This window comes from Mesorhizobium australicum WSM2073 (assembly GCF_000230995.2).
GTDB classification, from domain to species: Bacteria; Pseudomonadota; Alphaproteobacteria; order Rhizobiales; family Rhizobiaceae; genus Mesorhizobium; species Mesorhizobium australicum.
Map to the genome: position 1 here is coordinate 5580784 of NC_019973.1, position 56648 is coordinate 5637431.

The following is a 56648-nucleotide window of genomic DNA, read 5'->3' on the forward strand; positions in this document are numbered from 1 at the left end:
CGGCTTCCTCATCAATCCAGACTTCCTCTCCGCGACCAACCTTGCCAACGTCATCACCCGCAGCGCCTTCATCGCCATCATCGCTGTCGGCGCGACGTTCGTTATCTCGTCGGGAGGGCTCGATCTTTCCGTCGGCTCGATGGCCGCCTTCGTCACCGGCATCACCATCATGTTCATGAACGCGGTGGCGCCGCACGCCGGCCTGTGGGCGATACCGGCTGGAATGCTCGTGGCGACCCTGGTCGGTCTTATGTGTGGCCTCGCCAACGGCCTAATCGTCACCATAGGCCGGATCGAACCGTTCATTGCGACGCTCGGCACAATGGGCATTTTCCGTGCGTTGATCACCTATCTGACCGACGGCGGCACGATACCGATCGACCGGTCGCTGCGCGAAGCCTATCGGCCGGTCTATTTCGGCACCGTCGGCGGTGTCCCGATCCCGATCCTGATATCCGTCGCCGTCGCCGCGGTCGCGTCGTTCGTCCTCTACAAGATGAAGTATGGGCGCAAATGTGCGGCGGTGGGCGCAAACGAGGACGTCGCGCGCTATTCCGGCATCTCCGTCATCAAGACGCGCACCATCGCTTACATCGTCCAAGGCGTCTGCGTGGCCATCGCCGCGATCTGCTACGTACCGCGACTGGGTGCGGCAACGCCGACCACCGGGCAGCTCTGGGAACTGCAGGTGATCACCGCCGTGGTGATCGGCGGCACGGCGCTGCGTGGCGGCAAGGGTCATGTCTGGGGAACCGTCGCCGGCGCCGTCATTCTGGAGCTGATCGCCAATCTCATGGTGCTGTCGGACTTCGTCTCCGAGTACCTGGTTGCCGCGGTTCAGGGCGTCATCATCATCATCGCGATGCTCATTCAGAGGCTCTCGAATTCGAAATAGCCCCGTGTCCGGACCACACGGGTGCGGTCTTTGCAGGTCCAATCTGGGAGAAGAAAATGTTCTGTAAAAAATGGATGGCTGCGGCCGCGCTCGGCACGCTGCTGCTGACTGGCCATGCCATGGCCGAGGACAAGAAAGTCATCGCCGTTTCGATACCGGCCGCCGACCACGGCTGGACCGCCGGCGTCGTCTATCACGCGCAGACGGCCGCCAAGGAAATCAACGCGGCTTTCCCCGGCGTCGAGGTCATCGTAAAGACGTCGCCGTCGGCGGCCGATCAGGTGTCGGCGATCGAGGATCTCTCCGCCTCACGCAAGATCGATGCGCTGGTGATCCTGCCTTACTCCTCGGAAGAATTGACTGAGCCGGTCAAGGCCATCAAGGAGAAGGGCACCTTCATCACGGTCGTCGACCGTGGCCTGACCGACCCGACCATCCAGGGCCTCTACGTCGCCGGCGACAACATCGCCGTCGGGCGCAACACCGCGAAATACATGATCGACAAGCTTGGCGGCAGGGGCGACCTGGTTGTCCTGCGCGGCATCCCAACGGTGATCGACGATGAGCGCATCAAGGGCTTTCAGGACGCCATCGCCGGGACCGGCCTCAAGGTTCTCGACATTCAGTACGCTCATTGGAACAGCGACGAAGCCTTCAAGCTGATGCAGGACTACCTCGCCAAATATCCGCATATCGACGCGGTGTGGGCGAACGACGACGACATGCTGCTGGGGGTGCTCGAGGCGGTCAAGCAGTCGGGCCGCACCGATATCAAGCTGGCGCTTGGCGGCAACGGCATGAAGGACATCGTCAAGAAGGTCATCGACGGCGACACCATGACCCCCGTCGAGACTCCCTACCCGCCGTCCATGATCAAGACGGCCATATACATGACCATGGCCAATTTGGTTGGCCAGGCCCCGGTTCGCGGCGCCGTCAAGCTGGACGCGCCGCTGATCACCAAGGACAACGCCAAGGAATACTTCTTCCCCGACTCTCCGTTCTGAAGAACGCAATCAATGCGGGGCGCAGCATGACTCGCCCCGCCCCTTTCACACGACAGAGGACATGATCATGTCAGGCAAGAAAATATTGATGCTCACCGGCGAGTTCACCGAGGAGTACGAGATCTTCGTCTACCAGCAAGCAATGGAAGCCGTCGGTCACACGGTCCACGTGGTCTGCCCGGACAAGAAGGCAGGAGACCTCATCAAGACCTCCCTGCACGACTTCGAGGGCGACCAGACCTACACCGAAAAGCTCGGCCATTTTCAGGTGATCAACAAGACGTTTGCCGAGGCGGAAAAGCAGCTCGATCAATACCACGCCGTATATTGCGCCGGCGGCCGCGGCCCGGAATACATCCGCACCGACAAACGGGTGCAAGCCATGGTGCGCCACTTCCACGATACCCAGAAGCCGATCTTCACGATCTGCCATGGGGTCCAGATTCTGATTGCCGTGGACGGTGTCGTGCGCGGCAAGAAGGTCGGCGCGCTCGCCGCTTGCGAACCGGAAGTGACGCTGGCCGGCGGCACCTACATCGACCTGTCGCCGACGGAGGCGTATGTCGACGGAACCATGGTGTCGGCCAAGGGATGGACAGCCCTCGCTGCCTTCATCCGCGAATGCCTGAAGGTGCTCGGGACCGAGATTCGCCATAATTAAACAAGGTCGGCGCGCGTCAACAATGCGCCGGCTTCTGTTGTGATGGGATGTGCATCCACGTGTCTTTGAAGCGGGCCCTCGGTCGGTGAGATCGAGGGCCACCGTCGCCGGTCAATCGAAGAATCCGGCATCCTCCGCCAGCAAATACTTCCTGGCGCTTTCGGCGTCGATATCGAGGCCTAGCCCCGGTGCTTCCAGCAGATCCACCATGCTGTCCCTCACGATCTGCTTGGGCAGGCCGATGACGATGTCGTTCCACCAGGGGTCCGAGGCACTGGGGTATTCGAACGCCACGTAATTGGCGGGCAAGGTGGCGCAGACGTTGATCAGCGCGCCGAGGCCCAGCAGGCCATTCGCCGTGCCATGCGGCGCCATCAGAATCGAGTGCATATAGGCGTGCTCGGCGACCCATTTGAGCTCGGCAATGCCGCCGATGTCGGCAGGATCGGGGCCGATGACGCGCACCGCCTGTGTCTCGATCAGCTCCTTGAAATTGTGCCTGAGGTAAATCTGCTCGCCGGTATGGATCGGCGTCGAGGTGGAGGTGGTCAGTTCCCGGTAGGCCTGCGGATTGACCCACGGCACATAGTCGCCGGTCAGCATGTCCTCCAGCCACATCAAATTGTACCTCTCGACCGCGCGGGCAAACTTGATCGCATCGGGCAGCATCCAGCCCGGGCCGCAGTCGAGTGCCAGGCTGACCTTGTCGCCCAGCACTTCCTTCATCGCGATCACGCAGTCGAGCATGTGGTTGAAACCGCGTTCGCTGATCACGCCCTGATCCATGGCGCCGTGATAGCCGGCCTTCTTCTGCGTCACGCCGTAATGGAAGTCCTCGATGGTGTCCTTCATGTTGGAATGGAACGAGATTCCTTGCTTAACCATGAAGAAGTTCTGCGGCTGCTCCATCATCCATTTGACGTCTGCGGCATAGTCCTCCGGCCGGTCGCCTGTGCGCTTCTGGCGGATCGAGCCGTTATAGACGCGTACCTTGTCGCGCACCTTGCCGCCGAGCAGCTTATAGGCCGGCACGCCCGCGGCCTTGCCGGCAATGTCCCAAAGCGCATGTTCGATAGCGCTGACCGCCGCGCCGTAGGGCTTGAAAGAACCGCGTTGGCGGATCTTCAACATGACCCGCTCGACATCGGTCGGATCCTCGCCGATCAGCGCCTCGCGGAAATGCAGCACAAAGGGCTTGAGGTAGGTCTTGGTGAACTCGACTTCTCCCAGTCCATAGAGGCCCTCGTCGGTCACGACGCGAACGATGGGGTGCTTGCCGATAACGGCACAGCGAAGGTCGGTGATCTTCATCGCGCAGTCCTATCTCACGGACGAGAAAGCTGTCGGCGTGAGCAGCTGGCTGCTGATATTGGCAACGATCTGCCCGTCGCGCTCGGACTCGTCCCGGGCCCTGTGCCATGCCGGATCGGTGACGAAAGCCGTCCATTTCGCCTCACGCTCGGCCAGTGATTCCCAGGCTAGGAAATAGGTGAGGCGATTGCTGTTTTCGCCGATCACCGTGGTGAAAAACCCGGCCTGGCGGATGCCATGCCTCTCCCAGATGGCCAGCGTCTGCTCGGAAAAGCGCTTGAGCAACGCCGGCAGCCTGCCCGGCAGGCAGTCATAGATGCGCAGTTCATAGATCATGGTTTCGTCCGTTTCTTTCTTCGCCTCTCCCTTGGGAGAGGTCGACACGAATGGTCAGTCGTCGGCCCTGTGAGCCAAGGAGAGTGAGGGCAGGAGTCTGGGCTAACTCCAGGTCCGGTCCCAGCTATATTCATTGTCCCAATGCTCGGTGGATTGCCATATCCCGGCGACACCGGGCTGCAGGTGCTGGCTGATCACCTCGTCGACCACATCGTCTATGCCCAGCCCCGGCTTGTCGGGCACGGTGATGAAGCCGTCCTTGACGAGCGGCTTGGGAAGGCCTGTGACGATATCGTCCCACCAGTCGACATCGGCGGAGTGGTATTCGAGCGCCATGAAATTTTCGGTAGCGGTCGCGACATGCGCGGCGGCCATCGCGGCGATCGGGCTTTCGGCCATATGGATGGCCATGGCGACACCGTGATCCTGCGCCATGTCGCCGATCTTCTTGGTCTCGAGAATACCCCCACTGGTGAGCAGGTCCGGGTGGATGACGGAGAGGCCGCCGCTCTTGAGCAGCGGCTCGAAGCCTTCCTTGAGGTAGATGTCTTCGCCGGTGCACATCGGCACCGTGGTGGCCCCCTGCAATTGCCGGTACTGCTCGGTGTGTTGCCAGGGGATCACATCCTCCAGCCAGGCCGGGGCGTATTTCTCGATGCGACGCGACAGGCGAATGCCGTCCTGCAGCGAGATGTGGCCGACATGGTCGATGGCGAGCGGGATCTCGTATCCGATCACCTCGCGAACCTCGTGGATGTACTGCTCGAGCAGGTCGATCCCCTTCTCGGTGAAATGCAGGCCGGTGAACGGGTGCTGCACGTTCTGCGCGTCGTAGGCGAGATTGCGGGCCTTGCGCTCCTCAAGCGTGCCGCCACGGCCGCGCGGATTGGCATGAAACCCTTCGAGCGCGCCGGCGGGCGCGGATACGGCGCCCGGGACATGGGCGATCTGCATCAAGCCCAGGTCCATCTTGAGGAAGGTGAAACCACGGTCCATGCGCTGCTTGAGGCGCTTTCCGGTTTCGGTGCCGCTCGGTTTCTCGGCATCGGTATCGCAATAGACGCGCACCTGATCGCGGAACTTGCCGCCGAGCATCTGGTAGATGGGAACGCCATAGGCCTTGCCGGCGAGATCCCAGAGCGCGATCTCGACCGCCGAGACGCCGCCGCCCTGCCGACCGTGCCCGCCAAATTGCTTGATGCGGCGAAACAGGCGATCGATGTCGCAAGGGTTCTCGCCAAGCAGCCGGCTCTTCAGCATCAGCGCGTAGGTGGCGCTGGCGCCGTCGCGCACCTCGCCAAGCCCGACGATGCCTTGATTGGTATAGATCTTGAGCAGCGCCGAGGTGAACGGCGCACCGACGATCTCGGCCACCCGCATGTCGGTGATGCGAAGCTCGGACGGCTTCGAGTTGGTGTTGACCCGGTTGAGGGCCTCGTCGGCTCCATCCGTCTTTGGCATGACTTATCCCCGTTCTGATTTGCGGGTCGTCGCCCGCATGCTGCCGATTGCGTTGCTAGCCCAGTTCGATCTCATGGGCTTGCAGGTAATCGCGGTTCATCTCGATGCCGAGACCCGGCCTCAACGAGAGCTTGAGGCTACCGTTCGAAACATCGAGCGGCTTGTCGATAAGATGATCGTACTTGCCCAAATTCCACTCCGACGTTTCGAGCTTGTAGAAGTTCGGAACGGTCATCATCACCTGCGCTCCCGCAACCACGTTGATCGGTCCCGCGGCGTCGTGGGGCGAGACTGGGATGTAGTAGGCTTCGCACAGAGCGGAAATCTTCTTGAGTTCGGTAATTCCGCCGGTCCAGGTGACGTCAGGCATGATGTAGTCGGCGAGCTTGTTCTCGAGAACCGGCACGAAATCCCACTTTGTGTGGCCACGCTCGCCCCAAGAGATAGCGGCACTGACCTTCTCGCGAACCTGCTTGAGGGCGTTAAGGCTCTCGGGCGGGCATGGCTCCTCGAACCAGTCGATCTGGCCGGCCTCCTCGAGGCTGCGACAGAGGCGAATGGCGGTCGGAACATCGAAGCGGCCGTGCGCATCGATGAGGATGTCGATGTCGGGGCCTGCCGTTTCGCGGATCAGAGCCGTGAGTTCGGCAGCCTCGCGCTCGTCCTTGCGGGTCATGCCGCCGTCGAGATAGCCGTCCCGCTGTTCGCGCGACACACCGTCGGCATCGCGACCCTGGTGGGGGAAGGGGTCGAACTTGAGAGCAGTATGTCCGGACTCGACGATGTCCAGGATTTCGCGCACCACAGCGTCCTTGCTGGTGAATTTGGCCTGGTTGGGGTGGGTGTAGAGCGCGATCTCATCGCGGACCGGCCCGCCCAACAGCTCGTAGATCGGCTTGCCGAGGACTTTGCCCCTGATGTCCCAGAGGGCTATGTCGATCGCGCTCACGCATTCGACCGCGGCGCCACGGCTACCCATATAGGTGAAGCCGCGGAAGATCTTGTGCCAGAGGCATTCGATACGCGCCGGATCTTCGCCTGTCACGGCGGCTCCGATCTGTCGAAGGATCGTGCAGAGGGCGCGGTTGGCGAGCTTCGTGGTGGTGGTGATCTCTCCCCAGCCGCTCACTCCCTCGTCTGTCGTTACCTCGACGAACAGGAATTCCCCCCAATAGGAAGCACCAGACTTGATCAGCCACGGCCGAACGCTCGTGATTTTCATTTCAACTGCCTTTTCACTAGTGGTCAACCACGCTGTTCCAGACCTGACCCCTCGTCCTATCCGGCCCGAGCGGCGTTGCGTGCACGCATCTGTTCGAGAACATGCCGGCCGGAACCCTCGACGTGGCGGGAGATGAGTTCGGCCGCCTTGTCGGCCTCCCCGGTCTTGATGAGCGCAATGAGTTCGCGATGCTCACGAATGATCGCGGCACGCCGCGCGAGCGTGAAATTGAAACGCCGGCTCACCGCTCGCAGCACTTCGCGATGCTTCCACCAGAGCTCGGCGGCATGGCGGTTATAGTGCCGCTGGTACATCACCGTGTGAAATGCGGTATCCAGTTCACTGTGCCTGAACGTGTCGGCGAAATTGTTCTCTTCGATCAGGCCTTGGATGCGTTCGAGTTCGGCGATGTCCTCGCCGGTGGCCATACCTACAAACCATCGCGTCAGGGCTGGCTCGATCAGAACTCCGATCTCGTAGATATCGCGGACGAAATCCTGATCGATGGGCCTTACACGCGCCCCGCGGTTGGGAGAAAAGATGACGAACCCCTCGCCCCGCAACAGTTGCAGGGCCTCGCGCACGGGATTGGTCGACGTGCCGTGGCGGCGGGCGAGATCGGTCACAACAAGCCGTTCGTTGGCGGCGAGCCGTCCCTCGATGATGTCTTCCCTGATCAGTTCGTAAAGCGAGGCACCCTCGCTGGAGGCTCCGGTGGCGTCGATCCCCGGGGGTGGCTTTGCTTTGAAATCGTCTGTTTCGGCCAAGGGCCGGCTCCCCAAATTAATACACAGTCTGTCCGATATCACGCACGGTTCCCATAAACAATGTACGATCTCGTGCGTTGACAGGCAATCCATGTTCTGAAAACGTACCAAGTGGTCGAGAGGATACACCGTACTGCAATAACCATCCTCGCGATCGCAGGGCGGAGAACCAGGGAGGATACCTATGACGAGGATCATGCTCGGCAGTGCGGTCCTGCGCGGCACTGTCGTCGGTATTTTGACGGCATCACTTATGTCCACATCGGCGTTGGGTGCGCCACCGGTCGACCTCAGCAAATGGTCGCCCGAATATGTGCGCTCCATCGCGGGAACACAGGATTTCGACACGGCCGGCGATTGCGCCAAGGTCACGCCGCTGGATTACAAGGGGCGACTGACTTTCTGGTATCAGGGCGTGTTCGAGGGCGATCCCGACCTGCTGCGCCAGTACTACAAGGATTTCTTCGAGACTTTCCGCAAGACCTATCCGAACATCAAGCTCGAGGAACAGGCCCTCACCTATAACGACCTTCTCGACAAGTTCCGCACCGCGCTCCTGGGCAATGCCGCGCCGATGGCGGTGCGCCTGCAAATCCTGGGCGGTACCGAATTCGCCTCGAAAGGCTATCTGCAGCCGCTCAAGCCGGAGGATGTGGGCTATTCGACCGAGGATTTCTGGCCCGGCGCCATGAAGGCCGTGACCTGGGATGGGGTCACATACGGCGTTCCAACGAACAACGAGACGATGGCGTTCATCTGGAATGCCGACATCTTCAAGCGTGCGGGTCTCGATCCGGACAAGGCTCCCGCAACCTGGGACGACGTCGTCAAATATTCCAAGCAGATCCACGACAAGCTCGGCATTGCCGGTTACGGCCTCGTGGCTCGCAAGAATGCCGGCAATACGCCCTATCGCTTCATGCCACAGCTGTGGGCCTATGGCGGCGGCGTCTTCGACGAAGCCACCGCGAACCCGACTTACAAGGAGGTGGAACTCGACAGCCCGCAGAGCAAGGCGGCGCTGCAAGCCTCATACGACATGTATGTCCGCGACAAGTCGGTTCCGGTCTCGGCGCTCACCAACCAGCAGGCCGACAACCAGCCTCTGTTCGTCGCCGGCCAGTTGGGCATGATGGTTTCCCACCCGTCCGACTACAACGTCATGCTCGACCTGCAGGCCAAGGCGACCGGGACCGACAAGGACAAGGCGCAGACCGTCATCGACAATATGCGCTACGGCCTGATCCCGACCGGTCCTGACGGCAAGCGCGCCGTCGTGTTCGGCGGCTCGAACATTCACATCCTGAAGCCCGAGTATGTAGAGGGTGGCAAGGTGGACGAGCCGGCCGCGAAGGCGATGATCTGCATGTGGGCGAGCCCCGAATGGTCGCTGAAGATGGCCTATGCCGGCTCGAACCCGGGCAATCTTAACGGCTTCAAGACCAAATGGATGAAGGAACGTCTGGACCATATCAAGTTCCTCGATGTCACGACTTCGATGCTGCCCTATGGCATCCCCTTCCCGGCGCTGCCGGAATCCCCCGAGATCATGAATATCATCGTCCCGGACATGCTGCAGAATGCGCTGACCGGCGCGATGACCGTCGACCAGGCAGCGGACGATGCGGCCAAGAAGGTGAAAGACCTAATGGGCGGGCTCTAGTCCCAACCTGACCTGCGAACCGGCTGCGCCAAGAGCGCAGCCGGTTCTTTTCGAAAAACAAGGGCACGCCACAGTGACGATCGTGACCGGCAAGGCCGAGGCTCGCCGAAAATCGCAACCCGGCGGGTCAGGCGCATTGCGGAACATCTGGGCCCATCGCGCCGACTACGCATACGTGCTCCCGGCGATCGCCGTGATGCTCGTCGTCATCGCCTATCCGATCTACTACACGATCGAGCTGTCGTTCTATAAGACGCCCCCCGGTCTGCAGCTCCGCGACAAGACCTTCATCGGCTTCGACAATTACACCACCATCCTCACCAGCGATGTGTTCTGGAAAGTAACCTGGAACACCCTGATCTGGACATTCGGATCCACTTTCATCTCCTTTGTCCTGGGATTTGCCACGGCGCTGGCGCTGCACCGAGACTTTGTCGGCCGCGGCGTCCTGCGCGCCATCCTGATCATTCCCTGGGTGATCAGCGCCGTTGCCGCCTCCTATATCTGGAAGTGGATCTACCATTCGGATTTCGGCATCATCGGCGCGGTGCTGGTCGGCCTCGGATTGACTGACCGGCCACCCAATTTCATCGACAACGTCAGCACGGTGCTGCCCTCCCTGATCGTCGTCAATATCTGGCGCGAGTTTCCGTTTGCCATGATCATGATGATGGCCGGCCTGCAGACAGTCCCCGAGCAATTGTTGCGGGCCGCCAAGGTCGACGGGGCCAATGCATGGCAGCGCTTCTGGCACGTCACTTTCCCGCACTTGCGCAACGTCTCGGTGGTGACGATCCTGCTGCTCGCGGTGGCCAACTTCAATTCCTTCATCATCCCCTGGATCATGACCGCAGGCGGGCCGTCGAACGCATCGCATATCTGGATAACCCACATCTATGAGCTCGCCTTCGGCCGCCAGCGCTGGGGCGTGGCATCGGCTTATTCGGTGCTCCTGTTCCTCATCCTGATGACGCTGGGCTATTTCTACGTCCGGGCGCTAAGCGGCAATGAGCGGAAAGAGGGGAGCACATGAGCACGCTTGCAGAGACAGCCTCCCGAGGCCGGCCCCATCGCCGCATGCGCGTCGACGGATGGCGCTGGGCCGGGCGCATCTTCCTCTTGTTCATGCTGATTTACACCGCGGTGCCGATGATCTGGATGCTGATCACCTCGATCAAGTCCGGCTTCGCGGCGACGCAATTCCCGCCGCAATGGTGGCCAAACGAGCCTACGCTTGCCAGCTACAAGAAGCTGCTCGATCCGCAGAACAGCGTCGGCCAGGACTTCCTGCGCTTCTTCTGGAACAGCCTGTTCGTGTCGACCGTCACGACAATCCTTTCGGTGATCGTTGCCGTCCCCGCGGCCTACGCGTTTTCGCGCTTCACCTTCCCCGGCCGGAACTTCCTGTTCTTCGCCGTGCTGCTGCGCAACATGTTCCCAGCGGTGATCTTTCTCGTGCCGCTCTTCATCCTGATGCGTGCGATCGGGCTGGTGAACACGCATGGCTCGCTGATCCTGACCTATCTCACCTTCGGCCTGCCCCTGGCGATCTGGCTGCTCAAGGGTTTTTACGACAACATCCCGGTGCAGCTCGAGCAGGCGGCGCGTATCGATGGGGCAACACGGTTCCAGGCCTTCATCATGATCGTGATGCCGCTCTCGACGCCGGGGATCATCGCCACCGCGATCTATTCCTTCATCGGCGCGTGGAACGAGTACATCTACGCCTACACGTTCCTCTCCAAAAATGAACAGTTGACCCTGCCGGTCGGCATCCAGCGCTTCTTCTCGGAAAACACGACGGACTTTCCGGGACTGATGGCGGCGAGCTTCATGATGAGCGTGCCTGTCGTGGTGCTGTTCCTCGTCCTGCAGCGATACTTCGTACGCGCCCTGACAGAAGGCGCGGTCAAGCATTAGGGAGTTGCCGATGGCCCATGTGGTCCTCAAAGATCTCGTCAAGACCTATGGCGGCTTCAAGGCCGTCAACGACGTTTCACTGACGGTCAACGACGGCGAGTTCGTTGCGCTTGTCGGCCCTTCAGGCTGCGGAAAGACGACCACGCTCAATCTCGTTGCCGGGCTGACCCCGATCACATCGGGCGACATCCTCATTGGCGACCAGGTGGTCAACGATCTCGACCCCAAGGACCGGGACATCGCAATGGTGTTCCAGAACTACGCGCTCTATCCGCAAAAGTCGGTCTACATGAACCTCGCGTTCCCGCTACAGATGCGCAAACTGCCCAGTGACGAGATCGAGAAGAAGGTCAAGGAAGCGGCGCGCGTGCTCGACATGACGCACCTGCTCGAGCGCAAGCCGCGCGAACTTTCGGGCGGGCAGCAGCAGCGTGTGGCGCTGGGCCGTGCTCTCGTGCGCGATCCCGCGGTGTTTCTCATGGACGAGCCGCTCTCCAACCTCGACGCGAAACTGCGCGTACAGATGCGGTCGGAGATCAAGCGCTTCCACCAGGACCTCAAGGCGACGATCATCTATGTGACGCACGACCAGCTCGAAGCCGTCACCATGGCCGACAAGATGGCGGTGATGAACGGCGGCTTCCTGCAGCAATACGATTCACCGGCGCAGGTCTTTGCCCATCCGGTGAACATGTTCGTCGCCAGCTTCATCGGCAGCCCGGCAATGAGCCTCATTCCGCTGGAGACATCGACGGCGAACGGCAACACCGTGCTGACCAGCGCGGAGGGCTGGAGCCTCGGGCTCTCGCCGCGCAACGTCCAGAAGGTCACGGGGGCAACGACCAGGAAAATCGTGCTCGGCGCACGCCACTCGACGATCAAGCTGCACAAGAGCGCCGTGCAAGGCGGCATCCCGGCCAAGGTCTACACGGTGGAACCAACCGGAGACGTCACCTTCGTGCAGGCGTTCCTGTCCGGTGCCATCGTCAACGTCAGCGTGCCGCCCAACATTGCCGTCGCGCCCGACGAGCGGATCTGGCTCGAGTTCGACCAGGAGCGGATGCATCTGTTCGACGGTGAAACCGAGATGGCTCTCGAGGCCAACTGAGACAGGGCGGATGCGTGTGGGACATGGGCGTGGATGACTACGAAACTTAAGATCACGGCGATCAAACCCTATCCGGCATGGGTGGGAACGCGCAATCAGATGCTGGTCAAGGTCGAGACCGACCAGGGCATTTTCGGTTGGGGCGAGAGCGGCCTGAGCGGCCGCGAGAAGGCCGTGGCCGGCGCGGTCGAGCACTATCGCGAGTTTCTCATCGGCCGCGATCCCATGCAGATCGGGCGGATCTGGCAGGAGGTTTATCGCAGCCAGTATTTCGAAGGCGGTCGGGTTCTGCAGGCAGCTATTTCGGCCATCGATATCGCCCTCCACGATATCAAGGGCAAGGCGCTGGGGGTGCCGGTCTACGAATTGCTGGGCGGCAAGCAGCGCGACCGGATCCCCACCTTCGCCTCGACCGGAGACGAGGCCGAGGGCGATGTTGCCATCGAGCGGGCCCGCGAACTGCGCGCACAAGGCTGGCAGGCGATCCGCTTCTTTCCCGTCGGGCAAAACAGCAGGGATGTTTTCGAGCCACGCGAGTCGATCGGCGCTACCGCGACCATGCTGAACAAGGCGCGCCGGCACCTGGGTAACGATGTCGTCCTCGGCATCGACTATCATCATCGGCTGTCGGTGGCGGAGGCGGCGAGCTTCTGCAACAAGCTCGACCGCGGCGTGCTCGATTTTCTCGAGGAGCCGATACGCGACGAGACGCCAGAAGCGTACGAATCCCTCCGCACGATGACCGACATCCCCTTCGCCATTGGCGAGGAATTTACCAGCAAGTGGCAGTTCCTGCCCTATATCGAGCGCGGCATCCACCAGTTCAACCGGCTCGATATCTGCAATGCCGGCGGGTTCACCGAGGCAATGAAAATCGCTGGCTGGAGCGAGGCGCACTATGTGGACCTGATGCCGCACAATCCGCTTGGTCCAGTGTGCACGGCCGCGACCGTGCATCTGGCCGCCGCGGTCCCCAACTTCGCGTGGCTCGAAACCAGGGCCCCCGAAGCAAGGCTCGGCTTCGACAATTCCGAATTTTTCCCGGTGCAACCACGGCTCGACGGCCCCGACTACCCGGTGGGCGATCTGCCGGGGCTCGGCGTCGAGGTCAACGAAGAGGCCGTCCAGGCGCAGAGCTTCCATTTCTGGGAAGCGCCCCACCTCAAGCGCCGCGATGGTTCTGTCACGAACTGGTAGTTCCCTTTCAATCGGAGTCCACAATGACACATACTTCCGACATCACGCGGCCGCCGAAGGATCTGATCGACGCGCTAAAGGAGATCGGCGCCGCGACGGTTGCCGGCACGCTTGGCCATATGGGCTTCCGCAATCCGCATATGGTCGGCCCGGTGGCGCAGAACCACGGGAGATCGATCGTCGGGCCGGCGCTGACGCTGCAGTTCCTGCCGCAGCGGCCCGATCTTTTCAACGAGGGAGAATATGCCGATCCGGAAACACAGCTGCACCGGCATGTGCTGTACCACGCACAGGAAGGGGATGTGGTCGTGGTCGATGCGCGCGGCGACATGAGTTCGGGCGTCTTCGGCGATATGATGTCGACGTATTTCAAGGGCAGAGGCGGCGCGGGCATCGTCATCGACGGCTGCATGCGCGACCGGCCCAATGTCGAAAAGCTCGATCTGGCCCTATGGCTGCGCGGCTGGACGCCCAACTACCATGTGCAAACCAGCATTTATCCCAATGCCGTCAACGTTCCGATTGCCTGCGGCGGTGTCACCGTGATCCCCGGCGACATCATCGTCGCCGACGATGATGGGGTGGTGGTGCTACCCGTTGCGATGGCCGCGAAGGTGATCGAAGAATCCCAGAAACATCACGACTGGGAGGAGTTCTCACGCATGAAGCTCATGGAGGGCGGGTCGTTGCAACGCTATTATCCGCTGCACCCAAGTGCGACCGAAGAGTACGAGGCTTGGCGGGCAACCAACCCAAAATTTTGATGGACGATCGAGATCCCGAAATGTCTCATGAAGGGCAGGCGACCGCCAGTCCCAGACGGGCGTTAGTCACGCGTTACGGACAGTCCCGCGATAAGCGGAGCGTACGCGGCGAGCCTGCGGGATACGAACTCCGTGAAAAGCCGAACGCGCTTCGTCTTGCGTGTCTCCCCCTGCGTGAGAATCCAGAGTGTCCCATGCATGGGCGGGTTGGTGCCCGGCACCCTCACGAGCAGGGGGTCGGCATCTCCGACAAAGCACGGCAGTTTCGTCATCCCGATCCCTTGCTGCGCCGCGATGATCTGCGTCTCGGCATCCGGAGTCCTGAACGGAGCTCCCGTGATGTGAACTTCTCCCTCGCGCGCCCAGTCCGGAATTCCATGATTGTCTATTGCGATCCACCGGAGGGGATCAGGCGTGCCCGCACGCAACGCGGGTAGTCGATCGCGAGACGTGTAGACGCCGCTGAACACCTCCGGTCCCTTCAGGCCGTGAAGATTGAGCGGCAGGGTCTTGCGGTCGGCGACAATGCGGATCGCGACGTCGGCCTCTCGGTTAGTCAGATTCGCCACCTCGCCAGTGGTCAAGATTTCCATCTCGATGTCCGGATGCATACGCGCGAAGTCGGCGAGATCCGGCATGAGCAGGTGTGTGGCGAGGAACGGTGGAACTGTCACCCGCAACAGCCCGCGCGCGCTCTGGTCGCGACCGAAGACACGCGTCTCCAGCTGGTGCGACGACGCTTCCATCTGGTTCGCGAGCTCGAGGACCTCCTCGCCCGCAGCCGTCAGGCGGTAGCCCGAAGGCAGCTTTTCGAACATCTGCGCCCCGAGGCGTTCCTCAAGTTGAGCGATTCGTCGCAGCACGGTCGAGTGATACACGCCGAGGCGCTCGGCGGCAGCCCGCACCGAGCCGCCGCGCGCGGCGGCAAGAAAGTAGCGAACGTCATCCCAGTCAATCATGGTGCATTCCCGCGCCGCCAGCTGCGCCTTCCGAAGCCCATTCTAGCACGCCGAGCTGTAATGCGCGCGACTGTTGCGGCGTTCAATCGTCAGGGTGGATCGTTTTCGCACCACCGATGTGCGCGATTCCGCACTCACCGCCCGACTTCGGCGATCCCATGTTCAGGCTCTCGGGTTGACCCACCGTACAGCCAAAGACCCGAGATGGCGAAACGAAGGACGCACGACATGAACAGACTGAATGGAAAGACCGCCGTGATCACCGGCGGCGCTACCGGCATCGGCCGCGCCGCTGCAAAGCGCTTCATCGAGGAAGGCGCCTTCGTCTTCATCTTCGGCCGCCGGCAGCAAGCGCTCGACGCCGCTGTGGCGGACCTCGGGCCCAATGCCCGCGCGGTGAAAGGCTCGGTCTCGGATGAGGCCGACCTCGACCGGCTCTACGCTGCGGTGAAGGCCGAACGCGGAAGCCTCGACATCGTCTTCGCCAATGCCGGGGCTGGAGGCCCGCTTCCGCTCGGCCAGATCACCGCCGAGCACATTGACGAAGCCTTCGACACCAATGTGAAGGGTACGATCTTCACGGTCCAGAAGGCGCTGCCGCTGATGGGCCCAGGGGGTTCGATCATCGTGACCGGATCGAGCGCCGGCACCACGGGCGCCCCGGGGTTCACTGCCTACAGCGCGAGCAAGGCGGCAGTGCGCAACCTCGCGCGGACCTGGGCGGAGGACCTGAAGGGCACCGGTATCCGCGTAAACGTGCTGTCGCCCGGGGCGACCGCGACCGACCTCGCAAAGGAAGCGCTGGGCGAGGAAGGACAGAAGGTCTTCGCCTCGATGACTCCGCTCCAGCGCATGGCCGATCCGGCGGAAATCGGGGCGGTGGCTGCCTTTCTCGCGTCGTCGGACAGCAGCTTCATGACCGCCAGCGAGGTCGCCGTTGATGGCGGCCTGGCGCAACTCTGACGCTGGCGCGTTCCCGCGCCTGGCTCACACAACGAAGGATAGAAGATCATGAAAAAGTTAGAAAATAAGGTCGCCGTCATCACCGGCGGAAGCAGCGGGATCGGCTTGGCGACAGCCAAGCGCTTCGTTGAAGAAGGCGCGCACGTCGTGATCACCGGGCGACGAGAGAAAGAGCTGAAGGAGGCCGCGGCCTTCATCGAGAGAAACGTTACGACGGTCGCAGGCGACGTGTCGCGCTTGGAGGATCTGGACCGGGTCTATGCCGTCGTGAAAGAGAAACACGGCCACATCGACATTCTCTTCGCGAACGCAGGCGCAGGGACAATCGCACCGCTCGCGGCAGCGACTGAGGCCCATTTTGACCAAACCTTCGATGTGAATGTGAAGGGGTTGTTTTTCACGGTACAGAAGGCGCTTCCACTATTCAGTAACGGCGGTTCGATCATCCTGACCTCTTCGGTCTCCAACGTGTTGGGGCTGCCAGGGTTCAGCGCCTACGCAGCGAGTAAAGCGGCGGTGCGAAACTTCGCGCGCGCTTGGACACTGGAGCTGAAAGATCGCAAAATTCGCGTGAATTCAATGAGTCCCGGACCAATCGAGACCCCGGCATTGGCGACAACGACGGGCCTTACCCCCGAGCAAGCCGAGCAAGCGGCCGCCCAGTTTGCTTCACAGATCCCAATGGGTCGCAGGGGCAAGCCAGAGGAAATCGCGGCTGCCGTCACGTTCCTTGCATCTGACGAAAGCTCTTACATCACCGGCGTAGATTTCGCCGTTGATGGAGGCATGGCCCAGGTCTGACCTCGGCATCACACAAGATCGGAGAAACATCATGAGCTACACAATTATCGGCTTCGGCAATGTTGGCCGAGCCCTCGCCAAGGCATTTGCTCGCAAGGGCATCGAGGTATCCGTCGCGACCACGCGCGACCCGGAAAGCTTTGCCGCGGACGCGGCCGCGATCGGGCCTACGATCATCCCCAAAAAGCTGGCGGACGCGGTCAAGGCGGACATCATCTTTTTGGCAGTCCGTTTCGAGTCCCATCCGGATGTCGCGAAGGCGCTGTCCACCTGGAAGGGGAAGACCATCGTCGATGTGACCAATGCCTACGGCGTACCCCCTGAGAAGCTGGGAGGACAGCCTTCTTCCAAGTTCATCGCGCAGGCTTTCCCCGGTGGACGACTGGTCAAGGGCTTCAACCATTTGGGCGCTGCCACCCTTGAGCAAGATCCAGCAGTGCATGGCGGCAGGAGAGTCGTGTTCCTGGCGAGCGACGATGACGCTGCCGCAGCGGAGATTGGTACGCTCGCGGAAAATCTCGGCTTCTCGCCGATCAAACTTGGCGGGCTTTCGGAAGGTGGGCTGCTGGTCCAGGCGCGCGGAAATAGCTGGGGTCATCTGATCTTTAAGGACCTGGTCAAGTTCGACCGATGAACACGACGTGCCCACCGGCAGGGTCACGATGCACGGACCGGACCGAGCGTGATGCGGTCCGTGCGAAATAGGGAAATTCCCATGACTATCGAGAAGACCATCCAGACCGTGAGGGACTTCTTCGCCGCGATCGGCCGGGTTTGGTCGTCGGCTCCGCGAGGGGAAAGATCAAGGCCACGAACAAGACGTTCGAGGACGACTGGATCTTCGCCATCACGGTCCGGGACGGCAGATTGACCAACATCCGGGAATACGTCGACACACAAGCACTGGCACGCGCCTCGCAGATGGACGCGTCCGGATCGGCGTAGCGCTTGCCGTCTGCGGCCATCGAATGGGGTGGACGGCGGATCAGCCGTGGATCGCCCCCTCGCACGCTGGCGCTCGTCGAATGCTCAAACGAAAGGAGATCTCGATGTACGACCAATCCAAGCTATCCGAGTTGATCCGGTTCGCACGCGCGGATGCGGGCTTCACCGTCATCGACGTCTACCCGGGCGACGGCGACTGGACCCGCGTCTTCTCAGACATCGTGGGACCCCAAGGACGTGTCTACAGCTTCGTGCCGGCCGAAGTCGCCCACTTCAAGGACGATCCGGTCGGCCGCATGCGGACGCTCGCGAAGGAGCCGGGCCGAGAGAACGTCGAAGCCGTCTCGGCGGACCTTGTGGCGATGCCGGAGGTCACGCAGCCAGCGGATGTTATATGGCTGCATCTGTTCTATCACGATCTCCACACCGCTCTGATTCAAGCCGGGGGCGCGACGGCGGCCGACTTCAATCAAGCCGTCTACGAGCGGCTGAAGCCCGGTGGTTCCTACGTTATCGTGGACCACGCCGCCGCCGTTGGGGCCGGCACGAGCGAGGCACAGTCGCTACATCGGATCGAGCCTGCATCCGTTCGCGAGGAGGTGGAGGCGGCCGGTTTCATCCTGGACGCGGAAAGCACCATGCTGGCGAACAAGGACGATCCGCACTCGAGCAAGGTGTTCGATCCTTCGATCAAGGGCAAGACCGATCACTTCGCCTTTCGGTTCCTGAGGCCCTGACAGTGAGTCATCCGCCCCACAGTGGCTCAGCTCCCGCAAGCGTGAAAGCGTTGCCGTTTCCACACGGAGGGCCTTGGCTGTCCGTTCTCTTGAGCAAAGGTGCTGGTGTAACGCAGCCCTCTTGAAGAGGGATCGGAGAAGATTGTGAGCTATCTCACTGCCTATAATCTGGCGCGATACGCGACACGCGATGCCGAATGCGCTCACGCTCACTCTTTTGTCGCTCCAAGCCGGCTAGCGAACGTCTATCAAGGACCGCTCCTTCGCCCGCTTTGAGGTCTCGTTGCCCGCAAGGTAGACTGCTCGCATGACCTTCAAGCTTATCTTCCTCGGGACCTCGGCCAGCGTGCCCTCGGCCGAGCGCAATCACCCGGCGCTGCTCGTTGAAGCCGGCAGTCAACGGGTGCTGGTCGATTGCGGGGAAGGCACCCAGCGTCAGCTTCTGCGCAGCGGCGCCGGATTCAGGCGACTTGATCGCCTGCTCCTCACGCACGCGCATTTCGACCACGTGCTCGGGATTCCAGGCTTGTTCTCGACGCTTCGGCTCCGGCAGAGCAAGAACCATGTGACCATTTATGGTAGCGCAGACACTCTTGACGTCGTCGCCCGCATGCTCGCTGGCCTTTGGGGTGAGGGACGCGCGCCGATCCCGCTGCAACTCGTGCCGCTTGCCCCCGGACGCGTGTTCGAGGTGGATGAGTTCACCGTCGATTGCTTTCAAGTTCGCCATCGCGACACCGACAGCTATGGCTTCGTCTTCGAGACGCCGGCGCGTCGTCACCTCCGTTCGGACCGCTTGGCAGCTCTCGGTGTGCCAGACGGTCCGATCCGGAAAGATTTGGCCGAAGGCCGCTCAATTTCTCTTCCCGACGGCCGAACGATTGCTCCCGAAGCAGTCCTCGGACCACCCGAGGCTGGCAAGAAGCTGGTCATTGTAGGCGACGCCGAAACCACTGATGGATTGGCCGACAAGGTGAGCGGCGCCGACCTGCTTGTCATCGAAGCCACATTCCTGCAACGAGATGCAGCGATGGCGCGCGACTACGGACATCTGACAGCCGCGGAGGCAGCATCGCTGGCAGCGACCAGCGATGTAAAGCAGCTCGTTCTTACGCACATCTCCGGCCGCTATTACGACGAAGAAATTCTCGCGGAAGCCGTTCAGGCGTTTGCGAACAGCCTTATCGCAACGGATTTCACCACCCTCACCGTTTAGTGGCAGGGCCATGACATTCAGAATTGGCGTCATCTCGGACACGCACGGCTTGCTGAGGCCGGAGGCGGCGCATTGCCTGGCCGGGGTCGACCACATCATTCATGGAGGGGACATCGGTAGCCCTGAGATCATCACGGCGCTTCGCTGTATCGCGCCGGTTACCGCGATCAGAGGAAACGTAGACACCGGTGGCTGGGCGCTGCCATACGCGGAAACCGAGCTCGTACGTCTTGCCGGGCGAGCAATCTACGTGCTTCATGATCTCAAGACGCTGCAGATCGACCCGGTTGCTCACGGCATCGACTTGATCGTGTCCGGTCACTCGCATGTGCCGGGGATGGAGACAGTGGATGGCGTGCTTTATTTGAATCCGGGCAGCGCTGGCCCGCGACGGTTTAAGCTGCCTGTCACCCTTGCGACGGTCGACATCACTCGAGACAGCATAGAGCCTTCGATATTGAGCTTGGCAAGCGGCTGAACCAATTCAGCGCGCACACCACGCCCGCACCTATATCCGAGTGTCTCCTCGATTTTTCACAAGATGGCAGGCGCGCCGTAACGCGGAGACACGCATTCTTCGCGACTTGTTTAACGGGAGTTCTCGCCGCGTGCGGTGATGGACTGATCCGTCATTTCTGGCGAAACGCTGAGTGGAACGACACAACCAGCGGGCCTAGAATGTAGTCGAGCGCCGTGCGTTGCTCGGTAACGATCATGACTGACGCCGGCATGCCCGGATAAAGCGCGATCTGTGGGGCGGCCGCCAATTCCACGGGATCGACCGCTACGTCCGCGAGGTAATAGGGAAAGCCGGTCTTAGTGTCGGTAATGCGATCCGCCGAAATGCGGGCGACGCGTCCATGAATTATGGGTATCGAACGCTGCTTGTATGATGTGAAACGAACTTCGGCGGCCATGTCGGGACGCAGGTTCGATATATCCTCGACGCGAACCTGTGCCTGGACGATCAGTGAATTCTCGGTCGGCACGATGTCAAGGATGGTCTGGCCCGGCGCCACGATCGCACCGATCGAGAAAACGCTGAGATCCATCACTTGGCCATCATAGGGTGCACGCACTTCGGCCCGGTCCATGGCGGCCTGGGCGGCGAACATCTTGGGTATGAGGTCGGACAGGTTCGATTGCGTATCGATCAGCATGGCCGACAATTTGGTCCGGCGCTCATTGGTCAATTGTGCGATCTGGCTCTCGAGCTCAGCTTTGCTCTGTTGGGTGCCGCCGATGGCGCCGAGATTATCATCGATCAAGCCCTGCAAATCCGAGGCCGACCTTTCCAGTTCCAGGACGCGTGGTCGGGTCGTCAAACCGGCCTTGAGCAGCTTCGACAGGCTGGCCTTCTCGCCGATCGTCGATTTGAGCTGGGCCCGGTAGGATTCGACCCGAGACTGCTTGCCCCGTATCTGCTCCTCGAGCTCGGCAATGCGCCGCTCGAGGATCTGCCTTGCGCCGGCCATCGAGGCGCGTTGGCTTTCCAGATCGGCGATCTGGTTTGCCATTGCGTCCTTGAGGTAGTCCTGGTGCTCCTTGAGGATGTCCTTGGGAAAGGCAACCGCCTGGCTGCCGTCCAATTCGGCTCGGATCCTGGCATCGGTTGCGCGCAACAGTGCATATTGCTGGGCATAGAGATTGAACTCGGACCGAATCCTGGTGTCATCCAGCTTCAGCATTATGTCGCCCTTCCTGACGACGTCGCCATCCTTAACGCGGATCTCCTTCACCGTACCGCCGTCGAAGTGCTGGACGCTCTTGCGATTGCCTTCCACCTTGACGATGGCATCGGCGAGCACGGCACCGTTCAGAGGGGCAAAGGCCGCCCAGCCGCCGAAAATGCCGAAAAAGGCCATTATGATCAGCAGGCCAATATAGGCCGGCACCCGGATGGAATCCGGAGCCAGGATGCCCGACTCGCCAGGCAGGCTATGGTAAGTGAGGGCACTGTCGCTCATCGATCTCTCCGACCACAGCTCATTGGGTCGCCACCGCCATTGGAGCCGCGCGCTGGTTGAGCAGCGCCACGATCTCGTTTCTCATGCCGAACGCCTCGACGGCGCCATCGCGCAACAGCAGGATCTTGTCGACATTCGCCAAGGTCGAGGGCCGGTGCGAGACGATGATAACAGTGCTGCCGCGGCGCTTGAGCTCGATCGCGCAGTCGCTCAGCGCGCGATCGCCATCGGCGTCGAGATTGGAACTCGGCTCGTCGAGAATGATCAGTTTCGGCGTTCCAAACACCGCCCGGGCAAGAGCAATCCGTTGCCGATATCCTCCCGACAGCACGGCGCCGCCCTCCCCGATCTGCGTCTCGTAGCCCTGCGGCAGTCGGATAATCATCTCGTGTACGCCGGCGAGCCGCGCGGCCTCGATCACCTCCTGGTCGACATTGGTCTTGAAGCGTCCGATGTTGGCGGCGACGGTATCGGAGAAGAGTTCGATATCTTGCGGCAGGTAGCCGATGTGATCACCTAATGCGTCGTGCCCCCATTGCGACAGGTCGGCGCCGTCTAGCCTGACTGTGCCGCGACTGGGTTGCATGACGCCGGCAAGGTGGCGCGCCAGGGTCGACTTGCCGGCACCGGAAGGGCCAACGATTCCGAGCGCCTCGCCTGCTTCCAACCGAAACGACACGTCGCGCAGAAGCACTTTCTGCTGGCTTTGAATTGCAAAGCTTACCTGCTCGACGGAAATCATGCCGCTGGGCTTCGGCAGGTTGAACGCTCTTTCGTTGCGCGCGCCCCCGTCGACCAGCCTCTCGACCCTTGCCAACGCTGCCCGCGCCAGGATCAGGCTGCGCCAGAGGCCGACGATCTGCTCGACAGGCTGCAACCCCCTGCCCAGCAGGAGGCTCGCCGCGAACATGGTGCCGCCGGTAATCTGCCGTTCGATGACCAGATAGGCGCCGAGGCCGAGGATCAGCGATTGCATGGTGAGCCGCAGGAACCGGATGAGGCCCGACATCAAGGCGGCACGGTCGCTTGCCTCCGCCTGGCGCCGCAGCGCGAGGTTGCGGTCGCGCCCCCAGCGGCGGATGAGACCGTCGATCATCCCCATGGCGCGAACGACTTCGGAGTTCCTTAGGCTCATCTCGGTGAAGTTATAGTTGTTCGTCGCCAGCTCGTTGGCCTGCTTCAGCGGCGAGCGCACGAGATACTCGTTGAGCACGGCCATGCCGATCAGGAGCAGCGAGCAGCCCAGTGCGAAGAAGCCAAGCCACGGATGCAGCAGGAAGATGATGCCGATGTAGATGGGCGACCATGGCAGATCGAACAAAGCGTGGATGCCACTGCCGGTGATGACCTGCCTGAACGTATCGAAGTCGCGGATCGGCTGGCTCGGCGAGGAGCCGGGCGATGGGGCCTCGACGGACGCGGCGAGGATCTTTGCCGAAAGCAGACGGTCGAGCCGGGCGCTGGCACGCGTCAGGATCCAGGCGCGAACCAGGTCGAGACCCGCCAGCGAAAGGAAGGCTGCCAGCAACACCAGGGTCAGCATCACGAGCGTGGTTTCGCTGCCGCTGGTGACAACCCGGTCGTAGATCTGCAGCATGTAGAGGGGGGAAGCGAGGTAGAGCAGGTTGATCGCGAGGCTGAATGCCGCCGCAACCAGGAAATAGCGGCGGCATGCCCGAAGCGCATCCTTCACAATTCGAGACTTGCTATCCACTTCCAGAACCCCACTCGATACTCGTCAGGTCAGGGAGCCGCCGTAGCCGGCGGCCCTTTTCGCTCACACCACGAAGTCGCTTGAAATCGCTCCATTGCCGATGCCGGTCAGCGTGAATTCCGCCGGATTGTACGAAACGACGGTATGACCCTGGCCATCATCGGCAAGCTTGAAGGCGTTCGCATCATAATTGCCGACCAGATGCAGCGCGGCGCCGTGGGTGCCGTCCGAAACGGTCAGCGTTCCGCCGCTGCCATCCTGGTTTGCCTGATAGACGGCCGTCGTTCCCGCACCGAACAGGATATCGCCGAGGTCCAGCCTGTCATCATTGGTGATGCCCCCGATCCGTCCGCTGTAGTCGAAGGAATCGTCGAGTTGCAGCGTGCCGGCAGCGTCGTGTCCGAAGGTGACGTCCGTCGACGAGGCGCCGCCGAATTCCAGCTTCGACAAATTGCCGATGGTGGCATCGCCGTCGCCGGTAACCTGGCCGTGGATCACGATGTCGCCGCCATTGGCCCAGAGCATGCCTGAATTCGCCAGGCCGCCGGCGACCGTCAAGCCGCCCGAACCCGTTGCCTCGAGCGTTCCGGAGTTGGTGACGATGCTGCCACCGGTATCGATGATCAGCGCGTGCGAGCCGGTTGCGATGATGGTGCCCTGGTTGTCGAGGCTGAGCATGCCGCCGCCCAGCTGGCCGGCGCCCGAGATCGTGTTGTCGACGTTGACCAGAGTGACGTCCGGCCCTGTGCCGGAAATCATGTTGGCGGCGCTGTCGGACAGCAGGATCTGCCCGCCCCCCTGCAAGGTCACGCCGTGCTGGATGACCTGCAGCAGCGTATCGCCGCCGGTCGAGTCGAGCGAGATGAGGCCGCTATTGTTGATAATGCCGCTGAGCGGCAGCAACGCACCGTCGCCGATCGTCATGGTGCCTGAATTGTTGACCACCGGCGTCTGGTCGAACACGAAATTGCTGGCTGTGAGTGCGCCCGAATGCACGCCGTCCAGCGTGATCGACTGTCCGTCGCCGAGTGCGATCACCGCATTGCCGTTGGCATCGTCGGCGATATGCGTCTGGAGGTCGGCGAAGTCCGCCAATCCGTTATAGCCGATGAGATCGATCTGGTCGGCCGCGGCATCGAAATTGTGCACCGTGTCGGCGCCGATCGGTTGCGAGAAGACGAAGAGATCGTTGCCGTGCGAGCCGGTCAGCACGTCGTCGCCGGACCAGGCAAAGATCGGCGAACCCGGTGCGTAGGCCTCGACATTATCGGCGATCGATGCGGTGCCCGTGGTGCCGTCGGCATTGATCCAGGTCATCTCGACATCGAGCACGGCTGCCCCGGTGAAACTGGCCGGCGTGGTAACGGTCAGCCCGTGCAGGTCGTTGGTCTGGATCGTCCAGCTTCCGTCGGCGTTGTGGATCGCGCCGTCGATGGTCCAGCCCGAAGGCACATCCTTCACCGTGACGGTGATGAGCGCGCCCTCATGTGATGGGTCGGTGAGAGCAAGGTTGATAGGCTCGCCGGAGGTGCCGGCGGGGGCCGTGAACTTGGAGCTGCTCCCACCGCCAGCATTGGTCTTGAATGTCACGCTGTCCACAGCCGTACTGGAATTGTGTGCCGAGCTGTTGTCGGTGACGACCGCGCTTATTTGATGAACAGAGTTGCTGACTGGGAACGGAGGCGCGCCGTCGATAAATGTATGGACGTAGTCTCCACTCACTGACCCAGCAGCCAGTTCCGCAGCGGTCATCGTATAGATGAGAACGGGCGCACCGCTAGCGTTGTCATACAATTGAACGCTCTGAATACCGCTGGCATCCGTCGCATGAACAGTGAAGGTCGACTCCTGTTGGCTCGACGAAAGCTGGTGGCTTATCGAGACGTTCGGCGGTGTAAGGTCGCTACCCGTAACGCTGATCGTCGCAGTAACGCTACTGGTATCCGCGCCTCCATTGGCCGTACCGTCTCCATCCACCAACGTGTAGGTCACCGTCTTGGCGATGGTGGCGCTGGTCGCGTTGGCATAGAGGATATGATCGGCGAGGGCCTGCGCTGCCGCCTGCGTAGCAGCGGCGTTGAAGGTCACGACCAGATTCGACCCGTTCGTGCCGCCGGTGAAGGTACCAATGAGTGTGCCACCATAGCTCACACTGTTGCCGCTGACGGTGATCTGGCCAGCGCCGGGGGCTTGATTCTGGATGGTCAACTGGTCCGTGAGCGCGCCGTTTGCCGTGAACCCGACAGTGAGCGAGCCGCCGCCGAAGTTGATGGAGTCGATGTCCGTTACTGTTCCCGCAGGAGCGATGGCAGCGGCGGCAGATCCAGCTGTATAGTTCAAGGTCGTCGAGAATCCAGCTGAAGCGCCGTTCAGATCTACTACAGGTGCATCGTTGGTGCCGTGTATGGTGACGGTGATGACCTGCGAGGTGCCGTCAGCCGTCGCCACCGTGATGCTGTCGGTGTAGTCGGTGCCGCCCACGAACTCGTTATGGGCGCTGCCCATGGCGTAGGTCCAGTGACCCGTAGCGTCGATCGAGAACGTGCCGTAGCCGTTGCTGCCGGCCACGTTGGTCTGCACGACAAAGGCGTTCGAGCTGTCGGGATCAGTGGCAACCAGGGTGCCGCCGGTCGACTGCGCCGCATTGGCCTCGGTCACTGCGCCGTTCGCCGTGCCGGTGATGACGGCCGCGTCGTTGGTGCCGTGGATGGTGATCGTCACCACCTGGGCGGTGCCGTCGGCGGTATGAGCGGTGAAGGTGTCGGTGGTCGTGTCGCCGACATTGAGCGCCTGGACCGTGGCGTTGCCGTTGTCGAGCGTATAGGTCCACTGGCCGTCGGCGCCGAGCTGATAGGTGCCGAGGCCGCCGGTGCTTGCCGTGCCGGCGGGAGCCGTCTGCCAGCTGTCGGTCGCATTGTCGACATCGGTGTCGTTGAGATCGCCGCTCGCCGTCGGCGTCCCGGGAATGGCGTTGGCCACGCCGCCGGCCTCGGTCACTGCGCCGTTCGCCGTGCCGGTGATGACGGCCGCGTCGTTGGTGCCGTGGATGGTGATCGTCACCACCTGGGCGGTGCCGTCGGCGGTATGAGCGGTGAAGGTGTCGGTGGTCGTGTCGCCGACATTGAGCGCCTGGACCGTGGCGTTGCCGTTGTCGAGCGTATAGGTCCAGACGCCACCCGTGGTCATCTGATACGTGCCGTAGCCATGGTCACTTGCATGTCCGGCCGCGACGGCCTGGAATGTATTGGGTGTGTTGTCGACGTCGGTGTCGGTGAGCGTGCCGCTCGCCGTCGGCGTCCCAGGAACTCCATTGCCGACGCCACCCGCCTCGATCACTGCGCCCGTAGAGACTCCGGAAATCACGGCCGCGTCGTTGGTTCCGGCGAACTGTACCGTGGCGGTTGCCCAACTGAGCGTTCCATTGCCGAGCCGAATTGAATAGATAAACGTGTCAGTCAGGTATTGCCCTGCATTCAAGTTTTGTAATTGCGTCTTGAAAGCCGCTGTTAAGGTAGCCGCGTCGTATCCAACGAGTCCGTCGGATGTGATCCAGATTTTCGCGCCGTTAGAACTTGTGTCGGAGCTGCCGATTTCGCTCCGCGCCGAGTCTTGTGTCAACAAATCAGCAGCGGAGTATCCACTCATCGCGCCTGTATTGTTGATCCCGTTGTCGACCGACCAAAGCGTCTTGGCGTTCCCGCCGAGATCGTTGGCCATCACATTCAGGAAGATGGGCTGAGAACTATCCTCATTAAGCCCGGTGGTGCTGCTGGTGAACAGGTCGTCCTTTGCCTGCGGTGTATTGGAGAATGACGCCGTGGTGCCGCCGGCACCGGTGACCTGAGTAGCCATTTTCAACCCCTGTTTCTGTAGCAGACGCCCCAACGCCTGTTTGTTAATAGTCCTGTACGACCACGCTCTGTCCGAGCATCGATCCCAAAGTCGCCACACAGCTGGGTTGAAAGCGAGTGCGGCGCATCATCAGCGAGCCTGCCGGACAAGCAGTGCCGGCTGGAGCTAGCGGATGATGATCGCATGATGGCGGCTGCGACGGCGTTGTCGCAGCGCTACGTCTCCCAACCCAATTGCATCGCCTAAATCGCCGGTTTCCGATCAAGAGATTTTAGACAATGCTTATATTAGGAGATTATTAACTCTACTGGGGAGGAAGCGTCAACGTCCAACTTGGGCGAACGGTTAATATTCAACATGAAGGAGCTGCAGCCACCCGGATCGGCTTGTGAGATCGAACGAGCGCACGCCTAATATGAGCCAGCGCGGCAGAAGATGCGGGGCAGGGTAACGAGAGCCCGCCAGCGCACTAACGCTGGACCTTGACCGCTGCCACGGGCGAGCCGGACATCCGGAAGCCTCACGCTCCAACGCAGATCACTCCAAGGATGACAAGGCGCGAAGCAGATCTTGCCTTTGTGCACGCCGTTTTACGCCGTAGCCCCCTTCTTAAAGGTCTTTACCTCGTAAGGGACTTGGGCAGATCGGACTTGCCAGATTGGAGATGAAGATACCAGTTCAGCGAAAGTGAGATACGACACGAGAACAATTCTCGATGGCGAAAATCGCCGCCGAATCTACGCGATTGCCGCTCCTTCACTCCCACTCGATGATCAACCGGAATTTCAACACACTGATTTTGCTACCCAATTTTTTTCCGAAATTCTATAATACCGTCCCAAATACCGTCGGATTCTTACGCTGTTGAAAACGCTACAACAATGTAGTCGCTGTCGCAGCATGCATCCTTTTGACTGCATCATTTCCGGTAGCGCCTTCGCAGCGCCAAACAGAAAGGCGCGTGGACGCCATTTCGGCGGATCCATCGGACCCGGTATGCAAACCGAGACTGGACAACGGCTGCTTGGTTTCGCATCCGTTTGGCCCACGGAGCACCGACGAATTTCCTACAATTCGACTGTATACGAGCTTTGGACTATTCGCAGCCTGTTGGCGAATGACCGCATTGGTGCCGCAAGCGGACGAGCCGGTCCTGGGACGAACTAGCCAGAAAGGCCATTCCGCTGGCACCCCATTGGCCGCAACGACATTGGTTGCGATCCCGCAGGTTGCAGTCATTTGAATCCGGCCGGCGGGGTAATGCCCAATTCGGTCTCCTTCGGCCCAAACCAGAAAAGCTGCTATCACCGCTGCTCTAGGGTCGCAGCAAACTTTAGATAAACCGCGCCACGCAGAGCCCCCGTTGTCTGTTTTTCAGACATGTGCTAGATTCGAGTCGGATAAATGGACATGCGAGGTATCATCATGTTCCCTGCTCAAGCGTTTGAAGACGCAATCCGAAATGAAATCAGTACGGCCATCAATGACCGTCCTGCTCCACGTGCGGCATGGGAGCCTGCGGTCGACTCGCTCGTGATGGTCCGGGTTGTTTTGCGCATCGAGGAAGAGTTCGCACTCGACCTTCCGGACGACGTAATGCCAGCTGGTGGCTTCCGTAGTGTCGAACACTGCGTCGTGACCGTCATGGAGACATGTCGTGAAGCGTGGAGAGTGAGCCAGCCCGAAACCGAGGAGGTGTAATATGGCACGGACCCCTGTTGGATTCGCAGGTCCAAACCCGGAGGCCGTTCGGCTCGGCAAGCGCCTCAAGGACGCGCGTGAATATGTGGGCATCACACAAGAAGAAGCGGCAAACCACCTGAAAGTCCGCCGCTCGGCAATTTCGGAAATGGAGGCGGGCAAGAGGGGGGTCGGCGCCCTCGAAATGAAAAGCCTAGCCGTTCTGTACGAGCGGCCGACATCCTGGTTTACCGGCGAATCCGAGCAGCTGCACGTGCCCGAAGACGTCGCATTTCTGGCGCGCACAGTAAGCGATCTGTCAGAGAACGACAGGGGTGAGCTGGCAAGCTTTGCGGAATTCCTGCGCTCCCGTTCGAAGGTGAACAAGAATGGCTAGGGCGCCCACGCGCGACGCAGTCCTGAAAGGCATGCGGGCAGCGCTTCGCCTGCAGCGCGACCTCGGCCTGGATCAAGGCGCCGCGCGAGGGCATCGCGTGGACGTATTCGGTTCGATCTACCGACAGAACGTCCCCTTGCTTTTCCGGAAGCTTGAACCGCTCTTGGGGGCTTATCTGCGCGAGGGCGGCAATCCAGGGATCATTCTGACGACGCGCCGTCCGCTTGGCCAACAGCGCTTCACTGCTGCGCACGAGCTTGGCCACCATGTGCTGAACCACGATCCCCATGCGGATGATGATAGTATTCTGCGCCGGTCGCCGGATCATGCTCGGGACTACATCAACCTTCCACCCGCCGAGCAAGAAGCCGATGCTTTCGCGTCATACTTCCTCGTGCCTGACTGGCTGATTACGGCACTCATGCAGCGTCACCATTGGACGCCGCAGCATCTTCAGAAGGCAGACGTCGTCTACCAATTGGCTTTGCGCGTTGGCGCAAGCTATCGCGCGACACTCTACGCGCTAGTGCGCAACAGGGTTATTGGGGCCGGAATCCGGACGCAGCTTGTCAAAGCGCAACCAGCGACGATCAAGCGTGCACTCGTGCCCGACTATCCAATTGGGTCCACGCAAAACATCGATGTGTGGCACCTGACGGAGCGAGACGAGGGTACGGTGATCGAAGCCGGCCGAGACGACTTGTTCGTGGTCAAGCTGCGCGAAGATAGCAACGCCGGTTACGTCTGGAATTTCGACGAACTGGAAATGGCCGGCTTCGCGATACTGAAAGATGGCCGCGAACAGGTCACCGAAGGGGTGGTTGGGGCTCCCGCGATCCGGCATGTGCTCGCGCGGGCTTCAGATGCGACCGTGCACGGAGTCTATACTTTGTGGGAGCGCCGGCAGTGGGCTCCGGACGACAATCCTAAACGATGGTCGTTCGATTACAGACCTGTCTATTCGCACGATGCAGGATTGTTTCGCCCCTCGTTCAGACACGCGGGCGTTGCGCGCTGATGTTGAATGTCGTCGCCGATCTCAGAAACCAGCTTGAGCCGGCTCGCGATCAAGGTCGCCGCCCAACCTGCCTGTCTTTCGCGGCGAGCGCGACCCACCGAGCGGCGCATAAGCACCCGACCCAGTTGTCTCCTGAATGGCTTTATTACCACGCAACGCGACGTGATGGGTTGCAGCCGGACCAAGGCTCGACGATTGAAGCGACGTGTACAGCGATCTTGAATGACGGCCAACCAGATGAGGAGTTCTGGCCTTATCAAGATCGCGAAGTTTGCCTCAATCCCTATCAACCGGCCGGGCAACGCCCAGTCGTCGTCCGCTGTGATACCGGTCAACGAAGCAGCGATTCTGATCGCTGGCGCTCTGAGATCGACTCGGGGTCACCTGTCGTCATCACATTGTTCATTTCGTCCGCATTTTACCAGCCAGCACGGTTCATCGGACCGGAGGCGCTGATGGCGGAAGATCATATTCCAATCGATCCTACACTGGCGCACGCGGTCGTCCTAGCCGGATACGGCTACGTTAACGGCGCATCGCATTTTCTGGTCCGCAACTCCTGGGGACTGAGATGGGGATGGGCGGGCTACGCCTGGTTTTCCGAAACCTACCTCACCCGCCGCTTTGCTGGCGCCTTCGTCATCCAACATGGAGCATCCGACGATGTATAATCCTATGACGCCCGCACCCACCCCCGTCTCCGCATGGGTTAGGGCAGCCCGCCGGCTCAAGGCCGACGGTGATCAACACGGGCTTATGCTCCATATCGAAAATCCGACCGGATTTTCGCCAGGAGAGGACGAGATTGTGTGTCAGGTCGACGCGTTTCTGCGCGATCATGACAGATGCTGCGTCAGCACGGTCGCCAATACGATCTTCCCTGCCGCCCTTGATAGAGGCGACGGCATCGACGCGCTGACGAAGCGTTACATGCAGGTCTACGAGCGCCGCATGCATCGTCAGGGCGAGTGGGGTCGCTATTTTCAGCGTATGGTCGCCTGGCCGAACGGCGGCGGAAGGGGTGCGGGAACCGTCAATCAGCTTTCCGCGAATATCGAGACGCTGCGGGCGATGAGAAGCGGAGAAGCAAAGTTCTTCGGCAACGTGACAGAGATCGCCCTCTTCGATCCGGCTCGCGATCTGCGAAAGAAAATGAACCGGCAATGCTTGAGCTTCATCGAGCTAAAGCCCGAGCGCCAGGGAAATATCTGGCGGCTCAGCATGATGGCCGTCTATCGCAACCACTATTACGTCCAGCGTACGCTTGGTAATCTCATTGGCCTCGGCCGCCTGCTGCAGTTCATCGCCAACGAAACGGGTTTTGAGATTGGGACGCTGACAATCCAGTCCACGCATGCGTGTCTCGATCCAGACCTGCAACGCGGCGAGATTTTCGAGTTGATAACAGCTTGCGACGGTCCAACAGGCCTGGCGGCCTAGTCGAGCCGTAGCAGTATGCAACATCGGGTTGGCGCTCGATAAATCTGCGCCCGTATACGAAATTTAGGGGCTGCAATCAAAGGAATGATTTTATGAACGACGCAAAGCTCCCCGCCTTTGAGGATATCGGACAGATCGAGGTGGACTTTCTCGGCCAACGCATCGTTATCGGATGCATCGAGGGAGAACAAGAAAAGGCTCTTCGGCTTGCCAAACGCTTTGAAATTGACGCTGGCGAAGTGACTAAAGCGGTCTCCGCGGAAATCGAGCCGATCCAGGCGATGCTGATGGCCGGCATCTTGGCATATGAGCAACTTGAGCAGGCGGAGGCGGGCTATAACAATGGCGCCGATCACAGCTAAGAATCGAAAGGCGAGCCCGGAGAAGCCCCGCATTTCGATGCGGTCGCGACAGCGAGCACAGTATGAGCACGATCTGCACAATCACTTGGACATATTGTCGCTGTCGCGCGCGGATCGCCTGAAGCATTACGGCTTACATTTCGCGAAATACGCGGGACGGTTTGCCCGGGGTGATGCCGAAGTCAAAACCAGAAGCGAAACGCTCGTCGACGCGTTTCTCGTTGTGCTGAGCGCTGCAAATGCGCTGAACCAACGATTGCCGGATGTAGGAACCGGGGGATTGGTCGGTGGTGCGACCTCCGACCTCGCCTTTACCGACCACGCCGGACGTTTTGCCGATGCATGCGAGAAGATCGATCATCTCGAGGAATTCCGTGCGATCGCCCTTGCTGCAAACGCCGCGCTTTCAGAGTGGATCGTTCACAGCGCAAAAGCGGCTGATTTTGATCTCGACGCTCTCGTGGACGATCGTCGACGACAGCTTGCGCGCAGGCAGGTTTACGCTCAGGAGACTTAATGTTTCTATCGGGTAAGCTCATCGCTGAACATGGCGGCGGCTGGATCGCACCATTCGCCCCGCAGCGGGTCGATTGCGCAGCCTATACACTGCGGATCGGTGACGAAGCTTTCATCAGCCCGGAAGGTCGAGACACCCGCAAGCCGGGCCTGGTTCAACGCTTAGGGCACAAGGCGGCTATCGTAATACCGCCCGGGCAGTTCGCCTATTTGACCACGCGAGAGTTCGTAACGCTCCCGAATGACCTTCTCGGCTTCATCAACATGAAGAGTACGCTAAAAAACAGCGGTCTTGTGAATGTAAGCGGATTTCACGTCGATCCGGGCTACAAAGGAAAGCTTCTGTTCGCTGTCTTCAACGCAGGACCGCAGACAGTGACGGTGCGGTGCAATCAGGACGCATTCCTGATCTGGTTTGCGCGTCTCGAAGGCGCGACGGAACAATACGCCCGGCAAAAACCGGGATTTCGGGAGATCGACACGACTTTGATGGGATTACTCCCCGCCGAGACCGCATCGCTGAACTCCATCAACAAAAGGATGGATCAAATCGAGCGACGCATTTCCTACGCATTCGGTATAATGACACTTGCTGGCGGTGTTGCGGTTGCTGCGGTTGCCGGCGTCATTGCGAGCATGGCTTTTAAAGCCTTAGGAGGACCGTGAATGGCAGACGCTTTCATTCTTAATGAACATTTCAACGGTGGCGACCGTGCTACAATCGAGACGATCCTGCAAGGGGCAGGTTTCAATCCACGATACGATGTTCCGAGTGACATGTCCTCAGTCGACCCGGACACTGACATCGGCGTCGTCGGGCTCCCAGCAGTCCCAGGAGATCTCGGCACCATAGATGCGCGAACGATGGCGTTTGCCGGTGCTGGCATTCGGGTCGTGGCGATTTGGCTGCACACGGACCAGGAGGGCACAGGCGGTGTTCCCGCTTCGATCGGGAAATACGCTACCACAGTTGACCGCGATTCTGAAGTCTTGATGCCGACTCTAAAGGGCGAGACCGATGTCTGGGAACAACCAGGCGGGGAGAAAAGACCAAAGCCTCACACCAAACGCAACAAGTGTTGAGCCGTGAGCCGAATCTACTCCTACGTCGTCGAACATGACCTTGGCTTTGCACCGAACCCGTTCTGGGGTGTATGTACGCTAGCAAACTGCAAACCGATAATCCGAAAATTCGCTAGCGCAGGCGACCTCATAATCGGAACAGGTTCGGCTGACCTGCGGGCTACCGGCTACCTCGTCTACTGGATGCGAATATCGGAAATCACCTCCTTCGATGGCTATTGGTCAGACCCGCGCTTCGCGCGCAAAAAGCCAAACATGAACGGCAGCATGATGCATCGCTACGGCGACAACATCTACCACACGGCGCACGACGGCACATTCCAGCAGATCGACTCTTTCCATAGTGAAGACGATGGTACTCTGAGTGTCAGAAATCGGAAACGCGATACCGGTAACACGGAAAAAGTCATGCTTGCGACCGACTTCGCATACTTCGGAAAATCGGCTCCGGTTATCCCTGGACACCTGCGTTTTCTGATCAAAAAAGGGCCAAGCCACAAATGCCGTTTTCCCGACGGGCAGCGGGCCGCTATTGAGGGTTGGCTGAAGACGTTGCCCGAACGCGGGTATGTCGGTGAACCTGGACATTGGTGACGCTGAAGCGTTTGGCGCCTTCAGCGCAGCTGCAGTTCTCTGATCAACCGAGCGTTTTGCCCCGAATTACCTGTTGCCGACGAGCAACAGCGGGAGGAAGTTCAGCCGCTGCGATTCCTTATATCGTGATCATCTGGCAATCTGCCCTGGTGGGGGATTCGCGATGGATGGATCGACTCTATCACTAAACGAATATCAAGATTTAGCGCTCAAGACGGATCGAACAGGCCTGAAATCCAGAAATTTGAGCCTGCCAATCCTTGGATTGTTTGGTGAAACCGGCAGTTTACTTAGCGAGGTGAAAAAGAAGCAGCGGGACTCCAAAGCCTACGACTCGTACGAAAGCGGTGTGATCGAGGAATTCGGCGATGCGCTTTGGTACCTGGCGGTCATTGCAGCCCATGCAAATATCCGGCTAGCTGATATTGCAGAGGAATTCGAGTTCGGTCCTAACGAGGCGCTTCGCTTCGTGAATCTGCAACCGCAACAAACGCTTAACCTCGCAGCTCCCACGACGGAATTCGCACGAACGCTTCTGAAACTGGCCAATTCGGTAGGCAATCTTACCAATAGCGACGGTGAAGCTCTGTCAGACTGCGACCCAATCGCTTTTGCACAAAAGCTAAAAATGATTTTCCGCAATTTGGTGCACGCGGCCAACGAGGCAGGCGTGACCTTGGGGGACGCGGCGGTTCACAATCTGCGGAAGGCGCAGGATCGCTGGCCAACGGACCGCATTCCCCCTCCGCTGTTTGATCTGGAATTCCCCTCTGAGGAGCAGCTGCCTCGAAAACTCGCGATTGAGATTTTCGAGCGCAATTCTGGCCCCAAACAATACGTTTATCAGCGCTGCAACGGCGTCAATATCGGGGACCGCCTCACCGACAATAGTGTCGTGGAAGACTTCTATCGCTTTCACGACGCTTTTCACTATGCCTATGCAGCCATCCTTGGTTGGTCGCCGGTAACGCGGGCCCTATTGAAGCTCAAACGGAAGAGCAAGACCAAAGTCGATGACGGCGAGGACGGTGCCCGCGCGATTATTCTCGAAGAAGGTGTTGCGGCCTACGTTTTCGCGAGAGCCAAAGAACATCAGTTCTTCGAGGGACGCGATGAGGTTGATTTCAACCTGCTGAAGACGGTCAGGAGTTTCGTCCAGGGTTTTGAAGCGGAGCAGTGCCCGCTGTGGCTTTGGGAAGAAGCGATCCTGAAAGGAAACGCCGCCTATCGCTTTTTGCGACAGCATCGACGTGGGCGCCTCATCCTTGATCTGGACAAACGTGATATGATGGTGGAAGAGCTTGCGCCATGAAACCAGCTGACTTTGTCGAAGAACTCGCGTCCTACCAGTTTGCCAACGCGTTCAATCCCTACGCCGATGCGTGCCCAGAATTTGACGCCGAAGATGCGCCAGGAGTCCGTCGGCGGAACCTGGAAGCCGTCTTAAGTGCAGCAATCGAGAGAGGAGTTGATTCCTTCTGGATTGCTCGAGATCTTGGCTATCGGGGCGGTCGCCGAACGGGCCTGGCATTAACTGACGAGGCGCATCTTGATTGGCACTCAGAACTTCTCGGTACTGAACCACTCATGAGAGCGACTAAAGGCCCCCCCGTGGCCGAGCGCACCGCCACCGTTGTATGGCAGATGCTGCGCTCAATCGAACAACCGATCTTTCTCTGGAACGTCTTTCCGTTTCATCCGCATGGCCCCAATGAGCCGATGACAAATCGGTGTCATACCCGTAGCGAGCGATTGGCATGCAAACCCTTTTTGGAAGCGCTGATCGACACCTTGCAGCCGAAACATCTTGTTGCCATTGGACGCGATGCCCAAGCAGCTTTGGTGGACCTCGGCCTTGAGGCAACTGCGGTTCGTCACCCTAGCTATGGAGGGCAGAGCGAGTTTATAGGCCGCCTTGAGGAATTCTACTGCGTCCGCTCTAAGCCCGCCCGGGAAACCCAGCTACATCTGCTCTAACCGTTTCGTTCTCTCTACCGGCGTGCCGGGGCCGAAACAAAGTGCGTCGCCATGTGGGTGTAGAACACGCCTGGCGCAGGGCTGGACTTTCAGAGTAGAGTTCACCTCGGAAGAACATTCGGAGCGTTGACCGCGGCAGTATTGACCTGATGACGTTGGTCTGCCTCGTCGATGCTGGGGAGGCGAATTCTCGACGCGTGGCTCGCGTGAGGCTGTCTAATTGAGGCCTCAGTTCCGCGTTTTTCCCCGAGCCGGCCGAAGGGAAACAGAGGACGTCTGCAGTCTGCATCGTTCCGGGAGTTCGCATCGAAGGCGGGGACAATCGTTTCGTTGCCACTTCCTACTGCACGAAGCCGACCACGTGCCGGCGCAGGAAGCCAGACCTGCCCGCCGAAAGGCTGGTACATCTACCGCGGGTATTACCAGCGGATCACGACGACTTTTTCAGTCCCGTTGGCGAGTTCGACAGCCTCGGTGCCATCTTGCTTGCGGCTCTGGATTTTGGCGCTCTCAACGGCTTCAACATTGGCGGCATTGGCCGCAAAAGCCTCATCGATCTCGGCGACACAGACCAAAGTCTCAGGCGGTAGGTCCTTTATTTGGTCCAGCAACTCGCGAACATTCATGGCGAATCTCCTTGGCACATGCGGGGAGCAGATACGTGCTTCGCAGATGCGAAACCATGGTTCTTGAGAAAAGTTCCGTTCACCTGGGCACCGATCAAATTTGCGGCGCGAGAGCATCGGCGTCAGGGAAGTTTGCTCCTTAACGCGCCGCCATCCCGCTGGGCGCTTTGTGCTCGGACCGGGGGAGCCTTTCCCCTCACCCGGCCCGTTCGCGCGCAGTCACGTCCTTGCCTGAACCGACGGAGCGCTCCTAGGCCGCATCGAAGGATTCTCCGCCCCAAGCGCACGGGGTCCGCTTGTTTTGCAGTTGCAGCGGCACGGGATCTTGCGCAGTGGTTTTCCAGGAATCAGCCTTGTGGAATCCGATTCAAACCCGGACCATTGAGGTCATTCAGCTCGCCGCCGGCCGATGATCCGCGCCGAAATACCGCTCATTCGTCTCACCACAACCTCACCGAACAGGCGTTCGCTGACGCGGCGGTACTGATGATTTGGGCGGTGATGCCACCTTTGCCGAGCGGTCGTCGCAACAAGTCCACGAGCTCCAGAGCTGCTGGTTGCTTTCAGCGTTTGAGCATGGCCGAAATGCCGTGCCGGATAAGAGGAAAATGTTGGGCGAACCTAAGAGCCGCATGGCGTGCAAGCCGTGCCGTCAGTCGCTCGCTTGAGTAGAGTCGGACGAGCATATTCGTACCATGGTAGAGCGGCGCCGCGGACAGGCGAAGCCGCCTTTCGTATCCGTGCAGCATGTCGGGATCGGCAATGTCACGGCCGTCCCGACTTGCAGTCAGGATTGCATCGGCGAGTTGCTTTTGGCTGCTGAGGCCGATGTTGAAGCCATGCGCCGTCACGGGGTGCATTCCGATAGCAGCGTCACCGATGAGTGCGGCGCTCGGAGCCCTGAATTCGTGCGCCCAAGTGGTGACCAGTGGATAGGTGTGGCGGTTGCTTGCCAATGTCATTTCACCGAGACGGCCTCGACACCGCTTCGTCAATTCCCTGACGAACAATTCGTCGCTGAAGGCAAGCAGTCTGTCGACGTCGCTTGAGGGCAGAGTGAGCAGCAGCGAGGACACCCCCTCCCCCAGAGGCAACATCGCTATCGTTTGATGATGATCGAACCATTCGGTTGCCACATGGTGATGGTCGCGCTCGTGCCGCACCCGACAGATCAGCATCGAGTGGCCAAGCCGGTTGATGTCGGCGCCGATGCCGAGCAGATCACGCGTGGGGGACAGGCGCGAGTCCGCGGCAACAACAAGCCTGGCGCTCAACTGCATGCCGTCGGAAAGCCTTACCACGGCTCCTTTGTGGCTGGTCGTTGCATCGATGACCGAGTGGCCGCACAGGAGCTCTGGCTGATCACGCATCCGAACGATTTTGAACAGCGCATCGCGAATGCGGCAGTTCGGGACCAAAATTCCGAGTGGTTCTCCACACGCCCTTGGAGCATCAACACGCAGTGCGAAACCGCTCGAACCGTTAAGCACGCGCGCGCCTCGAAGTGGTGATTTGTCCGAAGCGGGAATGATATCCCAGGCGCCGAGCTCCCGAAGGATTCTGATCGAGGCATGAGTCAGCGCGATCTCGCGACCGTCGAAAGCCGGATTGGCCAGTCTTTCCAGGGCCTGCGCTTCAACAAGCGCCACCTTGAGTTTGCTCTGGGCAAGCGACGCGGCGAAGGAAAGTCCGACCGGCCCCGCTCCAACGACAATGATGTCGAAGCTGTAATCGGACTCGGCCATCAACATGGCGCCATCGCGTAGGCTCTCCAGTGCCCAAGCACGAACTGCGAAATCAAAGACGCCTTTGATGCTAGTTTAAGCACGACGCGCGCGAGCTATGGCCGCCTAAATAGGTGGCAAGCCGCCTCATCAGCGGCAGATGCTCACAAAGCCGTTGCTTGACGGCTGAAGCTGGCAAATAAGCATACGATCGCGCCGTTGCAGCGGCGCGATCTCGCGATCCTGGGCACGGAAGTGCTGCTGCTGCTGAAATTGCTGCCGCCTCAGCCTGTTCTCCAGCATCAGTGATTCGTTCTGCTCGACCAGCGCATTGCGATTGGCGGGGTTAAGGACTGGTGCCGAGGCGACTGGACCCGGCAACGCCGCCGTTCCCAGCATTCCCGACATAAAGATTGTCAATAGGCGAAATCGCGACATCCATTCACTCCTGCAAACAAAACGTTGGCATACGCATGCCATGTTCAGCATCCACCTCGACTTCGCCACGCTCGCTCAGCCGAAAGAGACGCCCTGCCATACCCGTGGAACAATCGGGCAAAAGGCTCGATGTGTGGGTGTTGATCCAGACCGATCGCGAGGCGCTCGGCGGCGCGATTAGTCGACCTAGGCATGGTTTCTCCTTGAAAGACTGACCCATGAAACCACACCGATGAGTAGATAACCCTGATCTGGGTCAATGGGCGTGAGAAATCCGGCGACCGCGGTTAGACGATCAACGCCTGCATATTGGGCGGAAGGGGCGACGTAATCCTGCCGCGACACAGGCTTTTCACAGATCAGCGTCAACCGGCGGCAGTGAAGCTGCCCTATGCAACCTCATTCCGCGCGGTCGTCTGCGGAGCGGCTTGAATCAGCCTTCTGGCTTGTCGTTATGGTCGAGAAGGATACGCTCTGCTGCCCCGTCGAGATCCTCGTATTGACCGCTTTTCAACGCCCATAGGAAGCCCGACAGCCCAAGCGCGCCGAGGAGCAGGGTCCCAGGTATCAAATAGGCAAGCGTCGTCATTACAGCTGTGCCCATCCGCCATTGTTGGAGTGTCTATCATCGGCAACAGTTTCCGCTGGTGTGTGCCGAACAAAGCCTTCCAGGCGCAATGCATTCCCGATGACTAGCAGCGACGAGGCGGACATCGCGATTGCGGCGATCAACGGTGTGACGTGCCCCGAGATAGCGATCGGGACTGCCACCGCATTGTAGACGATTGCGATTGCGATGTTCTGCCGGATCAGATTTCCTGCTTTGCGCGAGATGTCCAGTGCGAGCGGCACCGCCAGGAGGCTTTCGCGCAGGAAGACGAAATCCGCCGCGTTGCGGCCAACATCGGCGGCGGTGGCCGGTGCGATCGAGACATGCGCTGCGCTCAGCGCCGGCGTATCGTTGAGGCCGTCGCCAACCATCAGAACCTTGTGCCCAACTTTCGCGAGGGTCTCGATGCGTTCGAGCTTGCCGGATGGCAGCAGGCACGGAACGAAGTCGTCGACTCCGAGTGACTTCGCAACCTCGGCACAGGCTGCCGCGGTATCGCCCGACAGCATCTCCACGGGAACCCCGGCGTCGCTCAATTGATCGATGGCCGCTCTGGCGTCGGCGCGCAATGCATCCTCGAAAACGAAGCATGCGGCGATCATCCCGTTTCTCGTCAGCACCGTTCCGCCGTAGCCGTGTTTGCCTTCACCGCCGGTTCGAGTCTTCCAGCCAGCCCATCCGCGTCGGCCCAGTCGCCAGGTGCTTCCCGCGTCAGTGGCTTCGATTCCAAATCCCGGATGCTCGGTGACGGCATCGAATTTGAGCTGCCCGCCAGGAATGGCAAAGCCGGCTATGGCCTTTGAAAACGGATGGCGGGAATGCGCGGCCATGCCTCCCGCGACTGCCAGCATGCCCGGATCAATCGAGCCCGCATTGACCAGCCGGGGCTGGCCAAGCGTCAGCGTTCCGGTCTTGTCGAACACTGCAATGTCCACACTTGCCAGGCGTTCCATGGCGGAGCCGTCCTTGACCATGATGCCGTTCTCGAACAGGCGCCTTGCGGCGACCACCTGCACGATCGGCACAGCGAGGCCGAGCGCGCACGGGCAGGTGATGATCAGAACGGCAATGGCGATGGTTGTCGCCCGGTGCCAGTCGCCGGTTGCCACTATCCAGCCCAGGAATGTCACGAAGGCGGTGAGATGAACCATGGGCGCGTAGAGCGCCGAAACGCGATCAGCGATGCGGCGATAGTGCGCGCGGCCGCCCTCGGCGGCCTCCATGAGCCGAACCATTTCTGCCAGGAACGAATCCTTTACGGCAGCCATCGCCTCGATGGTCAACGGGCCGGTAAGATTGAGCACACCGGCCTGCACGACTTCGCCCGGCGCCACGTTTTTCGGCGTGCTTTCGCCTGAGGCCAGCGAGCAGTCTAGATCCGACGCCCCTTGAATGATCTTGCCGTCGACGGGGATCCTCTCACCGGCTGCAATCAACAACCGCATGCCGGGTTCGATCTCGCCGACCGGGAGGTAGTGGCGCGCGCCGTCGCCGCGCAGCACCATGGCGCCACGCGCGGCGAGCTGCGACAGGCCTTTCACCGCGGTGCGGGCACGTTCGCGCATCACGTGATCCAGCGTGCGGCCGATCAAAAGGAAGAACAGCAGTGATACCGACGCGTCGAAATAGGCGTGATCGCCATGGTTGATCGTCTCGTAGAGGCTCATCGCGTAAGCGAGCGACACCCCAACCGCGATTGGCACGTCCATGTTCATGCGGCCATGGCGCAGTGCATTCCAGGCCGAACGGAAGAAGATGCCGCCGGCGAAGGCGAGCGCCGGGATGGCAATCAGCGCCGAGACCCAGTGAAACAGGTCGCGGGTAGCCCCTTCGGCGCCGGACCAGACCGAGACCGAAAGCAGCATGATGTTGCCTGCGGCAAAGCCCGCGACAGCAACGGCGCGGATCAGCTCGGCAAGCGTCTTGTCATTTTTATCGATCTCGGCGGCGAACAGATGCGCCTCGTAGCCCAGCCGTCCCAGTGAAGCGACGAAAGGCGGCACCTTGTCTCCACGCCACCGGACCGCGACCCGCTTCGTCGACAGGTTGACACGCGCGCCTTCGACATTATCGAGTTTCGCCAGCGCCGTCTCGATCGTCCGGATGCAGGCTGCGCAATGAACCATCGGCACTGAAAGATCGGTCTGACGAAGATCGTCGCCAAGCGAGCGGCTCGCGAGCCTGATTTCCTGGCTGGATGGCAGCACCGATGCCGCGCTGCCCAGGTCCAGCGCCATTTCGGCGCCCGGTGCACAACAGCTCATTGTAGCGCTCCATGGGAGATCATGATCCGGCGGATGTCGCGATACGGTTTATCCAGGCCGGCGTCGGCGTCGATCTCGACGATCCAGACGCCGTCCTTGGGCATATGCTGCGCGGCGAATTCCTGGCCGGAGCCGAGCTCGAGCATGACAGACTCGTCCTCTTTCTCGTAAGCCGGATGACGAAACAGCATTTTGACGCCGTGCAGGGGAACTGGCTTGCCAGCGGCATCGGTGAGGCTGTAGCGGACTTCACCCCATGCGATGGTCAGCTTGCCGGTCCAGCCAAGGGCTGCCTGTGCCCGTCCTTCCGTGGCCTTCTTGTTGAATTGCTGGCTCGCCACATAGGTGTTTTCGACGACAAGGCCAGTCCAGCTTGTGCTGGCGAGCGTCGCCATGGTCAGATTGACCGCGATGACCACGCCGAAAAAGGCGAGAATGATGGCCAGCATGTGCCTGCCGGTAAATTCACGAGGCTTTTGTACATTGGCAGTCATCTGGGGGCCTCCGGCGCGTTGAAGGTGGCGGTGTACTCGTTCGACTCGAAGCTGGCTCTGTCCTCGACGCGGAACTTGAAAGTCTGCGCCGGCGCGCGGATCTGGTCCGCCGGCTGGCGCACAAAGACCTTCAGCATTTTCAGGCGGTCGGGTTCCACCGGAATGGCGAAAGAGCGGCGTGCCGGGATGTCGTCGCCGACGACGACCATGTCGGCGCCTTCAAGGCCCTGCATGGTGACGACGAGCGTCCGCGGCTCGGGGATCATGTTGAGCAGCTTGACGGTATAGCCGTTGCGGATGGAGCCATCGGATAGCGTGACGAATTGTGGATTGCGGTCATGCAGCACGTTCAGTTCGAGCAGATCGCGCGTCAGCAGCGAATAGAGCAGGCCCAGCCCGATCAGCGACCACAGGCCCATGTAGACGTAGGTGCGCGGCCGGAAGATCTTGCGAATGTGAAAATGCGCCACCTGATCGGAGAAGGTGCCGCCAGCGGTCCTGACGAGCGATGGACTGACTGGGCTGGAGCCGCCTGCGGTCGCCAGCATCATGTTGGCGTTGTAGTCGGACAGCGTCGCATAGGCGATCAGCCCGCGCTCCTTGCCGAGCTTGTCCATGACACCGTCGCAGGCGTCGATACACAGCGCGCAGGTAATGCATTCGAGCTGCTGGCCGTCGCGAATGTCGATCCCCATCGGGCAGACCGCGACACAGGCATTGCAGTCGACGCAGTCGCCGACGGAATGCCCCGAGGCTTGCACCTTCTTCGCATGACGCGAGCGCGGTTCGCCGCGCCAGTCATTGTAGGTGACGGTGAGCGAATTCTCGTCGAGCATGGCCGCCTGGATGCGCGGCCATGGGCACATATAGGTGCAGACCTGCTCGCGCATCAGCCCGCCGAACGTGTAGGTGGTCGCCGTCAACACGGCGATGGTGATGTAGGCGACAGGCGCGGCGGTACCGGTGAAAAGCTCGCCCACAAGTGTCGGTGCATCGGCGAAATAGAAAATCCAGGCGCCGCCGGTCGCCGCACCGATGACCAACCAGACGGCGTGCTTCGATACGCGCAGCATCAGCTTGCGGGCGGTCCAGGGACTTACATCGAGCTTCATGCGGGCGTTGCGGTCACCCTCTATCGCGCGTTCGACGACGAGGAACAGATCGACCCACACCGTCTGTGGGCATGTATAGCCGCACCAGGCACGGCCGACAGTCGACGTGATCAGGAAAAGGCAAACGCCGGCCATGACCAGGAGACCGGCCACGTAGAAGAATTCCTGGGGCCATATCTCGATGAAGAAGAAGTAGAAACGCCGATTGGCAACGTCGAGCAGCACGGCCTGGTCCGGGGCAAATGGACCGCGATCCCAACGCAGCCACGGCGTCAGGTAGTAGATGCCAAGCGTGATCGCCATCACCAGCCATTTGAAGCGGCGAAAGTTGCCCGAGGCGCGCTTTGGGAAGATTTTCTTGCGTCCGGCATAATGCGGCTGGCGGGTATTCGAGGAATTTGGGGCCGAGCCTTCGAGCCGTTCTGTTCGCGTATCATTGCGCACGTGCGTGCCACTCCCATCCGATGTCAGAAGGGGTATTCGTGCCGCATCGATAAGCGACGCAGCCGAAATGGTGTCGAGGCCCGGCTCGCGCCGGGCCTCGTCGCTTGGCAGGGGGAGGCCGAGAATAGGGCTTCCTTCCTATTCTCCGCCGCCAAGCGAATGGACATAAACCGCAAGCTCCTTGACTTTGATCTCGCCGAGACGGCCGAGCCAGGCCGGCATGACACCTTCCTTTGGCCCGCGGACCTGGGCTGCGACCGCTGCCTCGCCGGCCCCATACAGCCAAATGGCGTCGGTGAGATTGGGGGCCCCAAATTCCCTGTTCCCCTCCGCGTTCTCACCATGACAGGCGACGCAATTGTCGGAAAAGACCTTGGCACCGGGTTGGATCAGACTTGCATCGGCGACCTTGCCGGAGAGGCTGACGACATATGCGCTAACCTGCTGGATCTCGTCGGCGGTGATGATGTCGCCGAAGTCGGGCATTTCTGAGAGTCGGGTGTCTGGATCGGCCGCGAAGCGTATCCCATGCGTGATTGTCTGCTGGATCTGCTCGGCCTTGCCGCCCCACAGCCAGTCGTCGTCGTTCAGGTTGGGAAAGCCCTTGGATCCTTCGGCGCCGGAGCCGTGGCACTGCATGCAGTTGACTTTGAATGCGGCGCCGCCGGCGGCGATGGCGAATTCGCGCAAGGCATCATCCGATTCGATTTCCGAGACACTTTTCGACTTCACCGCCGCGAGGTATTTGCTCTTCGCTGCTTCCGCAGCCGCCAGTTCGTTCTTGACGTCATTGCGGCTCGAATAGCCGAGAACACCCGTCGTCGCCGAATGCAGCAGTGGCCATGCCGGATAGGCGATTGTGTAACCGATCGCCCACACGATGGTGACGTAGAAGATGGTGATCCACCAACGCGGAAGCGGGTTGTTCAGCTCGCGGATGCCATCCCATTCGTGGCTGGTGGTCGAGACCCCAGAGACTTCATCGATGTGCTCCTCGCTCATGATCACTCGTCCTGAAGCGGAATTCGGGCAGCTTCGTCCGCCAACTTACGGCTGCCGGGACGCAGGACGAAGACACTTGCCCCCGCAAAGAAAAGCGCCATGGCAACCAGACCCCAGCTGTCGGCAAACTCCCGCATAAGATTGTAATTCATGGAAAACTCCTCAGCGGTAACCGGCGCCTTCGTCGTAGTTCTTAAAATCGACCAGCGTGCCGAGCATCTGCAGATACGCAACGAGCGCATCCATTTCGGTGACCTGTTGCGGGTTGCCGTCGAAGTCGCCGGTCTTGGCCTTGGGATAACGGGCCTCAAGACCTGATGTGTCGGCGTTGGGATCAGCCTGCGCCATCAGATCGGCGTTGGCGTTGGCGACCATGTCATCGCTGTAGGGGACACCGACGCGCCTGTTGGCAACCAGATGCGTCGAGAAGTCCTTCACCTCGATCGGCGTGTCTTTCAGGAACGCGTAGCTCGGCATGATCGATTCCGGGACAACGGAACGCGGATCGGAGAGATGCGCGACATGCCAGGCGTTCGAGTAGCGGTCACCGACCCGGGCCAGATCCGGCCCCGTCCGCTTCGATCCCCATTGGAAGGGGTGATCGTACATCGACTCGGCGGCCAGGCTGTAGTGGCCGTAGCGCTCGACCTCGTCGCGGAACGGCCTGATCATCTGGCTGTGGCAGAGGTAGCAGCCCTCGCGCACATAGATGTTGCGCCCGACGAGCTCGAGCGGCGAGTACGGACGCATGCCTTCCACCTTCTCGATCGTGTTGTCGAGATAGAAGAGCGGCGCGATTTCGACGATACCGCCGACAGTCACGACAAGAAGGGAGCCTACGAGAAGAAGCGTGGCGTTCTTCTCGATAATGGCATGTTTGTCGATCAAGCCCATTGGTTTGGCTCCCTGGCAGGCTGAAGGACAGGCGGGGCACCCGACATCGGCCTCTCCTCGCGTTGATGGCCGAGGATTGTCATCGCGATGTTCCAGGCCATGATCAGGGCGCCCGAGAGATACATGGCGCCGCCTATGGCGCGCATGACGTAGTAGGGGCGCATGGCAGCGACGGTCTCGGCGAAGGAGTAGACCAGGAAGCCCTGCCCGTCGTATTCGCGCCACATCAGGCCCTGCGTGATGCCGGACACCCACATGGCGGCGGCGTAGACGACGATGCCGAGCGTCGCCAGCCAGAAGTGCCAGGTAACCAGCCGCAGCGAATAGAGCCGGTTACGGTTCCAGAGCTTCGGTACCATGTAGTAGATCGCGCCGAACGAGATCATGCCGACCCAGCCGAGTGCACCGGAGTGCACGTGACCAATTGTCCAGTCGGTATAATGGGACAGCGAGTTGACCGCCTTGATAGCCATCACCGGGCCTTCGAAGGTCGACATGCCATAGAAGGCGACGGCCATCACCATCATGCGGATGATCGGGTCGGTGCGCAACTTGTCCCAGGCTCCGGACAGCGTCATCAAGCCGTTGATCATGCCGCCCCAGGACGGCATCCACAGCATGATCGAGAACACCATGCCGAGCGTCTGTGCCCAGTCGGGCAGAGCGGTGAAATGCAGGTGGTGCGGCCCGGCCCAGATGTACAGGAAGATCAGTGCCCAGAAATGGATGATCGAGAGCCGGTAGGAATAGACTGGCCGGTTCGCCTGCTTGGGCACGAAATAATACATCATGCCGAGGAAGCCGGCGGTGAGGAAGAAGCCGACGGCGTTGTGGCCGTACCACCACTGCGTCAGCGCGTCCTGGACGCCGGAAAAGGCGGAGTAACTCTTGGAACCGAGCAAAGAGACCGGCATCGAAAGGTTGTTGACCACATGCAGCATCGCGATGGTCACGATGAAGGAGAGGTAAAACCAGTTGGCGACATAGATGTGCGGCTCCTTGCGCTTCAGGATCGTGCCAAGGAACAGGATGAGGTAGGCGACCCAGACGATGGTCAGCCAGATGTCCACGTACCATTCGGGTTCGGCGTATTCGCGGCTTTCGGTGATGCCGAGCAGGTAGCCAGTCGCCGCCATGACGATGAAAAGCTGGTAGCCCCAGAAGACGAACCAGGCGAGATCGCCGCCGAACAGGCGAGCGCGGCAAGTGCGTTGCACGACGTACAATGACGTGCACAGCAGCGCGTTGCCGCCGAAGGCGAAGACGACCCCGGACGTGTGCAGCGGCCGCAAGCGGCCGAAATTGAACCAAGGCTGAACGTTGAGATCGGGGTAGGCCAGCTGCAGCGCGATAACGACGCCGACCAGCATGCCGACGACGCCCCAGAACATGGTGGCGATGGCGCCGTAGCGGATCGGACCGTCCATATAGGCGGACGGGCCGATCGGAGCGGCCGGCTTGAACTCCGAGTTGCGCAACAAGATCCCGATAAAGGCAATAAGGGCAAAAGACAGCACCCCCATATGCTGGCGGAAAGGTCCATCAATGCCGAAGCCAGCAGCCACCAGGGCTGCAAAGGCAAAAAAGCCCACCACGACGATCGCTGTGCCGAATTTCATCGCAAATCCTGATCCCGAATCGGGCGGACGCCAATCCGCTCGGCATCAATTGCGCAGCTGCCCTCTGCCCGCCCTGATCCATGTCAGGTGCCAGGTTTGTGCGGTAGAATCGAGTTCGCGAAGAGCGGACGTTGGGGCGGGCGGATGTGTCGAAGCGCGGCCTCCGCGACGTTGGAAGTAGCGCTGCTAAGGTCGCCTGGAATGGCTCGGGAAAGACGCAGTGACATCGCCGCCAGCCTTGCGGGCACGAGGACCTCAAGGATCAATGCTTCACCGGCGATCTTTCCGGAACTCTTGCCGGCTGCCTCGCTATCCGACAAGGGTCGCGGATGCTCTTGGGTCTACGCTACCGCGACGCTCGAGGCTACAGCAATACATTGTGTTCGAACGCAGCATGTCCTGCCGCGGATCGGAGTTGGCGGCGCAGCGCCCGCCGCCTGGGCTTATCCAAACTGCCGCGGCCTTCGGCCGCCGCAACGCTGCTCCAGCCGGCCGACGCTCTCCACCCTCACATGGCGCTTGTTCTCGATCCGGATCACGCCTTCAGCTCGCAGTCGAGTCAGCTGGCGGCTCACCGTCTCATTCGTCAGGCCAAGGAAATCAGAGATGTCGGCACGAGTCAGTGGCAGATCGAAGGACGCCGATATGGCGGCCGAATCAACACTGGTATCGATGTTCAGGGCGAGCATGACGAGAAAACTCGCCACCTTTTCCGATGCGGTCTTGCGCCCGAGCGTCACCATCCATTCGCGTGCTGCGTCAAGTTCGTCCAGCGCCTGCTTGAGCAGGCGATGCTCGAGTTCCGGTGATTCCTTCACCATCCGTTCGAGGGCTGCCTTGGGGAACGAACACAGCGTGACAACGGTTGCCGCTTCCGCACTGATCTCGCTTTCGACCTTGAAGGGTCGCCCCAGAAAATCCGGTGCAAACTGGAGCCCTACGATCTGCTGGCGCCCGTCCGAAAGGCTCTTCGTCAGCTTGACCACGCCTGAAAGCACATTCGAATAGCTGTTGACGGCCTCGCAGTCTCCGACCAGTTCGACTCCTGGCTCGATCTTGTGCCGCGATGAACTCCTGGCAAGCGCAGCCAAACGGTCTGGATCGAGCGCGCCGCAAATACCGCGACGCCTTCCCTCGCAAGAGCGGCAAAGAACGGGAATGCCGGAACTGTGAATGTCCTGCCGTAATGTCATGCGTTCGCTGTACCCTCTTCCAAGCACCGACAGGGTAGCAATCCAGGGTAGAAAAATCCTTGCGGCAGTTTGTCCGAGCTGCACTTGATCGAAATCAGGGCATTGGCCGGCCAACCAGTCAAGAGTTCCAGCGGTGCAAACATGGTGACTACGAGATGCAGTCGAAAGTAGCTGCTCGGATTGTCGAAAACGTCCCTCGCTATACCAGCTATCCGACCGCACCGCATTTCCACGTGGGCGTCGATGCTGCGGATTATCGTGGCTGGCTGGAGGCGCTCAGCGAGGACGATGAGATATCGCTCTACGTGCACATCCCTTTCTGCGACAGGCTTTGCTGGTTCTGTGCCTGCCACACCAAGCAGACACGCCACTATGAACCGGTGACCAGATATCTGGGATCATTGCATGCGGAGATCGCCACCGTTTCAGGTCTCGCCGGAGGCAAGGGCCGGGTGCGTGCCGTCCATTTGGGCGGCGGTTCGCCGACAATGCTCAGGCCCGACGACATGGTGGCGCTCGGGACCGCATTGCGCCACAGCTTCTCATTTCTTCCCGGCACCAGGATCAGCGTCGAAATCGAACCCAACGACATGGACGAAGCCCGCCTCGACGCACTTGCCGAAATCGGCATGACGAGGGCCAGCCTCGGGGTCCAGGATCTCGATCAGAAGGTACAGAGGGCGATCAATCGCGAGCAGACCTTCTTGCAGACCAAAACGGTTGTCGACGGCGTTCGATCGCGCGGCGTCGAATCGGTCAACCTCGACCTGCTCTACGGCTTGCCGCACCAGACGAGGGAGATCGTCTTGTCCACTGTCAGGCAGGCGCTGACGCTTGAGCCCGACCGGATCGCCCTTTTTGGATATGCCCATGTGCCATGGTTCAAGAAACATCAGACCATGATCGACCAGGCGTGGTTGCCAGGCCCGGAGGAGCGGCTTGCCCAATCGCAACTGGCAGCACGCGCCATACTCGACCAAGGATACGAACCAATCGGCCTCGACCATTTCGCCAAACCGGACGATGCGCTGGCGCTTGCCGCGCGAGCGGGGACTTTACGTCGCAACTTTCAGGGCTATACCGAGGATCGCTGCGAAACCTTGATCGGTCTCGGGCCGTCATCCATCAGCCAATTCCGGCAAGGCTATGTACAGAACATGCCTTCGACCGCCGAGTATGGCCGCATGGTGGATGACGGTGGGCTGGCTTCGGTCCGCGGGATTGCCTTCTCGAACGACGACCGCGCCCGCGGCTGGGTCATCGAGCGCCTGATGTGCGATTTCGGCTTCTCGGCAGTCGATTTGGTGGAACGCTTCGGCAAAGCCGGCCAGAAGCTCCTTCTTCGGTCGAGTACCGTGGCCCTCGACAAGTCGGTCCGACTTGAACTCGACGGCGATCGTTTCGTCGTACCGCTGGAAAGTCGTCCCTTTGTCAGATGCGTCGCTGCGAAGTTCGACAAATATCTCAAAACGGGAAAGGCCAGGCACTCCGTGGGAGTTTGAGCCAGCGAGTGCGTCGCGGTCCGCGCAGGGTCCATCATCGGTGACCTATTTGCCAGACGATGTTGCCCGCGCACACCCTTGTCTGACACGCACGGTGCGCCACAATTGCACTTGACTGACTCTCTGCTTCGGTCATTCGGAATCTGAGGCTTTCAAAGACCGCGATTCGTCTGAGATGCTGGCCGTCGCCAGACCTTCTTTTCTGGCCTTGGCAAACGCTCGGTCGCCGTCCAGAAATCCCGCCAGCATGAACGGGATGAGTTCCGCGACTGTTTCAGACTCGCCGTAGGTCTGACGATAGAGCGCAGCATAGGCCTTGAGTTCTTGGCTCAACTCCGCGCTGACGGTGATGGTAATCTTCAAAGGCGTTCGGTCTGGAAGCTTGCCAAGTTTCAAGTTGGCCATAATCACTCCCGTTCAATTTTGTATGGTCGCAGCAGGAGATCCTTGTGCACGATGACGCGCAGTGGCCAGCCTGGTCGGATCGTTATGGTGGGCTGAACGTTGAGATTTTTCTCAGTTATGCGCTGGCCGGCTCGACTGACGTTCTGCTGGGCGGATTCGCGGATCGCCTTGACCAGATCGCTTTCATTGTCTCCAAGGCTCAATTCGGTACCCACGCCAAGCGTGGTCGCAAGCGCAACCCCCTTGATCAGCTGCCAGGTGTGGAAATCCACCTTGTCCTCAAGCCCCGCATATCCGGCGGTGTCTGTCGCCGGCAGATTATCGATTTCGATCGAGGACCCGTCCGGCAGGATTATTCGCTGCCAGACCAGCAATGCGCGCTTTTGCCCAAACGCCACCACGCTGTCATAGGTGCCGATCAGCCGGGAACCTTGTGGAATGAGCAAGATGCTGCCAGTGACTGTGTCTTGCACATTCTCTGTGACCTGCGCGACGACAAGGCCGGGTAGGTCGGAATTGATCCCGGTAATGAGGCTTGCCGCGATTACGCTGCCAGCCATCAGTTGGTAGGGCGAAGCAGACGTCTGCAGCGCATGGGGATTGTAGATTCCGCTTGTGCTCCGCTGACTGACAAAATCCAGCTTGCGCTGTTGGTTGTTTTGATCGCCCTCGGCTGGCGCAACGGAAGCCGACCCGGCTGTCGCTCCGGATTGCGGCGCTTCAGGCCGCTGCTGTACACTCTCCCCGCCGTCAGCGAGATCTGTCGATCTGGGTCGATTATCGATCCGGAACAACACTTGAGACTCGCGCGCTTCGATTGCCTGCTGGGCAAGGCGTTGATCCTCGGCGGAGACCTCCTGTCCCGGCGCAATTCCGAGTTGGCGCTGCCGCTCGAGGATGGGGCGGCCGAGATCACCGGGTAGCGGCGGTCCGAGCACCGGTGCCTTCGGCTTGACGCCGGAATAGTCCCTGGGCAGGCTGTCGAGCCCCTCGGCGGTGGGCTTGTGGTCAGGATGGTAGAGGTCTTCCGCATGCTCTTTGAATCGCAATGCCGGTCCCTGAAGCGCAATGATCATGACGCCCAGAATGGCACCACATCCGGCGGCAGAGATCGCGACAATCACCCCCCGCCTGAAGCGCACAGCACCGCGGGGTGAGGCGCGCAGCTGCAGCTGGTCGGGATCGAGTTTAGGCGGCGCATTGGAGTGGGAGGTATCGGTCATGAGCCTTTTCCCCTCACCTGCCGAAACCGGCAAAGAGTGGCATCCGACGCGGCAATTGCCCGCCGTCAATCCTTGAGATGCGAACGACCTGCTGCGGCTTGGCCCCGAGGCGCAGTTCGGCCGCGGCGAACAGGCGATCGACGATGTAGTAGTTGCCACGCATGCGGTAGTTGACCAGCTGATTGCCGCCGTCGGCACCGACGATGAAGAGCGGTGGCGCCTCGCCCTGATCGATGCGCCGGGGGAATTCGATATAGACTTTGCTGCCGTCGTCAAAGGCCCGTGTCGGCCTCCAGGGCGGAGTGTCGCCGGCGATTGAATAGCGGAAGCGGATATTTTCGAGCGCAACATTCGATGCGACCGGCGTTGCAGCGTCGGCCTGAACGTTTCGCCGGGAGAGCGCAAGGATCTGGTCTTCGCTGTAAGTCCAAGAGATGGCCGCCATTGCGGTCTTGTCCGTGCTTTGGAGCTGCAAGTGATAGGTGCGTCGATCCGTGGTGATCACCAGATTTGTGGTAAGCTCGGGCGCGAACGGCTTCACCAAAACATGGGTGCGCTGACCGTCACCGGTGCCACTGACGGTGTCGCCGATGACCCAGCGGACCGTGTCCCCGGCGGACACCGCCGTCAGTTTCTCGCCCGGCTGCAGAGCGATATCGGTGACGCGCTCCGGCGCGGCAAAGAGCTGATAAAGCGCGCCATCGGTGAAGGGATAGACCTGGACCGCGTTGACATAGCCATACCTGGTTGGCTGCCGAGTTGCGGCCCTATTGGCATCGGCAACGCGTTCTTCAGGAGAGCGCTTGTCTTCGGCGAACTTGACCGGGTCAGGCTGCAACTGGCCGGGAAGCGGTAGCGGCTTTGGCACCTCGACGATTTTAACCGGTTTCTCTGGCGGCTTCTCGATCGACGCTGCTTTGAAGTCGGCAGCGTCATAGGCAATCTCGGGCGGCGGCACCGGCTTGGATGCGCAGGCGGATAGCACCGCTGCCGAGGCCGACAGGATCAGCGCGGCACGGAGCGATGGGGCTTTATTTGTCATTGGCGGGCTCCTTGGGGGAAACGGAGGTCGGCGCGGCACTGTCGAGCTCGCGCGACCAATCGATGGCGTTGATGAAGAGGCCGAGCGGATTCTTGCGCAGTTGGTCTGTATTGTTGGGCGGGCGGATCATGATGGTGAGGATCGCCGTCCAGCGGGTCGTGCTGGCAAGGCTGCCGCGCTCAAAGACCTGCTCGGTCCATTTGACCTGGAACGAGCTGCCGGAAGCCCGCACCACGCTGGTCACCTGGACGGACACGCTTCGCGTTCCGATCTGACCGAAAGGATCGTTCGCCTTGGCATATTCGTTGAGGAAGAGCGCGGCGCGGTCACTGGCAAAGTCATAGGCGGCCAACCAGTTCTGCCGCACCAACACCGGATCGGTGGAAACGGAACGGATATTCTGAATGAAACGGCCAAGATGCCAGGCGATCTGGGCGTCCGTCGGCTCGTAGTCCCGGATTGCCGAGGCTACGGCGCGCGCCTCGCCGAAGCGGTCGACCTCGACGACGTAGGGCACCACCCGGCTCTGCATTGACTGCCAAACGAACCCGCCGGAGAGCCCGGTCGCCAATGCCAGGCAGCCAAGAGCCATCAGCCGCCAGTTGCGGGCCTGCACCCGCGATGAGCCGATGCGCTCATCCCAAAGCTGGCCCGCCTTCTGGTACGGTGTGATGGGCTCGGGTGTCTTGCCGTAGCGTTGAACGGATCGCTTGAACAGCATCTAGTCGTCCTTGTCGTTGAGAGAGGGATTGGCGCTACCGCCCGGTCTGTCACCATCGCGCACGGCCTGCATGGTGGCGTGGCGGTGGGCTCGCGCAGACTGCTGGGAACGCAGGCGCCTGGCCCAGCTAGGGGCAGCATCGGTGGTCGGACCCGAAGGAGTTTCGGTCATCGAGGCGATGGGAGACCCGCCGGTCGCGGTCCATGCGGCCTGGCGCCCGGCATCAGCGCTGCGCCCGACGGTTTCCGCGGCAGATCGTGCCGCTCGCACAGCGGCGCCGCTGGCAGCACCTGCCACGCCCTGCATCCCGGCAGCCACACCGGACAGGCCGGAGTCAGGCGAGGTTGCGCGTCCTAGTTGCCAGGCAGAGGAAGCTGCCGAACCGATCGTGGTGCCGGCGCGAATTGCGGCAAGCCCGCCATCAGCTGCCATGCGCACCCCAGCGATCGCAGCGCCTCCCGCAATGAGTGACGCACCGGCGGCGGCCGCGGCCGTACCCAGTGCAGCGCCCGCACCAAGCTGCGGGGCACCCGAGACGAGACCGGACGCTATTCCAGGCCCGAAAATACCTAGCCCAAGCAGCGCCAGCGCGCCCAACACCTGTGACATGGCGGCGGCCAAATCCGGCTCCTTGCCTTGCAGCGCCGAAGCGAACTCGCCGAACAGCGTGGACCCGACACCGACAATGACCGCAAGCACCATCACCTTGATGCCCGACGAGATCACGTTGCCGAGCACGCGCTCGGCCAGGAACGCCGACCTGCTCCAGACTGCGAAGGGCACCAGAACGAAGCCGGCGAGAGTGGTGAGCTTGAACTCCAGAATGGTGATGAAGAGCTGGATGGAAAGAATGAAGAAGGCAATGATGACCAGGAACCAGGCCACGAGCAGCACGAAAATGGTGAGCGCGTTGCCGAAGATTTCGGGAAAGCCAAGAAGCTGGCTCGCCTGATCCAGCAGCGGCCACGCGCCCTCGAAGCCTGTGGCAGCAATACGTCCGGGCCGCAGGAGACTGTCGGACGACAGATTGGCGGCCGAAGCGCTGATGCCCAGCCCTGCGAAGGAGCGGTATATAATGTCGGCGAGATTCTTGAAATTGTTCAGGATGAAAGCGAAGACGCCGACATAGAGCACCTTGCGGATGAAGCGGCCGAGAATGTTGGGCTCGCCGGCGAATGCCCAAGCGAGCCCGGCTAACGTGATGTCGATGCCGATCAGGGTCGTGGTGAGGAAGGCGACATCGCCCGACAGCAGACCAAACCCGCTGTCAATATAGCGGATGAAAGTCTCCATGAAGCGATCGATGACCCCGAGGTCGTTCATTGCGCCTTCCTCGTGCCAGAAATGGTGATCAGTTGCCGGGATAGGCCGTGCCGGTGCCGAGGAAACGCTTTGTCGTCTGGCGCGCGGCTTCTTCGGACTGCGCTTTGCGAGCCGCATCCTCGGCCTCAGCGCGAAACTGCGTCGCGAGCAGCGTCTGGATCTGCATCTGCTGCTTGGTTGAGAGCGCGATCAGTTGGTTGGTGGCCTGGCTTGCCTCAAGCGCACCGGCAGCACCCTGGCTGCGGTTGACGAGATCAGCAAGCAGGTCGCGATCGCCGCGGACGTTGTCGAGGATTTGCGACTGGACACCCATCGTCTGCCGGAACGCCTGCATGGCGCTCTGCCAGCGCTCGCGTGCTGCGCTTGCCACATCGCTGACCTTGATCGTGGCGTCGTAGCTTTCGGGATATTGATTGCGCCACTGGTCCTGCAGCTTGCCCAGATCAAAACTCAGACCACTCGCCTGGTCCATGAGCCCGTCGATCCGCTGCAGCGAACCGGTGAGCTGGCCCACCGAAGAAAAATCCAGCCTCTGAAGGTTGCGCGCCATGTTTTGTAGCATGGTCGCCTGGTTCTGGAGCGACTGTATCTGGTTATTGATCTGCTCCAGTGAGCGTGCCGCCGTCAGCACATTCTGGGTGTAGTTCGAGGGATCGAAGACAATGAGCGCGTAGGCTGGCTGGACATAGTCGGCCATCGGTTTGGCCATCAGGGAAAGGGTGATCAGGCCGGAAAGGAAACGGCGCCGCATCATGACGATTACTCCATGTCTGGTTGAGGGAATTGGCGGAGAAGCTCGGCGGCCCAATAGAGCCCGCGGGCATTCACGAAATGAAAGGCAAAGCCGTCCTGTCCGTGTTCCGACAGGATCCTGTCGATCTGGGTCTGGCTGGCCGGATCGGAGGCGCCGCATAGCGCAAGCGCGATTGGGCCCAAGCCCAGCTGAAACAGCCGGTTGCCGCGGCGCGATTGCAGATAATATTGCCGCTTCGGCGTGGCGCGCGCGACAAGCTCGATCTGCCGCTCGTTCAGGCCGAAACGCTCGTAGGCTTCCCGTGCCTGTGGTTCCACGGCACGGTCATTGGGAAGAAAGATGCGCTGTGGGCAGCTCTCGATGATGGCCGGTGCGATTGCAGAGCCAGCGACGTCGGCCAGTGACTGCGTGGCGAAAATGACCGAGACGTTCTTCTTGCGCAGCACCTTCAGCCATTCGCGTATACGCCCCGCAAAGAGCGGATTGTCGAGATAGAGCCAGGCCTCGTCGAGCATGAGCAATGTCGGTCGTCCATCGAACCGCGCCTCGAGGCGATGGAAAAGATAGGTGAGCACCGGCAGCACAGCGCCTTGGCTGTGCATCAGCTCTTCGGTCTCGAAGCACTGCACATCCGACAAGGCCAGCCGATCGTCATCCGCGTCCAGCAACCGGCCGAAGGGCCCGTCGAGCGTGTAGGGCATCAAAGCGGACTTCAGCGCGTTGGA

Annotated in this window: 56 protein-coding genes and 1 pseudogene (2 of these 57 only partly in view); 29 read left to right on the forward strand and 28 right to left on the reverse strand. The window is 60.7% G+C overall.

What is annotated here, in order from left to right; all coding sequences use genetic code 11:
- The 3 genes from MESAU_RS26885 to MESAU_RS26895 all read left to right on the forward strand — a co-directional run.
- Positions 1–895 carry the 3' portion of an ABC transporter permease gene (locus tag MESAU_RS26885; RefSeq protein WP_015319189.1) on the forward strand. 104 nt of this gene lie to the left of the window's left edge, so 895 of the gene's 999 nt are visible here — the last part of the coding sequence; the start codon falls outside the window, past its left edge; its stop codon occupies positions 893–895.
- 56 nt (positions 896–951) lie between these two features.
- A complete protein-coding gene (locus MESAU_RS26890; RefSeq protein ID WP_015319190.1) occupies positions 952–1902 on the forward strand; it encodes a substrate-binding domain-containing protein in 951 nt (316 codons plus the stop codon).
- 67 nt (positions 1903–1969) lie between these two features.
- Positions 1970–2563 carry a DJ-1/PfpI family protein gene (locus tag MESAU_RS26895; RefSeq protein WP_015319191.1) on the forward strand — a complete coding sequence of 198 codons (594 nt, stop codon included), beginning with the start codon at positions 1970–1972 and terminating at the stop codon, positions 2561–2563.
- 111 nt (positions 2564–2674) lie between these two features.
- On the opposite strand, the gene MESAU_RS26900 is transcribed toward MESAU_RS26895, so the two are convergent.
- From MESAU_RS26900 to MESAU_RS26920, 5 genes are all read right to left on the reverse strand, one after another.
- Positions 2675–3874, reverse strand: a complete 1200-nt coding sequence (locus MESAU_RS26900) for a mandelate racemase/muconate lactonizing enzyme family protein (protein ID WP_015319192.1) — start codon at positions 3872–3874, stop codon at positions 2675–2677.
- A 9-nt stretch (positions 3875–3883) separates the two neighbouring features.
- The gene (locus MESAU_RS26905) at positions 3884–4210 is read right to left on the reverse strand and encodes an NIPSNAP family protein (RefSeq protein WP_015319193.1); all 327 of its coding nucleotides are present in this window, start codon (positions 4208–4210) and stop codon (positions 3884–3886) included.
- Between the two features lie 102 nt (positions 4211–4312).
- On the reverse strand, positions 4313–5671 hold the full coding sequence (locus MESAU_RS26910) for a mandelate racemase/muconate lactonizing enzyme family protein (protein ID WP_015319194.1): 1359 nt from the start codon (positions 5669–5671) through the stop codon (positions 4313–4315).
- 55 nt (positions 5672–5726) lie between these two features.
- Positions 5727–6893: a mandelate racemase/muconate lactonizing enzyme family protein gene (locus MESAU_RS26915; RefSeq protein ID WP_015319195.1), complete on the reverse strand. Its 1167-nt coding sequence runs from the start codon at positions 6891–6893 to the stop codon at positions 5727–5729.
- Positions 6894–6949: 56 nt separating this feature from the next.
- Positions 6950–7660, reverse strand: a complete 711-nt coding sequence (locus MESAU_RS26920; RefSeq protein ID WP_015319196.1) for a GntR family transcriptional regulator — start codon at positions 7658–7660, stop codon at positions 6950–6952.
- A gap of 184 nt (positions 7661–7844) precedes the next feature.
- On the opposite strand from MESAU_RS26920, the gene MESAU_RS26925 reads away from it, so the two are divergent.
- The 6 genes from MESAU_RS26925 (at position 7845) to MESAU_RS26950 (ending at position 14312) form a co-directional block, all read left to right on the forward strand.
- Entirely contained in the window at positions 7845–9323 is a 1479-nt protein-coding gene (locus MESAU_RS26925; protein WP_015319197.1) for an ABC transporter substrate-binding protein, read from the forward strand.
- A gap of 73 nt (positions 9324–9396) precedes the next feature.
- Positions 9397–10356 (forward strand): carbohydrate ABC transporter permease, encoded by a 960-nt coding sequence (locus MESAU_RS26930; protein ID WP_015319198.1) that lies wholly within the window; start codon positions 9397–9399, stop codon positions 10354–10356.
- Entirely contained in the window at positions 10353–11243 is an 891-nt protein-coding gene (locus MESAU_RS26935; RefSeq protein WP_015319199.1) for a carbohydrate ABC transporter permease, read from the forward strand. The genes MESAU_RS26930 and MESAU_RS26935 overlap by 4 nt, the downstream gene beginning before the upstream one ends.
- Before the next feature lie 10 nt (positions 11244–11253).
- Positions 11254–12351: an ABC transporter ATP-binding protein gene (locus tag MESAU_RS26940; protein WP_015319200.1), complete on the forward strand. Its 1098-nt coding sequence runs from the start codon at positions 11254–11256 to the stop codon at positions 12349–12351.
- 33 nt (positions 12352–12384) lie between these two features.
- Entirely contained in the window at positions 12385–13548 is a 1164-nt protein-coding gene (locus tag MESAU_RS26945) for a mandelate racemase/muconate lactonizing enzyme family protein (protein WP_015319201.1), read from the forward strand.
- A gap of 23 nt (positions 13549–13571) precedes the next feature.
- The gene (locus tag MESAU_RS26950; protein WP_015319202.1) at positions 13572–14312 is read left to right on the forward strand and encodes a ribonuclease activity regulator RraA; all 741 of its coding nucleotides are present in this window, start codon (positions 13572–13574) and stop codon (positions 14310–14312) included.
- Between the two features lie 62 nt (positions 14313–14374).
- On the opposite strand, the gene MESAU_RS26955 is transcribed toward MESAU_RS26950, so the two are convergent.
- Complete coding sequence (locus tag MESAU_RS26955) at positions 14375–15271, reverse strand: LysR family transcriptional regulator (protein ID WP_015319203.1); 897 nt, start codon at positions 15269–15271, stop codon at positions 14375–14377.
- A 228-nt stretch (positions 15272–15499) separates the two neighbouring features.
- On the opposite strand from MESAU_RS26955, the gene MESAU_RS26960 reads away from it, so the two are divergent.
- From MESAU_RS26960 to MESAU_RS26990, 7 genes and pseudogenes are all read left to right on the forward strand, one after another.
- The gene (locus MESAU_RS26960) at positions 15500–16234 is read left to right on the forward strand and encodes an SDR family NAD(P)-dependent oxidoreductase (RefSeq protein ID WP_015319204.1); all 735 of its coding nucleotides are present in this window, start codon (positions 15500–15502) and stop codon (positions 16232–16234) included.
- 48 nt (positions 16235–16282) lie between these two features.
- On the forward strand, positions 16283–17035 hold the full coding sequence (locus MESAU_RS26965) for an SDR family NAD(P)-dependent oxidoreductase (RefSeq protein ID WP_015319205.1): 753 nt from the start codon (positions 16283–16285) through the stop codon (positions 17033–17035).
- Positions 17036–17066: 31 nt separating this feature from the next.
- Entirely contained in the window at positions 17067–17669 is a 603-nt protein-coding gene (locus tag MESAU_RS26970) for an NADPH-dependent F420 reductase (RefSeq protein WP_015319206.1), read from the forward strand.
- 128 nt (positions 17670–17797) lie between these two features.
- Positions 17798–17980, forward strand: a pseudogene (locus tag MESAU_RS26975) (nuclear transport factor 2 family protein); the annotation flags it as partial.
- A 104-nt stretch (positions 17981–18084) separates the two neighbouring features.
- On the forward strand, positions 18085–18717 hold the full coding sequence (locus tag MESAU_RS26980; RefSeq protein ID WP_015319207.1) for a class I SAM-dependent methyltransferase: 633 nt from the start codon (positions 18085–18087) through the stop codon (positions 18715–18717).
- Positions 18718–19024: 307 nt separating this feature from the next.
- Positions 19025–19933: a ribonuclease Z gene (locus MESAU_RS26985; RefSeq protein WP_015319208.1), complete on the forward strand. Its 909-nt coding sequence runs from the start codon at positions 19025–19027 to the stop codon at positions 19931–19933.
- Between the two features lie 10 nt (positions 19934–19943).
- The gene (locus MESAU_RS26990) at positions 19944–20411 is read left to right on the forward strand and encodes a metallophosphoesterase family protein (RefSeq protein ID WP_015319209.1); all 468 of its coding nucleotides are present in this window, start codon (positions 19944–19946) and stop codon (positions 20409–20411) included.
- A 151-nt stretch (positions 20412–20562) separates the two neighbouring features.
- Here MESAU_RS26990 and MESAU_RS26995 read toward each other — a convergent pair whose 3' ends face one another.
- From MESAU_RS26995 to MESAU_RS27005, 3 genes are all read right to left on the reverse strand, one after another.
- Positions 20563–21900 carry an HlyD family type I secretion periplasmic adaptor subunit gene (locus tag MESAU_RS26995; RefSeq protein ID WP_015319210.1) on the reverse strand — a complete coding sequence of 446 codons (1338 nt, stop codon included), beginning with the start codon at positions 21898–21900 and terminating at the stop codon, positions 20563–20565.
- 19 nt (positions 21901–21919) lie between these two features.
- A complete protein-coding gene (locus tag MESAU_RS27000) occupies positions 21920–23614 on the reverse strand; it encodes a type I secretion system permease/ATPase (RefSeq protein WP_015319211.1) in 1695 nt (564 codons plus the stop codon).
- Positions 23615–23677: 63 nt separating this feature from the next.
- Positions 23678–27466: a beta strand repeat-containing protein gene (locus MESAU_RS27005; protein WP_015319212.1), complete on the reverse strand. Its 3789-nt coding sequence runs from the start codon at positions 27464–27466 to the stop codon at positions 23678–23680.
- A 1410-nt stretch (positions 27467–28876) separates the two neighbouring features.
- On the opposite strand from MESAU_RS27005, the gene MESAU_RS27010 reads away from it, so the two are divergent.
- The 12 genes from MESAU_RS27010 (at position 28877) to MESAU_RS27065 (ending at position 36533) form a co-directional block, all read left to right on the forward strand.
- The gene (locus MESAU_RS27010; protein WP_245262907.1) at positions 28877–29167 is read left to right on the forward strand and encodes a hypothetical protein; all 291 of its coding nucleotides are present in this window, start codon (positions 28877–28879) and stop codon (positions 29165–29167) included.
- Between the two features lies 1 nt (position 29168).
- On the forward strand, positions 29169–29543 hold the full coding sequence (locus MESAU_RS27015) for a helix-turn-helix domain-containing protein (protein ID WP_013533237.1): 375 nt from the start codon (positions 29169–29171) through the stop codon (positions 29541–29543).
- A gap of 31 nt (positions 29544–29574) precedes the next feature.
- The gene (locus MESAU_RS27020; protein WP_245262908.1) at positions 29575–30561 is read left to right on the forward strand and encodes an ImmA/IrrE family metallo-endopeptidase; all 987 of its coding nucleotides are present in this window, start codon (positions 29575–29577) and stop codon (positions 30559–30561) included.
- On the forward strand, positions 30561–31232 hold the full coding sequence (locus tag MESAU_RS27025; protein WP_013533239.1) for a C1 family peptidase: 672 nt from the start codon (positions 30561–30563) through the stop codon (positions 31230–31232). The genes MESAU_RS27020 and MESAU_RS27025 overlap by 1 nt, the downstream gene beginning before the upstream one ends.
- 4 nt (positions 31233–31236) lie before the next feature.
- Positions 31237–32001, forward strand: coding sequence for a hypothetical protein (locus MESAU_RS27030; protein WP_245262909.1), 765 nt, complete (start codon positions 31237–31239; stop codon positions 31999–32001).
- A 92-nt stretch (positions 32002–32093) separates the two neighbouring features.
- Complete coding sequence (zapA, locus tag MESAU_RS27035) at positions 32094–32363, forward strand: cell division protein ZapA (RefSeq protein WP_013533241.1); 270 nt, start codon at positions 32094–32096, stop codon at positions 32361–32363.
- On the forward strand, positions 32344–32880 hold the full coding sequence (locus MESAU_RS27040; RefSeq protein ID WP_013533242.1) for a hypothetical protein: 537 nt from the start codon (positions 32344–32346) through the stop codon (positions 32878–32880). The genes zapA and MESAU_RS27040 overlap by 20 nt, the downstream gene beginning before the upstream one ends.
- A complete protein-coding gene (locus MESAU_RS27045; protein WP_013533243.1) occupies positions 32880–33545 on the forward strand; it encodes a dCTP deaminase in 666 nt (221 codons plus the stop codon). Before MESAU_RS27040 ends, MESAU_RS27045 begins: the two co-directional genes overlap by 1 nt.
- Complete coding sequence (locus tag MESAU_RS27050; protein WP_013533244.1) at positions 33546–33962, forward strand: hypothetical protein; 417 nt, start codon at positions 33546–33548, stop codon at positions 33960–33962. It abuts the gene before it with no gap.
- A gap of 3 nt (positions 33963–33965) precedes the next feature.
- A complete protein-coding gene (locus MESAU_RS27055; RefSeq protein ID WP_013533245.1) occupies positions 33966–34556 on the forward strand; it encodes an Nmad2 family putative nucleotide modification protein in 591 nt (196 codons plus the stop codon).
- A 163-nt stretch (positions 34557–34719) separates the two neighbouring features.
- Positions 34720–35868: a nucleoside triphosphate pyrophosphohydrolase family protein gene (locus tag MESAU_RS27060; RefSeq protein ID WP_013533246.1), complete on the forward strand. Its 1149-nt coding sequence runs from the start codon at positions 34720–34722 to the stop codon at positions 35866–35868.
- On the forward strand, positions 35865–36533 hold the full coding sequence (locus MESAU_RS27065; RefSeq protein ID WP_013533247.1) for a uracil-DNA glycosylase: 669 nt from the start codon (positions 35865–35867) through the stop codon (positions 36531–36533). The genes MESAU_RS27060 and MESAU_RS27065 overlap by 4 nt, the downstream gene beginning before the upstream one ends.
- Before the next feature lie 419 nt (positions 36534–36952).
- Here MESAU_RS27065 and MESAU_RS27070 read toward each other — a convergent pair whose 3' ends face one another.
- The 12 genes from MESAU_RS27070 to MESAU_RS27125 form a co-directional block, all read right to left on the reverse strand.
- The gene (locus MESAU_RS27070) at positions 36953–37159 is read right to left on the reverse strand and encodes a hypothetical protein (protein ID WP_013533248.1); all 207 of its coding nucleotides are present in this window, start codon (positions 37157–37159) and stop codon (positions 36953–36955) included.
- Positions 37160–37722: 563 nt separating this feature from the next.
- Complete coding sequence (gene ubiM / locus MESAU_RS27075; protein WP_013533249.1) at positions 37723–38910, reverse strand: 5-demethoxyubiquinol-8 5-hydroxylase UbiM; 1188 nt, start codon at positions 38908–38910, stop codon at positions 37723–37725.
- 123 nt (positions 38911–39033) lie between these two features.
- Positions 39034–39321 carry a hypothetical protein gene (locus MESAU_RS27080; RefSeq protein WP_013533250.1) on the reverse strand — a complete coding sequence of 96 codons (288 nt, stop codon included), beginning with the start codon at positions 39319–39321 and terminating at the stop codon, positions 39034–39036.
- A 433-nt stretch (positions 39322–39754) separates the two neighbouring features.
- Positions 39755–39910: a cbb3-type cytochrome oxidase assembly protein CcoS gene (gene ccoS / locus MESAU_RS27085; RefSeq protein ID WP_013533251.1), complete on the reverse strand. Its 156-nt coding sequence runs from the start codon at positions 39908–39910 to the stop codon at positions 39755–39757.
- Entirely contained in the window at positions 39910–42195 is a 2286-nt protein-coding gene (locus MESAU_RS27090) for a cation-translocating P-type ATPase (RefSeq protein ID WP_013533252.1), read from the reverse strand. Before MESAU_RS27090 ends, ccoS begins: the two co-directional genes overlap by 1 nt.
- Complete coding sequence (locus MESAU_RS27095; protein WP_013533253.1) at positions 42192–42689, reverse strand: FixH family protein; 498 nt, start codon at positions 42687–42689, stop codon at positions 42192–42194. Before MESAU_RS27095 ends, MESAU_RS27090 begins: the two co-directional genes overlap by 4 nt.
- On the reverse strand, positions 42686–44245 hold the full coding sequence (ccoG, locus tag MESAU_RS27100; RefSeq protein ID WP_013533254.1) for a cytochrome c oxidase accessory protein CcoG: 1560 nt from the start codon (positions 44243–44245) through the stop codon (positions 42686–42688). The genes MESAU_RS27095 and ccoG overlap by 4 nt, the downstream gene beginning before the upstream one ends.
- A 138-nt stretch (positions 44246–44383) precedes the next feature.
- On the reverse strand, positions 44384–45247 hold the full coding sequence (ccoP, locus tag MESAU_RS27105; protein ID WP_013533255.1) for a cytochrome-c oxidase, cbb3-type subunit III: 864 nt from the start codon (positions 45245–45247) through the stop codon (positions 44384–44386).
- Positions 45248–45249: 2 nt separating this feature from the next.
- Positions 45250–45399 (reverse strand): CcoQ/FixQ family Cbb3-type cytochrome c oxidase assembly chaperone, encoded by a 150-nt coding sequence (locus tag MESAU_RS27110; protein WP_013533256.1) that lies wholly within the window; start codon positions 45397–45399, stop codon positions 45250–45252.
- A 10-nt stretch (positions 45400–45409) separates the two neighbouring features.
- Positions 45410–46141 carry a cytochrome-c oxidase, cbb3-type subunit II gene (gene ccoO, locus MESAU_RS27115; RefSeq protein WP_013533257.1) on the reverse strand — a complete coding sequence of 244 codons (732 nt, stop codon included), beginning with the start codon at positions 46139–46141 and terminating at the stop codon, positions 45410–45412.
- On the reverse strand, positions 46132–47760 hold the full coding sequence (gene ccoN, locus MESAU_RS27120; protein ID WP_013533258.1) for a cytochrome-c oxidase, cbb3-type subunit I: 1629 nt from the start codon (positions 47758–47760) through the stop codon (positions 46132–46134). The genes ccoO and ccoN overlap by 10 nt, the downstream gene beginning before the upstream one ends.
- Before the next feature lie 443 nt (positions 47761–48203).
- Positions 48204–48953, reverse strand: a complete 750-nt coding sequence (locus MESAU_RS27125) for a Crp/Fnr family transcriptional regulator (protein ID WP_013533259.1) — start codon at positions 48951–48953, stop codon at positions 48204–48206.
- Positions 48954–49108: 155 nt separating this feature from the next.
- Here MESAU_RS27125 and hemN point away from each other — a divergent pair, with 155 nt between their 5' ends.
- Complete coding sequence (hemN, locus tag MESAU_RS27130; protein ID WP_013533260.1) at positions 49109–50455, forward strand: oxygen-independent coproporphyrinogen III oxidase; 1347 nt, start codon at positions 49109–49111, stop codon at positions 50453–50455.
- A gap of 132 nt (positions 50456–50587) precedes the next feature.
- Here hemN and MESAU_RS27135 read toward each other — a convergent pair whose 3' ends face one another.
- The 7 genes in view from MESAU_RS27135 to trbE are tightly spaced (at most 28 nt apart) and all read right to left on the reverse strand, a layout consistent with a single transcriptional unit that may run on beyond the window.
- Positions 50588–50860: a DUF2274 domain-containing protein gene (locus MESAU_RS27135; RefSeq protein ID WP_013533261.1), complete on the reverse strand. Its 273-nt coding sequence runs from the start codon at positions 50858–50860 to the stop codon at positions 50588–50590.
- A 2-nt stretch (positions 50861–50862) separates the two neighbouring features.
- Positions 50863–52083, reverse strand: a complete 1221-nt coding sequence (locus tag MESAU_RS27140; protein WP_013533262.1) for a TraB/TrbI/VirB10 family type IV secretion system protein — start codon at positions 52081–52083, stop codon at positions 50863–50865.
- Positions 52084–52096: 13 nt separating this feature from the next.
- Positions 52097–53125, reverse strand: coding sequence for a P-type conjugative transfer protein TrbG (trbG, locus tag MESAU_RS27145; RefSeq protein ID WP_013533263.1), 1029 nt, complete (start codon positions 53123–53125; stop codon positions 52097–52099).
- On the reverse strand, positions 53115–53846 hold the full coding sequence (gene trbF / locus MESAU_RS27150; protein WP_013533264.1) for a conjugal transfer protein TrbF: 732 nt from the start codon (positions 53844–53846) through the stop codon (positions 53115–53117). The genes trbG and trbF overlap by 11 nt, the downstream gene beginning before the upstream one ends.
- On the reverse strand, positions 53847–55169 hold the full coding sequence (gene trbL / locus MESAU_RS27155; protein WP_013533265.1) for a P-type conjugative transfer protein TrbL: 1323 nt from the start codon (positions 55167–55169) through the stop codon (positions 53847–53849).
- A 28-nt stretch (positions 55170–55197) separates the two neighbouring features.
- A complete protein-coding gene (trbJ, locus tag MESAU_RS27160) occupies positions 55198–55923 on the reverse strand; it encodes a P-type conjugative transfer protein TrbJ (protein ID WP_013533266.1) in 726 nt (241 codons plus the stop codon).
- Positions 55924–55928: 5 nt separating this feature from the next.
- On the reverse strand, positions 55929–56648 hold the 3' end of the coding sequence (trbE, locus tag MESAU_RS27165) for a conjugal transfer protein TrbE (RefSeq protein WP_013533267.1). The gene runs 1722 nt beyond the window's last position; 720 of the gene's 2442 nt are visible here — the last part of the coding sequence; its start codon lies beyond the right edge, outside the window; the stop codon is at positions 55929–55931.

Coding starts and splice junctions, on each gene's coding strand:
- MESAU_RS26890 (WP_015319190.1), top strand. CDS start 952: ATGTTCTGTAAAAAATGGATGGCTGCGGCCGCGCTCGGCACGCTGCTG.
- MESAU_RS26895 (WP_015319191.1), top strand. CDS start 1,970: ATGTCAGGCAAGAAAATATTGATGCTCACCGGCGAGTTCACCGAGGAG.
- MESAU_RS26900 (WP_015319192.1), bottom strand. CDS start 3,874: ATGAAGATCACCGACCTTCGCTGTGCCGTTATCGGCAAGCACCCCATC.
- MESAU_RS26905 (WP_015319193.1), bottom strand. CDS start 4,210: ATGATCTATGAACTGCGCATCTATGACTGCCTGCCGGGCAGGCTGCCG.
- MESAU_RS26910 (WP_015319194.1), bottom strand. CDS start 5,671: ATGCCAAAGACGGATGGAGCCGACGAGGCCCTCAACCGGGTCAACACC.
- MESAU_RS26915 (WP_015319195.1), bottom strand. CDS start 6,893: ATGAAAATCACGAGCGTTCGGCCGTGGCTGATCAAGTCTGGTGCTTCC.
- MESAU_RS26925 (WP_015319197.1), top strand. CDS start 7,845: ATGACGAGGATCATGCTCGGCAGTGCGGTCCTGCGCGGCACTGTCGTC.
- MESAU_RS26935 (WP_015319199.1), top strand. CDS start 10,353: ATGAGCACGCTTGCAGAGACAGCCTCCCGAGGCCGGCCCCATCGCCGC.
- MESAU_RS26940 (WP_015319200.1), top strand. CDS start 11,254: ATGGCCCATGTGGTCCTCAAAGATCTCGTCAAGACCTATGGCGGCTTC.
- MESAU_RS26945 (WP_015319201.1), top strand. CDS start 12,385: ATGACTACGAAACTTAAGATCACGGCGATCAAACCCTATCCGGCATGG.
- MESAU_RS26950 (WP_015319202.1), top strand. CDS start 13,572: ATGACACATACTTCCGACATCACGCGGCCGCCGAAGGATCTGATCGAC.
- MESAU_RS26955 (WP_015319203.1), bottom strand. CDS start 15,271: ATGATTGACTGGGATGACGTTCGCTACTTTCTTGCCGCCGCGCGCGGC.
- MESAU_RS26960 (WP_015319204.1), top strand. CDS start 15,500: ATGAACAGACTGAATGGAAAGACCGCCGTGATCACCGGCGGCGCTACC.
- MESAU_RS26965 (WP_015319205.1), top strand. CDS start 16,283: ATGAAAAAGTTAGAAAATAAGGTCGCCGTCATCACCGGCGGAAGCAGC.
- MESAU_RS26970 (WP_015319206.1), top strand. CDS start 17,067: ATGAGCTACACAATTATCGGCTTCGGCAATGTTGGCCGAGCCCTCGCC.
- MESAU_RS26980 (WP_015319207.1), top strand. CDS start 18,085: ATGTACGACCAATCCAAGCTATCCGAGTTGATCCGGTTCGCACGCGCG.
- MESAU_RS26985 (WP_015319208.1), top strand. CDS start 19,025: ATGACCTTCAAGCTTATCTTCCTCGGGACCTCGGCCAGCGTGCCCTCG.
- MESAU_RS26990 (WP_015319209.1), top strand. CDS start 19,944: ATGACATTCAGAATTGGCGTCATCTCGGACACGCACGGCTTGCTGAGG.
- MESAU_RS26995 (WP_015319210.1), bottom strand. CDS start 21,900: ATGAGCGACAGTGCCCTCACTTACCATAGCCTGCCTGGCGAGTCGGGC.
- MESAU_RS27005 (WP_015319212.1), bottom strand. CDS start 27,466: ATGGCTACTCAGGTCACCGGTGCCGGCGGCACCACGGCGTCATTCTCC.
- MESAU_RS27010 (WP_245262907.1), top strand. CDS start 28,877: ATGCGAGGTATCATCATGTTCCCTGCTCAAGCGTTTGAAGACGCAATC.
- MESAU_RS27015 (WP_013533237.1), top strand. CDS start 29,169: ATGGCACGGACCCCTGTTGGATTCGCAGGTCCAAACCCGGAGGCCGTT.
- MESAU_RS27020 (WP_245262908.1), top strand. CDS start 29,575: ATGCGGGCAGCGCTTCGCCTGCAGCGCGACCTCGGCCTGGATCAAGGC.
- MESAU_RS27025 (WP_013533239.1), top strand. CDS start 30,561: ATGTTGAATGTCGTCGCCGATCTCAGAAACCAGCTTGAGCCGGCTCGC.
- MESAU_RS27030 (WP_245262909.1), top strand. CDS start 31,237: ATGACGCCCGCACCCACCCCCGTCTCCGCATGGGTTAGGGCAGCCCGC.
- zapA (WP_013533241.1), top strand. CDS start 32,094: ATGAACGACGCAAAGCTCCCCGCCTTTGAGGATATCGGACAGATCGAG.
- MESAU_RS27040 (WP_013533242.1), top strand. CDS start 32,344: ATGGCGCCGATCACAGCTAAGAATCGAAAGGCGAGCCCGGAGAAGCCC.
- MESAU_RS27045 (WP_013533243.1), top strand. CDS start 32,880: ATGTTTCTATCGGGTAAGCTCATCGCTGAACATGGCGGCGGCTGGATC.
- MESAU_RS27050 (WP_013533244.1), top strand. CDS start 33,546: ATGGCAGACGCTTTCATTCTTAATGAACATTTCAACGGTGGCGACCGT.
- MESAU_RS27060 (WP_013533246.1), top strand. CDS start 34,720: ATGGATGGATCGACTCTATCACTAAACGAATATCAAGATTTAGCGCTC.
- MESAU_RS27065 (WP_013533247.1), top strand. CDS start 35,865: ATGAAACCAGCTGACTTTGTCGAAGAACTCGCGTCCTACCAGTTTGCC.
- MESAU_RS27070 (WP_013533248.1), bottom strand. CDS start 37,159: ATGAATGTTCGCGAGTTGCTGGACCAAATAAAGGACCTACCGCCTGAG.
- ubiM (WP_013533249.1), bottom strand. CDS start 38,910: ATGTTGATGGCCGAGTCCGATTACAGCTTCGACATCATTGTCGTTGGA.
- MESAU_RS27080 (WP_013533250.1), bottom strand. CDS start 39,321: ATGTCGCGATTTCGCCTATTGACAATCTTTATGTCGGGAATGCTGGGA.
- ccoS (WP_013533251.1), bottom strand. CDS start 39,910: ATGACGACGCTTGCCTATTTGATACCTGGGACCCTGCTCCTCGGCGCG.
- MESAU_RS27090 (WP_013533252.1), bottom strand. CDS start 42,195: ATGAGCTGTTGTGCACCGGGCGCCGAAATGGCGCTGGACCTGGGCAGC.
- MESAU_RS27095 (WP_013533253.1), bottom strand. CDS start 42,689: ATGACTGCCAATGTACAAAAGCCTCGTGAATTTACCGGCAGGCACATG.
- ccoP (WP_013533255.1), bottom strand. CDS start 45,247: ATGAGCGAGGAGCACATCGATGAAGTCTCTGGGGTCTCGACCACCAGC.
- MESAU_RS27110 (WP_013533256.1), bottom strand. CDS start 45,399: ATGAATTACAATCTTATGCGGGAGTTTGCCGACAGCTGGGGTCTGGTT.
- ccoO (WP_013533257.1), bottom strand. CDS start 46,141: ATGGGCTTGATCGACAAACATGCCATTATCGAGAAGAACGCCACGCTT.
- ccoN (WP_013533258.1), bottom strand. CDS start 47,760: ATGAAATTCGGCACAGCGATCGTCGTGGTGGGCTTTTTTGCCTTTGCA.
- MESAU_RS27125 (WP_013533259.1), bottom strand. CDS start 48,953: ATGACATTACGGCAGGACATTCACAGTTCCGGCATTCCCGTTCTTTGC.
- hemN (WP_013533260.1), top strand. CDS start 49,109: ATGCAGTCGAAAGTAGCTGCTCGGATTGTCGAAAACGTCCCTCGCTAT.
- MESAU_RS27135 (WP_013533261.1), bottom strand. CDS start 50,860: ATGGCCAACTTGAAACTTGGCAAGCTTCCAGACCGAACGCCTTTGAAG.
- MESAU_RS27140 (WP_013533262.1), bottom strand. CDS start 52,083: ATGACCGATACCTCCCACTCCAATGCGCCGCCTAAACTCGATCCCGAC.
- trbG (WP_013533263.1), bottom strand. CDS start 53,125: ATGACAAATAAAGCCCCATCGCTCCGTGCCGCGCTGATCCTGTCGGCC.
- trbF (WP_013533264.1), bottom strand. CDS start 53,846: ATGCTGTTCAAGCGATCCGTTCAACGCTACGGCAAGACACCCGAGCCC.
- trbL (WP_013533265.1), bottom strand. CDS start 55,169: ATGAACGACCTCGGGGTCATCGATCGCTTCATGGAGACTTTCATCCGC.
- trbJ (WP_013533266.1), bottom strand. CDS start 55,923: ATGATGCGGCGCCGTTTCCTTTCCGGCCTGATCACCCTTTCCCTGATG.